General features: G+C 54.6%; 56 protein-coding genes and 2 tRNA genes (2 of these 58 running past the window's edge). 35 read left to right on the forward strand and 23 right to left on the reverse strand.

From position 1 onward, the window contains the following. Nucleotides 1-366 carry the 3' portion of a molybdopterin molybdotransferase MoeA gene (locus tag OU421_RS03610; protein WP_268187247.1) on the forward strand. 837 nt of this gene lie to the left of the window's left edge, so 366 of the gene's 1,203 nt are visible here — the last part of the coding sequence; the start codon falls outside the window, past its left edge; it ends in the stop codon at nt 364-366. Continuing rightward, on the forward strand, nt 360-2,231 hold the full coding sequence (locus OU421_RS03615; RefSeq protein WP_268187248.1) for a molybdopterin biosynthesis protein: 1,872 nt from the start codon (nt 360-362) through the stop codon (nt 2,229-2,231). Before OU421_RS03610 ends, OU421_RS03615 begins: the two co-directional genes overlap by 7 nt. A 29-nt stretch (nt 2,232-2,260) precedes the next feature. Here the strand turns inward: OU421_RS03615 and OU421_RS03620 are convergent, their stop codons facing one another. After that, nucleotides 2,261-2,656, reverse strand: a complete 396-nt coding sequence (locus OU421_RS03620; protein ID WP_268187249.1) for a hypothetical protein — start codon at nt 2,654-2,656, stop codon at nt 2,261-2,263. A 260-nt stretch (nt 2,657-2,916) separates the two neighbouring features. Here OU421_RS03620 and fhcD point away from each other — a divergent pair, with 260 nt between their 5' ends. The 15 genes from fhcD to pheT all read left to right on the forward strand — a co-directional run bounded on the left by fhcD (nt 2,917) and on the right by pheT (nt 18,800). Next, nucleotides 2,917-3,798 carry a formylmethanofuran--tetrahydromethanopterin N-formyltransferase gene (fhcD, locus tag OU421_RS03625; RefSeq protein ID WP_268187250.1) on the forward strand — a complete coding sequence of 294 codons (882 nt, stop codon included), beginning with the start codon at nt 2,917-2,919 and terminating at the stop codon, nt 3,796-3,798. Between the two features lie 89 nt (nt 3,799-3,887). After that, complete coding sequence (locus tag OU421_RS03630) at nt 3,888-4,844, forward strand: DUF1743 domain-containing protein (protein WP_268187251.1); 957 nt, start codon at nt 3,888-3,890, stop codon at nt 4,842-4,844. Beyond that, nucleotides 4,828-5,718, forward strand: a complete 891-nt coding sequence (gene mmp11, locus OU421_RS03635; protein WP_268187252.1) for a methanogenesis marker protein 11 — start codon at nt 4,828-4,830, stop codon at nt 5,716-5,718. The genes OU421_RS03630 and mmp11 overlap by 17 nt, the downstream gene beginning before the upstream one ends. Then, complete coding sequence (locus OU421_RS03640; protein ID WP_268187253.1) at nt 5,700-6,665, forward strand: radical SAM protein; 966 nt, start codon at nt 5,700-5,702, stop codon at nt 6,663-6,665. The genes mmp11 and OU421_RS03640 overlap by 19 nt, the downstream gene beginning before the upstream one ends. Further along, nucleotides 6,662-7,858 carry a thiamine pyrophosphate-dependent enzyme gene (locus tag OU421_RS03645; protein WP_268187254.1) on the forward strand — a complete coding sequence of 399 codons (1,197 nt, stop codon included), beginning with the start codon at nt 6,662-6,664 and terminating at the stop codon, nt 7,856-7,858. The genes OU421_RS03640 and OU421_RS03645 overlap by 4 nt, the downstream gene beginning before the upstream one ends. Further along, on the forward strand, nt 7,839-8,969 hold the full coding sequence (locus tag OU421_RS03650) for a homocitrate synthase family protein (protein ID WP_268187255.1): 1,131 nt from the start codon (nt 7,839-7,841) through the stop codon (nt 8,967-8,969). The genes OU421_RS03645 and OU421_RS03650 overlap by 20 nt, the downstream gene beginning before the upstream one ends. Then, complete coding sequence (locus tag OU421_RS03655) at nt 8,966-10,180, forward strand: aconitase/3-isopropylmalate dehydratase large subunit family protein (protein WP_268187256.1); 1,215 nt, start codon at nt 8,966-8,968, stop codon at nt 10,178-10,180. Before OU421_RS03650 ends, OU421_RS03655 begins: the two co-directional genes overlap by 4 nt. After that, entirely contained in the window at nt 10,177-10,647 is a 471-nt protein-coding gene (locus OU421_RS03660; RefSeq protein WP_268187257.1) for a LeuD/DmdB family oxidoreductase small subunit, read from the forward strand. Before OU421_RS03655 ends, OU421_RS03660 begins: the two co-directional genes overlap by 4 nt. Beyond that, nucleotides 10,644-11,474 (forward strand): DUF7714 family protein, encoded by an 831-nt coding sequence (locus OU421_RS03665; protein ID WP_268187258.1) that lies wholly within the window; start codon nt 10,644-10,646, stop codon nt 11,472-11,474. The genes OU421_RS03660 and OU421_RS03665 overlap by 4 nt, the downstream gene beginning before the upstream one ends. Then, a complete protein-coding gene (locus OU421_RS03670) occupies nt 11,471-12,442 on the forward strand; it encodes an isocitrate/isopropylmalate dehydrogenase family protein (RefSeq protein WP_268187259.1) in 972 nt (323 codons plus the stop codon). Before OU421_RS03665 ends, OU421_RS03670 begins: the two co-directional genes overlap by 4 nt. Nucleotides 12,443-12,528: 86 nt before the next feature. Beyond that, nucleotides 12,529-13,374 carry a deoxyribonuclease IV gene (locus tag OU421_RS03675; protein ID WP_268187260.1) on the forward strand — a complete coding sequence of 282 codons (846 nt, stop codon included), beginning with the start codon at nt 12,529-12,531 and terminating at the stop codon, nt 13,372-13,374. Between the two features lie 96 nt (nt 13,375-13,470). Then, nucleotides 13,471-14,466: a tRNA-intron lyase gene (gene endA, locus OU421_RS03680; RefSeq protein ID WP_268187261.1), complete on the forward strand. Its 996-nt coding sequence runs from the start codon at nt 13,471-13,473 to the stop codon at nt 14,464-14,466. A gap of 13 nt (nt 14,467-14,479) precedes the next feature. Beyond that, a complete protein-coding gene (locus OU421_RS03685; protein WP_268187262.1) occupies nt 14,480-15,736 on the forward strand; it encodes a tryptophan--tRNA ligase in 1,257 nt (418 codons plus the stop codon). Beyond that, a complete protein-coding gene (gene pheS / locus OU421_RS03690; RefSeq protein ID WP_268187263.1) occupies nt 15,736-17,172 on the forward strand; it encodes a phenylalanine--tRNA ligase subunit alpha in 1,437 nt (478 codons plus the stop codon). The genes OU421_RS03685 and pheS overlap by 1 nt, the downstream gene beginning before the upstream one ends. Then, a complete protein-coding gene (pheT, locus tag OU421_RS03695) occupies nt 17,172-18,800 on the forward strand; it encodes a phenylalanine--tRNA ligase subunit beta (protein ID WP_268187264.1) in 1,629 nt (542 codons plus the stop codon). Before pheS ends, pheT begins: the two co-directional genes overlap by 1 nt. Here pheT and hisF read toward each other — a convergent pair. After that, nucleotides 18,769-19,575, reverse strand: a complete 807-nt coding sequence (hisF, locus tag OU421_RS03700) for an imidazole glycerol phosphate synthase subunit HisF (RefSeq protein ID WP_268187265.1) — start codon at nt 19,573-19,575, stop codon at nt 18,769-18,771. The genes pheT and hisF overlap by 32 nt on opposite strands. A gap of 137 nt (nt 19,576-19,712) precedes the next feature. Between hisF and OU421_RS03705 the strand changes: the two genes are divergently transcribed. Next, a complete protein-coding gene (locus OU421_RS03705) occupies nt 19,713-20,939 on the forward strand; it encodes an adenosylhomocysteinase (RefSeq protein ID WP_268187860.1) in 1,227 nt (408 codons plus the stop codon). A gap of 26 nt (nt 20,940-20,965) precedes the next feature. On the opposite strand, the gene OU421_RS03710 is transcribed toward OU421_RS03705, so the two are convergent. Beyond that, nucleotides 20,966-21,856, reverse strand: a complete 891-nt coding sequence (locus tag OU421_RS03710) for a DNA glycosylase (RefSeq protein ID WP_268187266.1) — start codon at nt 21,854-21,856, stop codon at nt 20,966-20,968. A gap of 68 nt (nt 21,857-21,924) precedes the next feature. Continuing rightward, a complete protein-coding gene (locus OU421_RS03715) occupies nt 21,925-22,551 on the reverse strand; it encodes a response regulator (RefSeq protein ID WP_268187267.1) in 627 nt (208 codons plus the stop codon). A 577-nt stretch (nt 22,552-23,128) separates the two neighbouring features. Here OU421_RS03715 and OU421_RS03720 point away from each other — a divergent pair. After that, a complete protein-coding gene (locus OU421_RS03720) occupies nt 23,129-23,341 on the forward strand; it encodes a YwbE family protein (RefSeq protein WP_268187268.1) in 213 nt (70 codons plus the stop codon). Nucleotides 23,342-23,659: 318 nt separating this feature from the next. Here OU421_RS03720 and OU421_RS03725 read toward each other — a convergent pair whose 3' ends face one another. Continuing rightward, nucleotides 23,660-24,376 (reverse strand): DUF2202 domain-containing protein, encoded by a 717-nt coding sequence (locus OU421_RS03725; protein ID WP_268187269.1) that lies wholly within the window; start codon nt 24,374-24,376, stop codon nt 23,660-23,662. A 91-nt stretch (nt 24,377-24,467) separates the two neighbouring features. Between OU421_RS03725 and OU421_RS03730 the strand changes: the two genes are divergently transcribed. The 4 genes from OU421_RS03730 (at nt 24,468) to OU421_RS03745 (ending at nt 29,798) form a co-directional block, all read left to right on the forward strand. Further along, nucleotides 24,468-26,693, forward strand: a complete 2,226-nt coding sequence (locus OU421_RS03730; protein ID WP_268187270.1) for a response regulator — start codon at nt 24,468-24,470, stop codon at nt 26,691-26,693. A 247-nt stretch (nt 26,694-26,940) separates the two neighbouring features. Further along, nucleotides 26,941-27,492 (forward strand): DNA protection during starvation protein, encoded by a 552-nt coding sequence (gene dps / locus OU421_RS03735; protein ID WP_268187271.1) that lies wholly within the window; start codon nt 26,941-26,943, stop codon nt 27,490-27,492. A 144-nt stretch (nt 27,493-27,636) separates the two neighbouring features. Beyond that, nucleotides 27,637-28,449, forward strand: coding sequence for a ZIP family metal transporter (locus OU421_RS03740; RefSeq protein ID WP_326493521.1), 813 nt, complete (start codon nt 27,637-27,639; stop codon nt 28,447-28,449). A 185-nt stretch (nt 28,450-28,634) separates the two neighbouring features. After that, the gene (locus OU421_RS03745; protein WP_268187272.1) at nt 28,635-29,798 is read left to right on the forward strand and encodes a cation:proton antiporter; all 1,164 of its coding nucleotides are present in this window, start codon (nt 28,635-28,637) and stop codon (nt 29,796-29,798) included. Between the two features lie 521 nt (nt 29,799-30,319). Here the strand turns inward: OU421_RS03745 and OU421_RS03750 are convergent. From OU421_RS03750 to OU421_RS03790, 9 genes are all read right to left on the reverse strand, one after another. Continuing rightward, on the reverse strand, nt 30,320-30,802 hold the full coding sequence (locus tag OU421_RS03750) for a CBS domain-containing protein (protein WP_268187273.1): 483 nt from the start codon (nt 30,800-30,802) through the stop codon (nt 30,320-30,322). 166 nt (nt 30,803-30,968) lie between these two features. Beyond that, on the reverse strand, nt 30,969-31,238 hold the full coding sequence (locus OU421_RS03755; RefSeq protein WP_268187274.1) for a hypothetical protein: 270 nt from the start codon (nt 31,236-31,238) through the stop codon (nt 30,969-30,971). Between the two features lie 450 nt (nt 31,239-31,688). Beyond that, complete coding sequence (locus OU421_RS03760) at nt 31,689-32,270, reverse strand: flavin reductase family protein (protein ID WP_268187275.1); 582 nt, start codon at nt 32,268-32,270, stop codon at nt 31,689-31,691. A gap of 51 nt (nt 32,271-32,321) precedes the next feature. Continuing rightward, complete coding sequence (locus OU421_RS03765; RefSeq protein ID WP_268187276.1) at nt 32,322-33,077, reverse strand: ATP-binding protein; 756 nt, start codon at nt 33,075-33,077, stop codon at nt 32,322-32,324. Nucleotides 33,078-33,152: 75 nt separating this feature from the next. Then, complete coding sequence (locus tag OU421_RS03770; RefSeq protein ID WP_268187277.1) at nt 33,153-33,314, reverse strand: hypothetical protein; 162 nt, start codon at nt 33,312-33,314, stop codon at nt 33,153-33,155. A 137-nt stretch (nt 33,315-33,451) separates the two neighbouring features. Then, nucleotides 33,452-33,586 carry a hypothetical protein gene (locus OU421_RS03775; protein ID WP_268187278.1) on the reverse strand — a complete coding sequence of 45 codons (135 nt, stop codon included), beginning with the start codon at nt 33,584-33,586 and terminating at the stop codon, nt 33,452-33,454. Between the two features lie 212 nt (nt 33,587-33,798). After that, nucleotides 33,799-34,626 (reverse strand): ion transporter, encoded by an 828-nt coding sequence (locus OU421_RS03780; RefSeq protein ID WP_268187279.1) that lies wholly within the window; start codon nt 34,624-34,626, stop codon nt 33,799-33,801. A gap of 203 nt (nt 34,627-34,829) precedes the next feature. Beyond that, nucleotides 34,830-34,902, reverse strand: a tRNA-Gln gene (locus tag OU421_RS03785). 151 nt (nt 34,903-35,053) lie between these two features. After that, a complete protein-coding gene (locus OU421_RS03790; RefSeq protein ID WP_268187280.1) occupies nt 35,054-35,470 on the reverse strand; it encodes a hypothetical protein in 417 nt (138 codons plus the stop codon). A 263-nt stretch (nt 35,471-35,733) separates the two neighbouring features. On the opposite strand from OU421_RS03790, the gene OU421_RS03795 reads away from it, so the two are divergent. From OU421_RS03795 to OU421_RS03805, 3 genes are read left to right on the forward strand one after another with little or no spacing between them, the layout of a single operon-like run. Continuing rightward, nucleotides 35,734-36,987, forward strand: coding sequence for a 3-isopropylmalate dehydratase large subunit (locus OU421_RS03795; RefSeq protein ID WP_268187281.1), 1,254 nt, complete (start codon nt 35,734-35,736; stop codon nt 36,985-36,987). Between the two features lies 1 nt (nt 36,988). Continuing rightward, a complete protein-coding gene (locus tag OU421_RS03800) occupies nt 36,989-37,477 on the forward strand; it encodes a LeuD/DmdB family oxidoreductase small subunit (protein WP_268187282.1) in 489 nt (162 codons plus the stop codon). Beyond that, nucleotides 37,465-38,580 (forward strand): 3-isopropylmalate dehydrogenase, encoded by a 1,116-nt coding sequence (locus OU421_RS03805; RefSeq protein WP_268187283.1) that lies wholly within the window; start codon nt 37,465-37,467, stop codon nt 38,578-38,580. The genes OU421_RS03800 and OU421_RS03805 overlap by 13 nt, the downstream gene beginning before the upstream one ends. A gap of 175 nt (nt 38,581-38,755) precedes the next feature. Here OU421_RS03805 and OU421_RS03810 read toward each other — a convergent pair whose 3' ends face one another. From OU421_RS03810 to ppsA, 8 genes are all read right to left on the reverse strand, one after another. Then, complete coding sequence (locus OU421_RS03810) at nt 38,756-39,796, reverse strand: PAS domain-containing protein (RefSeq protein WP_268187284.1); 1,041 nt, start codon at nt 39,794-39,796, stop codon at nt 38,756-38,758. An 87-nt stretch (nt 39,797-39,883) separates the two neighbouring features. Continuing rightward, the gene (locus tag OU421_RS03815) at nt 39,884-41,527 is read right to left on the reverse strand and encodes an ABC1 kinase family protein (protein ID WP_268187285.1); all 1,644 of its coding nucleotides are present in this window, start codon (nt 41,525-41,527) and stop codon (nt 39,884-39,886) included. 28 nt (nt 41,528-41,555) lie between these two features. Further along, nucleotides 41,556-42,749, reverse strand: a complete 1,194-nt coding sequence (locus OU421_RS03820) for an MFS transporter (protein WP_268187286.1) — start codon at nt 42,747-42,749, stop codon at nt 41,556-41,558. Then, nucleotides 42,746-43,366: an METTL5 family protein gene (locus OU421_RS03825; protein ID WP_268187287.1), complete on the reverse strand. Its 621-nt coding sequence runs from the start codon at nt 43,364-43,366 to the stop codon at nt 42,746-42,748. Before OU421_RS03825 ends, OU421_RS03820 begins: the two co-directional genes overlap by 4 nt. A 2-nt stretch (nt 43,367-43,368) precedes the next feature. Then, nucleotides 43,369-44,316 carry a diphthamide biosynthesis enzyme Dph2 gene (dph2, locus tag OU421_RS03830; RefSeq protein WP_268187288.1) on the reverse strand — a complete coding sequence of 316 codons (948 nt, stop codon included), beginning with the start codon at nt 44,314-44,316 and terminating at the stop codon, nt 43,369-43,371. Continuing rightward, a complete protein-coding gene (gene hpt / locus OU421_RS03835) occupies nt 44,294-44,845 on the reverse strand; it encodes a hypoxanthine/guanine phosphoribosyltransferase (protein WP_268187289.1) in 552 nt (183 codons plus the stop codon). The genes dph2 and hpt overlap by 23 nt, the downstream gene beginning before the upstream one ends. Continuing rightward, nucleotides 44,838-45,935, reverse strand: coding sequence for a tyrosine decarboxylase MfnA (gene mfnA, locus OU421_RS03840; RefSeq protein ID WP_268187290.1), 1,098 nt, complete (start codon nt 45,933-45,935; stop codon nt 44,838-44,840). The genes hpt and mfnA overlap by 8 nt, the downstream gene beginning before the upstream one ends. After that, the gene (gene ppsA, locus OU421_RS03845) at nt 45,936-48,194 is read right to left on the reverse strand and encodes a phosphoenolpyruvate synthase (RefSeq protein ID WP_268187291.1); all 2,259 of its coding nucleotides are present in this window, start codon (nt 48,192-48,194) and stop codon (nt 45,936-45,938) included. Between the two features lie 246 nt (nt 48,195-48,440). On the opposite strand from ppsA, the gene serA reads away from it, so the two are divergent. From serA to OU421_RS03890, 9 genes are all read left to right on the forward strand, one after another. After that, nucleotides 48,441-50,030 carry a phosphoglycerate dehydrogenase gene (gene serA / locus OU421_RS03850; protein ID WP_268187292.1) on the forward strand — a complete coding sequence of 530 codons (1,590 nt, stop codon included), beginning with the start codon at nt 48,441-48,443 and terminating at the stop codon, nt 50,028-50,030. Between the two features lie 101 nt (nt 50,031-50,131). After that, nucleotides 50,132-50,205 (forward strand) — tRNA-Val (locus tag OU421_RS03855). A 166-nt stretch (nt 50,206-50,371) separates the two neighbouring features. Further along, entirely contained in the window at nt 50,372-50,878 is a 507-nt protein-coding gene (locus OU421_RS03860; protein WP_268187293.1) for an SAM-dependent methyltransferase, read from the forward strand. Nucleotides 50,879-50,965: 87 nt separating this feature from the next. Further along, nucleotides 50,966-52,123, forward strand: coding sequence for a glycosyltransferase family protein (locus OU421_RS03865; RefSeq protein WP_268187294.1), 1,158 nt, complete (start codon nt 50,966-50,968; stop codon nt 52,121-52,123). Between the two features lie 20 nt (nt 52,124-52,143). Further along, nucleotides 52,144-52,827 carry a hypothetical protein gene (locus tag OU421_RS03870; protein ID WP_268187295.1) on the forward strand — a complete coding sequence of 228 codons (684 nt, stop codon included), beginning with the start codon at nt 52,144-52,146 and terminating at the stop codon, nt 52,825-52,827. Nucleotides 52,828-52,882: 55 nt separating this feature from the next. After that, on the forward strand, nt 52,883-53,077 hold the full coding sequence (locus OU421_RS03875) for a zinc ribbon domain-containing protein (protein WP_268187296.1): 195 nt from the start codon (nt 52,883-52,885) through the stop codon (nt 53,075-53,077). A 53-nt stretch (nt 53,078-53,130) separates the two neighbouring features. Next, entirely contained in the window at nt 53,131-54,159 is a 1,029-nt protein-coding gene (locus tag OU421_RS03880; RefSeq protein ID WP_268187297.1) for a DUF2117 domain-containing protein, read from the forward strand. Then, entirely contained in the window at nt 54,156-55,322 is a 1,167-nt protein-coding gene (locus OU421_RS03885) for a hypothetical protein (RefSeq protein WP_268187298.1), read from the forward strand. Before OU421_RS03880 ends, OU421_RS03885 begins: the two co-directional genes overlap by 4 nt. Before the next feature lie 41 nt (nt 55,323-55,363). Continuing rightward, nucleotides 55,364-56,125 carry a hypothetical protein gene (locus OU421_RS03890; RefSeq protein ID WP_268187299.1) on the forward strand — a complete coding sequence of 254 codons (762 nt, stop codon included), beginning with the start codon at nt 55,364-55,366 and terminating at the stop codon, nt 56,123-56,125. Here OU421_RS03890 and OU421_RS03895 read toward each other — a convergent pair. Beyond that, nucleotides 56,118-57,671: the 3' portion of an ATP-dependent DNA ligase gene (locus OU421_RS03895; protein ID WP_268187300.1), read on the reverse strand. It continues 87 nt past the right edge of the window; only the last 1,554 of its 1,641 coding nucleotides appear in the window; its start codon lies off the right edge, out of view — the gene reads right to left on this strand; its stop codon occupies nt 56,118-56,120. The two genes, OU421_RS03890 and OU421_RS03895, sit on opposite strands and share 8 nt — an antisense overlap.

A 57,671-nucleotide genomic window follows, 5' to 3' on the forward strand; every position in this document is an offset into this window, starting at 1 on the left:
ATTGCGCTTGCACCCGGCAAACCGACGATCATCGGCACGATCAGTGATGTACCCGTGCTGGGCCTTCCCGGCCACCCGGCATCTGCCTATGTAGTCCTTGTGGCACTGGGTGATGTACTGATCGCCGCCATGACAGGAAGCGCGGCTGCACGGATAACCGTACCGGCCCGCTGCGCCGCACCGATCCCATCCGCACGTGGACGGGAGGACTACATACGCGTTCGGCTTGAGGGACATGACGCATACCCGCTCTTTGGAAAATCCGGCCTTACAAATACCCTTATTGAAAGCCATGGACTGCTCCGCGTCCCTGATGGCAGGGAAGGGTATGAAAAGGGTGCAGAGGTCGAGGTGATCCTGTGGTAACGAGAGTAAAACGATATCTCGAACTGGTCTCTCTGAATGAGGCCCTTGAAAAGACACTCACATCATTCCCGTACATCCCCGGAGTAGAGGATGTTCCCCTCTCCGCAGCTGCGGGCAGAGTAACCGCAACCCCGGTATTCACACGACAGTCTGTCCCACCAGTGCATCTCTCGGCGATGGACGGGATAGCAGTGAAAAGCCGGGATACAACCGGGGCCAGTGAACAGCGCCCGGTGACCCTGCAGGATTCCCTGCGAGTCAATACCGGCAATGTGGTCTCCTCAGAGTATGATGCAGTCATCATGATTGAGGATGTTGAGGAAACAGATAACGGCCACTACACTATCCGCAAGGCCGCCGCTCCCTGGCAGCACATCCGGCCGGTGGGAGAAGACATCGGCGAATCCGAGATGATTGTCCCTTCATCCCACCGCATCCGTCCCCACGAGATCGGTGCCCTCGCTGCCTACGGAGTGACGACTGTCCCTGTGCGGAGTGTGCGGGCAGGACTCATTGCAACCGGTAGTGAACTGGTACCCGTTGGTACGAGACCCGAAGCAGGCCAGGTCATTGAGAGCAATATGCAGATGGCATCCGCATGTCTCCGGGATTTCGGGGCCACACCCACCTATTATGGCATTGTACCGGATGAACCGGACAAAATCCGTAAAGCCGTCATCCGGGCGACAGAGGAGAATGATATGGTCATCATCTCCGCAGGCTCCTCCAAGGGGACCCGTGATTTTACGGCATCCATTATCGAAGAACTGGGAGAGGTGTTCATCCACGGGGTTGCCATCAAACCGGCACGTCCGGTAATAATCGGTACCATCGACGGCAAACCTGTCATCGGCACCCCCGGATACCCACTTGCCGCATATACCATCATCCGCGAAATCATCGGTCCGATGATGCACGCATACGGCCTGCAGCCGGCGGTGCCAGAGACCATTCCCGTCGTCCTCTCCACACGGCTGGACTCGGCAGGAGGCACGGACGAATTTGTTTTGCTCTCGGCAGGCAGGGTCAGCAACCGGTGGGTGGCTGTCCCCCAGTCCCGCGGTGCAGGCGTGCAGATGAGTGCGGTTCGTGCAAATGCCTATATGAAGATTCCCGCACGTAAAGAGGGTGTTATGGCGGGCGAGGAAGTGCAGGCGACCCTGATGGCCCCGCGGTCCGTTGTAGCGGAATCACTTCTCATCACCGGCAGCCATGACCCATGTATCGATTATCTCGGCGACATGCTCCGGAAACATGCAGTCACTATCCACCCCACCCACACCGGCAGCATGGGAGGCGTCCTCTCTCTGAAAAAGGACACCTGTCATGCAGCACCGATGCACCTTCTCGCTGAGGATGGCACCTACAATACTCACTACCTGGAGAAGTACCTGCCTGACATCCCACTCACCATCATCTGTGGGGCAGAACGCGAACAGGGCATCATCGCACCCGAGCCGGTCACCTTTGACGACCTTCCCGATAAACGGATCATCAACCGACAGAAGGGCTCCGGGACACGAATCCTCTTTGACCATCTCCTGAAAGAGAAGGGCATAGACCCCGCGGGCATTACCGGATATGAGCGGGAAGCAACTACCCATCTTGCCGTAGCCCTTGCCGTCCGGTCCGGCGAGGTGGAAGCAGGCATCGGAGTTTACAGTGCGGCAAAGGCACTTGGTCTTTCATTCACCCCTATCGGAACAGAACGCTACGAACTGGTGACACGGACATCGACCTATGAAGACATGCCGGAAGTCAGAAAACTCTTCGATACCGTAGCTTCAGATGCGTTCAAAGAGATACTCCACCGTCTTGGCGGATACCGTACAGAAGAAACAGGGATAATCAGAAGAATACCCTGATACCAATTTTTTGAAATTCGGTAAAAAAATTATTCTGCAGGAAGAACTTTCTTCCACCAGATAACCTGTCCGTCCTCAACTTTGAGCACTTTCAGGTAGTTGATCATGACATCAGCAGGCACATTGGAAACATCCGCACCGGTTGGCACAAAGAGTGTCAATGGTTCAAGTAACACTCCTGCGGCATTGGCTCCCTCGTACTGCTGCTGTAGCTGTTCTGCCTTCGCTGCTGAGACAGCAGCTTCCATGCTGACCTCCACAGGATAGCGTGCAGTCTTACCGAAACGCTTCCTCGAGACAACGTATGCAAAGGATGCACCGCCGCACTCTGGCTGCCTTTCAATATTCCATCCCTCACCCGGTGAGAACATCTTTCTCAGGTCACGGGTAACATATGAATTCATTACATCTTTGGAATCGCCCATGTTCCAATCTCCTCTATGCTATGAGATTTCATCTTACAAAATTTAAACTTATCTCATTTGTTGGACAGCCAATTTTCCCAAATAAAGGACATAAACACCATTTTTTACATAATTATGAGATATTTCGTAAGATACATGCTCTCGGCCACACTCATGTCACCTACCCCACCTCCCTGCATTCTGTCACAGTGAACAGCGAAAAAGAAAGCTTATAGTAAGTAGATGCACCAAATATTGGATTAGTATCGAGAGGTTTAATAATGGAATTAAACGGCGTTTTTATCGAAGATGAGTATGCAGAGGCATTCCCCAACTGGGCATGCCGTGTCATTATCACCGCAATCAATGAGAAATGGGCAGTTAACGCAGCAACCGAGGCAACCGGCTTTGCCACATCAGCAATCGGATGCCCCTGTGAAGCAGGAATCGAGCGTATTCTCTCCCCTGAAGAAACCCCGGACGGACGCCCCGGCGTTGCCATCATGATCTTTGCCGGCGGCAAGAAGAAGGTAAAAGAGCAGGTCGTTGAGCGCCTTGCAGAGTGTGTTCTTACCTCACCAACCGCAGCAGTCTTTGACGGCATGCCTGACGCAGAAGAGCGCATCGATGTCAAACTCCACTTCTTCGGTGACAAGTTCGAGCACAAGGTGGAAGTCGGCGGACGCCAGTGCTGGGCCATCCCCATCATGAACGGCGAATACATCGGTGAGGAAGAGTTCGGTATTGTGAAGGGTATCGCAGGCGGCAACTTCTTCATCATGGGAGAGTCCGTCGAGGCAGCACTCGAGGCATCCGAAAAGGCAATTGAGGCAATCAAAACCGTGCCAGGTTCCATCACCTCTTTCCCTGTTGTCGCATCCGGTTCAAAGGTCGGTTCAAACGCATACAAGTTCATGCCTGCAACCACCAACGAAAAGTACTGCCCAACCATCCGTGACCAGGTGGAAGACACCAAGGTTCCCGAGGGCGTTGCATGCATCTATGAAATTGTGATTGACGGCGTCGACGAAGAAGCCATCAAGGCAGCCACCAAGGCAGGCGTTGAGGCTGCTGTCACCGTGCCCGGCATCAAACAGATCACATCCGGAAACTTTGGCGGCAACCTTGGCCCGTACAAGTTCCAGCTCTCAGAAATTCTTTAACCCCACTTTTTTCTCTGGTGCACTGCGCATTGCTTAAATACCTTTGTTGCCGATAATTCTGTTAACGAAAATTTCGGTGACAAACACATATGATAGTATACACCCCTGACGAAATACAGAAACGATTCGGGCGCCTCTTTTCCCAACGCCTGCTGGTAATGGTAGATGAAGATGCAGGACGGGCAGAGATTCTTGAAGAGTGCCGGTGCCGTGGGTCAATCGAATGGGACGTGATGAACCGGAAACGTGCCGGAGGGGCTGTCACCGGCATCACCGTCGAGGGTACATCGATGACCATGCAGGCAAAAATCGGACACTATCCCGCCCGTTTTGGCCCGGCAGATCAGGAACTCGGCGGTCAGGCACTCGAAGGTGTAGAGATCCAGGGTGACGAGGTAATTACATCATGGGCGGGTATCGCCGGTGCCGGTGTGGGCGTTGCCGCATGCCTCCCGCAGGCGCCTGGTGTCATCCGGACAGAATACGAATCTGAAGATGACCTGAAGATCGGCGGGGCACGCCTCAGCAGGTCACGGATTGTCACCCCCCGCTATGAGAAGGTCACGATAGGCATCGACGACACCGATACCAAAGAAGAAGGGGCCACATGGGTGCTTGCCAGCCAGTGCGCCGAGGCATGCACAATTGAGGGAGCAGAATACCTGAATATGCGCCTCATCCAGCTGAACCCGAAGGTCCCGAACAAGACGACAAACTGTGTGGGCTCTGCCCTGAATTTCGCCGTGCGGCCGGATAAAATTGATGAACTGCTGACGTACGTGCGTGACTTTATTCAGGAGAATGCCGTAAGCACAGACACCGGCATCGCGGTATACCGTGGTATCGGCCTCCCGGAGGTATCACCCTATATGACAAAAGTGAAGACCGAGGTCTTAAACCAGCAGGAATGTGAGAACGAGGCGGCACGGCTTGGCATCACCTATATCGACACCTGTGCGGGCAAGGGCAGAATCGGGGCACTCGGCGCAGTGCTCTGGGCAAATGAAGGCATTGAAGCAGCCGGGTTATATGGCGAACATCTCTGACCCCTACTCTATCCGGTATCCGGAGATCTGCGCAGTCGCAGATGAGAACGGTACTACAGTCGAACTCATCGAAGAGTTTGCCTGCACCGGCGGGGCGATGTGGGCCGGGCACAATTACCAAAAAAGTCCTCTCGTGCAGTCCGTCCGGGTAGTCGGGAACACCCAGCGCTTCCTGCTCTCGGCAGGGGAGGAAGACCTTCCGCTGGAAGGATCCTATTTCCCGGCAGGGATTGCCGCAGTAGAAGTCACCGATAATGAGATAGGCATCACCTACCGGGGTGTGGGCGGCGGGGGTGTAGGAGCCACTGTCTGTCGTGCCGAGGCGGCGGGGGTAATACGCTCAAAGAGCGACCCCTGCGGCGGCGGACGCGAGGCAGGGGCCCAGATATGGCTTCCCCGGCGCGAACGGGTAATTATCGGTGTGGATGACACCGATACCCCCGAAGAAGGGGCTACCTGGACGCTCGCGCACAACATCGCAGAGGCGGTGGAAACCCCGGAAACACGCTACATCTCCCACACCATCGTGCAGCTCTTTCCAGTACCCTACCGGACAAAAAACTGTGTGGGCGTAGCATGTGAATTTGCAACCTCAGAACCCGAAATGCTGGTACATGCATATGAGGAACTGCTCCGGGAATACACCCTTTCGGATGAGACCGGCATGGCGGTCTTCCGCGGCTTTTCCCCGGCACCTCTCATGAACTATGGGTGGAAGGTAAAGCGCGGCGAGGTCACAAAGAGCGATCTCAACGAAATTCGTGAGCACATTGAAATCCGCATGGAAGGGCGGGGGATCATCGGTGCTGCAGCGGCCATCCCGTTTGCAACCCGGTACAAAGAGGCGCTGTCCATATGCACTGGGGAGACCTGAAAGCCCGGATTCTTGCGTACGGCACCGTGCGCCTCGCAGGTACCTATCGGTTCCATCCGGAACAATCGAGTGCCGGACCGGGAGCGGGGGGCGGTGGTTCAGTCTTTTTTGCCACCTCCCATGGCCGTATCCGCCTTCCCCTCGATGACCATTCTCTTCTCACACTGAACGCCGATGCAGACGGCAGTGCACACCTTACCGGCCCTGATATCGATGTGTATGGTTGCATTGAAGAGGCCGTTTATCACTGCCCCCGGCAGGCATTCATCACCCTTTCCGAAGGGTGTATCTTCTCCTGCCGCTACTGTGCAGTCCCCACCATCGCGAAGCGCATCAAGAGTGTGGAGGAGGTCACCACCATGATTGAACGTGTGATAGGTGACATTGACGCGATTTCACTTACCAGCGGGGTGCTGGATTCTGTTGAAGAAGACGAGGCACGGGCCGTTGCCATGGTGCGTGCAGTAGCACCCTTCGGCGTCCCGGTGGGTGTCTCCATCTATCCCCTGCCCGGCACCCCCCAACGGCTTAAAGATGCCGGCGCCTGTGAGGTGAAGTTCAATATCGAGGCGGCGACAGAGGACCTCTTCCGGGAAATGTGTCCTGACCTTGACTATGAGGATACCTGGACCATACTGGAAGAATCGGTCTCCGTGTTCGGGAGAAACCGGGTATTCTCCAATGTGATCCTTGGTCTGGGGGAGACGGACGCTGAGATGGAGGCATGTATCCACCGTCTGGTGGGCATCGGCGTGATTCCGGTGATCCGACCTCTCACACCCTCCCCCAATCTACCGGGACTTCCCCGTCCGACGGCGGACCGCATCCTCCGGATGACCGTGTTTGCAGGAGAAGAACTGAGAAAAGCAGGCCTTAACCACACACAGGCTCAGACGATGTGTACCCTATGTGGCGGATGTGACCTTGTGGCCGGGAGGGATGTATGACTGCTCCTGCGCCGCATGAGAACACCGGTGAAGGTTGTCTCGCTGCTGCACTCCGGACAGCAGCAGACTGCTTCTACACGGTGCCGGGATATCCCGTAACCACACTGGGAGAGGCATGTGGTGCGGTCAACACCATAAACGAAAAGGTGGCGCTCGAGTATGCACTCGGCGATGCCGTCTCCGGGCGGCGTGCCTGTGTCATCCTGAAAAATGTCGGCCTGAATGCCTGCATGGACCCCCTGATGAATGTCGCCGTTCAGGGCCTCTCCGCAGGCGCGGTCATCGTTGTCGGGGATGACACCGAGGTGAAAGGTTCTCAGAATGCACAGGACTCCCGCTGTATCGGGAGATATGCAGAGGTGCCGCTATTCTCCCCGGAGGCAGATGACCTCACCACGGTGGCAGAGGCGGCATTCCAGGCATCAGAACACTTCTCCCGCATCGCAATGGTGCGGGTGACACCGGCAGTCCTTGCAACAGCGGCGGAGGGGACGCCACCGGCACGGACGGACCATAAGGGAACCATCGCTGATTCATCACTGACCATGCGGGGACGGGCTGAGGCAGCAGAGATGCGGCAGAGGGCAATGGTGCGATGGGCACAGGAGCAACCCGTCCCCGCCCTCGTATACCCGCCGCACCAGGGCCGGGTGCCGTCCTGTTCAACAGTCTCCCCGCCGGCAGGTGACCCGGAGACGATGCATTCACGCGGATTCGCCCGCACCTTCTGCAGGGAGTGTCCGTATATTCCCCTTCTTGAGGTGATGCAGGAAAAGAACCTCCATCCCGTCCTCGATATCGGCTGCGGCCTCCTTGCCAAAAATCCCCCGTGGGAGGTCGGCATCACGGGATACGGGCTGGGATCCTCTCCGGCGGTGGCAGCTACGAGCACCGGCGTGGCACTGATAGGCGACTATGCACTGATGCACTCGGGACTGAGTGCCCTTGCGGACATCCGGGAGAAGGGGCTCCCGGTTCTTGTTGTGATTGTAGAAAACGGCGTCCTGGGGATGACCGGAAAACAGGCGGCACCGGATATCCTGCCCTATATAAATTGGGCATCGCCGGTCATTGTAACCGCCGTGGATACCGATGCCATCCGGGCCGCACTGGTGCCCGAAGACCGGCTGAAATGCGTAATTATCCGGGGCACCTGCCCTGATGGAGAAGACCATGAAACCGTGGAATGTTGAAATCTGTGACGTGACACTTCGTGATGGAGAACAGACACCGGGTGTGTCATTTACCTGTACAGAGAAGATGGAAATCGCCTCCCTCCTGGATGAAACGGGAGTGGAGGTCATTGAAGCCGGATTTCCGGTAGTATCGGACAATGAATTCCGGTGTGTGCAACAAATCTGCAGAATGGGGCTTGACTCCCGCATTTGCTGCCTTGCACGTGCCGTTCCCGGCGACATTGATGCGGCTATCGAATGCGAGGTAGATCTGGTGAGTATCTTCATTGCCACATCTGATCTGCATATGAGGATCAAATACCGGTGTTCCCCCGATGAGATGCTGGAGCGGGCCCTCGGTATGGTTGACTATGCCCATGACCACGGCATCGCGGTCCGGTTCGCAGCAGAGGACGCGTCCCGCACTGACCACACCTTTCTGCAGCGGATGTATGCGGCAGGTGCAGAGCATGGTGCTGAGTACTCGGGCTTCGCTGACACCCTCGGTTTTATGACACCCGTTGAGATGATACATTTCATGGAACACACCGGCAGCAGAATCCCGAACAAACTTGCCGTCCACTGCCACAACGACCTCGGGTGTGCCACCGCAAATACCATCACCGCAGCAGAATACGGCGCATTCCAGTTGCACACCACAGTGAACGGCATCGGTGAGCGGACCGGCAACGCCCGCCTGGAAGAGGTGCTCGCCCTCCTGCGGCTGAAAGGCGGGGTGGACCGGTATGACCTCACCCGTCTTCCCGCACTCTCCAAAAAGGTGGAGGAGTGCAGCGGCATTGTGATGATGGACACCAAACCCGTCGTCGGCAAAAACGCCTTCTCCCACGAAAGCGGCATTCACATCGCGGCGATGATCGAAGACCCGGAGGCCTATGAATATCTCCGCCCGGAGACGGTGGGAAGGGAGCGCCAGTATATTCTTGGCAAACATACCGGCAGGAAGGCAATCGAACATGTCATCGCTTCGAAGGGGTGCTCCCTCACCCCTGGCCAGATGCACTGGCTTCTCTGCCAGGTAAAAAAGGTCTCAGAAGGGAAATGCAGGATCACCGACGAGGTGCTCATGGACCTCCTGCGTGAAGCACATAAACAGGAGCAGGTATGAGTACACTTTCTGAACGGATCCTCGGCGGTCCTGCAGGCAGCTATGTGGACCGTCGAATCGACCGGGCCTTTGCCCACGATGGCACCGGTGTGCTTGCGATGGAGGCCTACCGCCGGATGGGAACACCCGAACCGACACGCCCGGAGACAGTATCGATCATCTACGATCATCTGGCACCGGCAAACACCTCACAGACTGCCACCCTCCAGAAGGAGCTGCGTGAATTTGCCGCGGCAAAAGGGTTTTCCCTCACCGATGTCGGCGGTGGCATCTGCCACCAGCTGATGAGTGAAGGGCGGGTCCTGCCCGGGGAGGTGGTTGTCGGCGCAGACTCCCATTCCTGCACGACAGGGGCCTTTGGTGCCTTCTCCACCGGGGTGGGGGCAACCGACATGGCAGCGATCTGGGCGGAAGGCAGCACCTGGTTCCGCGTCCCGGAGACGATCGGGATCGACCTGTCCGGCCGCCTGCCTGCATGGTGCGAGGCAAAGGACATCGTCCTCACCGTCACCGGTAAAATAGGCATGGACGGCGGCACCTACCGTGCATTGGAATACACCGGTGACGGCGCGGCAGCTCTTTCGATGGCAGGGCGCCTGACTCTCTGCAACATGGCAGTTGAGTGCGGTGCAAAAGCGGGCCTCTTCTACGCAGACAAAACGACACAGGAGTATCTCGCCCGCTATGGCCACGAGGTGGAGCAACAGAAACCGGAGGAGGGGCCCTACTGCCGGGAACTCCATATTGACCTCGCAGACACCGAACCTGTCCTCTCGGTTCCACACCGGGTGGATACTGTGGCACCAGTGACAGACTATGCAGGGACACCCCTGGATCAGGTCTTCGTCGGCACCTGTACCAACGGCCGCTATGAGGATTTGGAACGCTTTGCCCGCATCGTACGCGGCAAAGAGGTTGCGTGCCGCACCATCGTGGTACCGGCGTCGCGTGCCATCATGCAGCAGGCGGCAAAAACCGGTGTCCTCGCAGATATCATCGGTGCCGGGTGCATGGTCGGCCCGCCGGGATGCGGCCCCTGTCTCGGAATGCACATGGGTGTCTTAGGCGAAGGAGAAACAGCACTGTCAACCGCAAACCGCAACTTTAAAAACCGGATGGGTGTCGGAGCGGAGTATTATCTTGGATCGGTAGCAACCGCCGCCGTGAGTGCACTCGCAGGTGAGATCACCTCACCGGAGGGAATCCTATGACGCTCTCCGGCCCTGCCGTCTGCATCGGGACTGATATTGACACAGACCTTGTCATCGCCGGCCGCTATCTCCGGACAAAAGACACCTCGGTCTGGGCCGAACATGTCTTCGAAGATCTCGACCCGTCCCTTGCTCACCGGCTAAGGGGGGCAGTCCTCGTTGCCGGCAGGAATATGGGATGCGGCTCGTCACGTGAACAGGCCCCGGTCGCAATACGCGAAGCGGGCGTAGTTGCAGTCGTTGCCCCATCTTTTGCCCGGATCTTCTTCCGCAATGCGATCAATGTCGGTCTGCCGGTCATCGAATGTGAGGGACTCACCTGCCATGAGGGCGCGGCAGTAACTATCTCGCTGGAGGAAGGCTGGGTGGAGGGAGACGGTGTGCGCCATCCGGTCCGCCCTCTCTCCGGACGAATGCAGGACATTCTCGCGGCGGGCGGGCTCGTTTCATACCGGAGAAACAAATGATCTTCCCGGACGAGTGCAAGACCGTCGGATCGGCAGATGAGAAACCCGCCGGGGAGAAGATATACTTCCTCTCCCGCTACCTTGTCCGCCGCACGGATTCGGGCCATGAAGTCTGGGCGGTTGAACCGGAACAAGGCACGACAATGCTCCGGGAGATACAATCATCCCACCTCATCGCGGGCGCCGCGGATCTCTGCATGTACCCCGAAAAGGTGAACCTCCACAACCGCACCGACCTCATCCGGCGGGCACTCGCGACCGGAAAACGCTGTACGGTCTTCACGGGCTTCGATGAGCACCGGACCTTTGTCTGTGACCCGTCTGAGGAGGGGATCATCACCATCCACGTCTATGACGCAGAACCTCCCCGGCCGAATCTCGCCCATATCATCCGCAGTCTTGAAGAGACGGGTCTCTTCGGCGAGTGCAATGTGCGGTTCTGCTACCATATCACAGACATCCGCAAGACAGACGCGGAGGCTTATCCCTGCCGGGCGGCAGGGTTCTCCCGCACGATTGACAACGACCGTCTACGGGGCGATGAGACGGTCGCAGGCTGTCTGACCGCACGCCAGGTGCTTGCTGAATGTTATGGTGAGGACACTGCGTTCTCGGTCATCGACATCTGCCCTGCAAACCAGGTGGCGCGAGAACCATTCATCGCCCGCTGCTGCCGCTCAGAACGGACCGGTACCGGTATCCATAACGGATATTTCGGGGCAGTCGTCCACTGGGGGGCCACGCCCCGGACTATTGCTGACGCTGTCTTTGCCGTCTGTGATGGATGGCAGGAACAAAAGACATGCCAGGAGAGTGAACAGAAATGACCGCGATTGCAGTTGTCGCCGGAGATGGCATCGGACAGGAAGTTGTACCTGTGGCACAGGAAGTCCTTGCACTCCTCCACCCGGAGTATGAATTTTATCCCGTGGAGATCGGCTACGGCAAATGGAAGAAGACTCGTACCGCGTGCACCCCAGATGACATCACCCTCCTGCGTGGAGCAGACGCTATCCTCTTCGGTGCTGTCACCACCCCTCCTGCAGCCGATTACCGCAGTGTCGTCCTGCAGATCCGAAAGGAACTGGACCTCTACGCAAACCTCCGCCCCGTCCGGGGAGAGGGAGTGGACATCATGGTTGTCCGGGAGAACACCGAAGGACTCTATTCCGGGATTGAATGGCAGGAGGAAGATCGGGCCAGCACCCTGCGGGTCATCACCCGGAAGGGAAGCGAGCGGATTGCACGTACCGCGTGCCGGATTGCACGGGAACGAAGAAACCTCCTTACCATCGGGAACAAGGCCAATGTCATCAAATCAGACGCATTCTTCCGTGACATCTGCATCCGGACCGCTGAAGAGGAGGGGGTTCCCTACACCACCGCGTTCATTGATGCCCTGACACTGGACGTCCTGATGCACCCCGGGCGCTATGATGTGATCGTTACCACGAACATCTTCGGTGATATCCTCTCTGATGCGGCCGCCTATCTGGTGGGGGGCCTTGGGTTGCTTCCCAGCGCAAACATCGGCGATTCCCATGCACTCTTTGAACCGGTCCACGGGAGTGCACCGGATATCGCCGGGCAGGGCATTGCAAACCCGGTGGCGGCCATCCGCTCGGCGGCAATGCTCCTCGCACACCTCGGGGACACGCGGGGGGCAGCCCTCATTGACAACGCCCTCCGCCTGACCGCAGCAAAAGGCATCACAACACCGGACACCGGCGGGACGGCATCCACCAGAGAAGTGGGCGACGCGGTATGTACCGCCATCCGCCGCCTGATGGAATAACCAGGCCATACTGCTGCCGGAGACATTCCACCAGCCGGCATGTCATCCCTTTTTGCCCGCAAAATACCAATGCATTTCAGACAGCCATGATCAATATCGGATGCCACGTCTCCATCGCCGGATCTCTTGCACAGGCAATCACCCGTGCAGAGGAACGGACCTGCACTACCTGTCAGATATTCATCCGAAACCCCCGTGGATGGAAGGTGAAACCCCTGACGGAAGAGGACGCAGCAGCCTTCCGCGAGGCCGTCCAAAAAAGCGGCATTACTCCTGTGGTGGCACACATGCCCTATCTCCCCAACCCTGCCTCACCCCGTGAGGAAGTCTGGGAAAAGTCAGTTGCGGCAATTGCCACAGAAGTGGAACGCTGCCGCATGCTGGGCATCCCCTATCTGGTTACCCACCTGGGCAGCAGTCTCGGGAGCCCCCTGGACGAGGCACGGGAACGGGCCATCACCGCCATCGGAAAGGGAGTGGACGCCTCAAACGGAGAGGTGATGATCCTCCTTGAAAATACGGCAGGGACAAAGAACAGCATCGGCACCACGTTTGAAGAGATTGCCATGATCATGGAAGGGGTGGGACGACACGGACCCGTCGGCATCTGTTTTGACACCTGCCACGCATTTGCGGCAGGCTATGACCTCCGGACACCGGAAGCAACGGACGCTGTCGTCCGAAATTTTGACACGGCGATTGGCCTCTCGCACCTGAAGGTCATCCACCTCAATGACACCATATCCGAACTAGGCGGGAGGCGTGACCGCCATGAACATATCGGCATCGGGAATATTGGCAGGGAAGGTATCCGCTCGGTGGTCAGCCACCCGGCGCTTCGTGACCTCCCCTTTATCTGTGAGACCCCCGTGGACGAGCGCCGGGATGACCGGGGGAATATTGCCTGCGTCCGGAAAATAGCAGGAGAATAGGAACAGAAGGAGGACAGGCGGCGGCCAGAAGGGTAAGATCACCAGGCATGTCCTCCTGCCCAGTTATTTAAGATAGCATCCCCCATTTTATTACCAGTGAAGGCGAGACGGGACGGCACCACGGTGGTGCTCGGAAAGGACGGACATGCCCTGTATGACCAGAGCGGGTATGGCCGGAAGACGGAGGGCGGCCTCACCCTGTCACCGGAAGAGGCCCTGTATCTGGTCTTAAAAAAGAAGATCACGGTTATTGATGAGACATTTGAGTCACTCATTACAGAATTTTCATCCCGGTCCGGATTTATGCGGCGGTTTCTGGTGTACCGTGACATGCGGGAGCGGGGATATGTCATCCTGCCCGGCCCCCAGGACTTCCGGGTATTCCGGCGGGGTGAGAGGCCTGGCACCGGACGGACGAACTATCTCATCCGGGTCCTCTCGGAGCGGGACCTCATCACCTTCCGTGACCTCTCCGACGAGGTGGCGTCAGCGGTGCATATGCGCAAACAGTTTGTCCTCGCCGCTGTTGATGACGAAGGTGAACTCACCTACTACGATGTAAAGGCGGATGTCCTCAAAGAGTCAGGGGCTGCACCGGACATCCCGCCCGTCACCGCAATACGTGCCGGAAATTCCGTTATCACACAGGATGTCGCGGCATTCCCCGACCCCTTGTGGTTCGGGACAAAACTTGACAAAACACGCCTGATGCTATCTCCCATGGAGACACTCTATCTCCTTGAACGGGGTCTCCTTACCATTGACGGGGATGCAAACGGGGCAGCCATCCGCGAGGACATCCCAAAAGAGGATGCCGAATGGAAGGAGAAATATCAGGTATATGCATACCTGCGCAACCTCGGGCATGTCCCCCGAACTGCATATAAATTCGGCCATCACTTCCGGGTCTATTCAGGAGAGAAAAAACACTCAGAACTCCTGGCCCACGCCATCCCTGCTGACGCGTCCATGCCTATGAGTGTGATTTCACGTTCTGTCCGGCTGTCGCACAGTGTGCGCAAGAAGATGCTTTTTGCATGTGCCGAACAAAATGGTATTGAATTCATTGAATTTGCACGAATCAAATTGTGAGTGATCTGTTTCTATGCAGTCGGAGATTAACCCATGGTCTGCAAACCAGTCCATCGACACGGATAAACTCTTTACTGAGTTTGGTATCGAACCGATTGAGCCCCTGCTCCCGGAAATCAGGAACGCCCCTGCATTTATGCGGCGTGGCATTGTGATTGGGCATCGGGACTACCGCCCCATCGTTGATGCGATGACGGGTGGCACACCCTTCCATGTCCTGACCGGATTTATGCCGTCCGGGCACCCCCACCTTGGCCACCTGATGGTGATGAAGGAGGTTGCCTGGCACGTACAGCAGGGTGGAAACGGATATGTAGCAGTTGCGGACCGTGAGGCACATGCCGTTCGAAATATCTCATGGGACAAATGCAGTGAATATGGCAGGGAGTATCTCACCTGCCTCTACGCACTGGGGTATGAGGGAGAAACCTACTACCAGAGCACCAATAACCGCCTAAAGGATCTCGCCTTTGAAGCGGCAATAAAAATGAACTTCTCGGACCTGCAGGCAATCTACGGGTTTGGTCAGGAGACCGCCCTCGCTCATGCGATGAGTGTCGCAACACAGGTCGCAGATATCCTCTTCCCACAGGAAGATGCAGGCCCGGCACCCACCATTGTCCCGGTGGGTATCGACCAGGACCCGCATATCCGCCTCACCCGTGACGTCGCACACAAACTCCGCTTCTTCACGGTTGAGATGCGGGACGGATACGTTAGTGTGCGCTCCAAAAACGCACCTGAGGAGGCACTCGCCGCGGTGCACAAGGCATTCCCGAAGTCAAAGAAATACGAAGGGCATGTGGATATCAAAGGTGTGGACCTGAGTGATGTAAAAACAAAAGTCCGGGCGATTGAGATTGAACACGGTGGATACGGATTTTATTCCCCCTCTGCAACATACCACTACTTTATGCAGGGGCTGCAGGGCGGAAAGATGTCGTCGAGTGTCCCGGAGAGCTTTATCGGGTTCTGTGACACAGAAAAAGCGGTTAAAAAGAAGATCATGGGTGCCCTCACCGGCGGCAGGATGACCCTCGAGGAACAGAAACGGCTCGGCGGAGAACCGGATAAGTGCTCGGTCTATCTCCTCAACCTCTTCCATATGGTGGAGGACGACAACGAACTCACCGAGATCTGCCGTGCCTGTAAGGCGGGTGAACTGATGTGCGGCACCTGCAAGAAGGCGACCTACGAACGGGTCAAAGAATTCCTTGCAGACTTTAAAGAGCGGATGGATGAAGCGGAACACAAGGTGGATGAGAGATAATGGCTGAACTTACCTATAACGAAAAACGCCTGATGGTGGTCTTAAACACAATAAAGGAGGCCACCCCGGACGTCATAGCTGGCGAACTGAACACAACTGCAGAAGCCGTGGTACAGTTTGCCCATCTCTGCGCAGAAAAAGGCATTGCCACCCTTGAACGAGACATCACGGTCAGTTACGCACTCACAACAGAGGGACAGCAATATGTCACCTTCGGCCTGCCCGAACGGCAGGTCTACGCCTCATTCCAGGACGAAATCAGCATGAAGGACATGCAGGCGCACCCCCTTGCCCGGATCGCCATCGGCTGGATGAAGAAGAAGGGCTGGGTTACCATCGAAAAGGGTATCGTTAAAAAGACCGGAGAGGCACCGGAAGGTGCTGATGAAGTGGCACTCCGCGAGCCTGATGCAAGCAGGGAAGGTATCCTTGAACTCGTCAAACGCGGTCTTGCAGAAGAGACTGAGACAATCACCTACCGGATTGCAATCACGGAAAACGGGAAGGCGCTTGTCGAAGAGGGCCTTGATCTGAGAGAAGAGATTGGTACCCTCACCCGTGAACAGATCCTCTCCGGGGACTGGAAGGAACAAAACCTCCGGCGCTACAGCGTGGACAAACTGCCCAAACGCATCATCCCCGGCAAAATACACCCCTACCAGCGGCTCATAAACGAGATGCGCAATGTGCTTCTTGAGATGGGATTTGTTGAAATATACGGTGAAGTGGTGCAGAGTTCATTCTGGAACTTTGACGCGCTCTTCCAGCCGCAGGACCATCCGGCGCGGGAGATGCAGGACACCTTCTTTTTGGATGGCTCCTCTCCCCTGCCGGAGAACTGGGAGCGGGTCCGCGACATCCACGAACACGGCGGCACCACCTCGTCTGCCGGATGGGGGGGCACATGGAATCCTGCGAAGGCACAGACCAATGTGCTGCGGACGCATACGACCGGACTCTCCATCCAGTATCTGAAGGACCATCCCGACGAACCGGTGAAGGCCTTCTGCATCGGCAGGGTCTACCGGCGTGAAGCAATCGACCCCACCCATACCCCGGAGTTCGAACAGCTCGAAGGGATTGTAATGGACAAAGATGTCTCATTCCGCCACCTCATGGGATTTTTAAAGGAGTTCTACGGGAGAATGGGATTCGAGAACGTGCGGTTCCGCCCGGCCTACTTCCCCTATACCGAACCCTCGGTCGAACCGGAAGTCTACGTGGACGGTCTCGGCTGGGTTGAACTCGGCGGGGCAGGCATCTTCCGCGAGGAGGTTACCGACCCGTGGGGTGTCACCTACCCGGTGCTTGCCTGGGGACTCGGCGTATCCCGTGTTGCGATGCTGAAGATGGGGCTGCGTGACCTGCGTCAGCTCTACCGCAGTGACGTGGACTGGATTCGTGATACGCCCATGATGCAGGGAGGGAGAGACTAATGCCAATCATCAGACTGCCGTATGAGTACCTGGAAACACTGACCGGCACCGACCGCGAGACCATCATCGACCGCCTGCCGATGATCGGTGCGGATATCGAACGTATCGAAGAGGACCATATCGATGTTGAGTTCTTCCCGGACAGGCCGGACCTCTTCTCCACCGAAGGGGTCGCACGGGCGATGCAGGGATTCCTGGAGCTCAAAGAAGGCATCAATGAATACCCGGTCACCCCCTCCGGCATAACGTTCCGGGTCGACCCCGGCCTCGCAGATATTCGCCCGTACCTCGGGTCGGCCGTTATCCGCAATGTCTCCCTGACTGAAGAGGCCATCGAGAGCCTCATGGGCCTGCAGGAAGCGCTGCACTGGGCAGTAGGACGAGGACGCGCCAAGGTGGCCATCGGCGTGCATGACATGGATACCGTCACACCGCCGTTTTACTATCAGGCAGCACCCCGTGACCGTGCCTTTGTGCCTCTCGATTTTGATGAAGAGATGACAATGGAGGAGATCCTTGAGCGTCACCCGAAAGGTGTGGACTATGCCCATCTTGTACGCGACTTCGATCGTTTCCCGCTCATTACCGATGCTGAGGATAACGTCCTCTCCTTCCCGCCGATCATCAACGGGGAACTGACAAAGGTGACGACAGCCACAAAGAACATCCTGCTGGACTGCACAGGAACAGACGAAAAGGCCGTGATGACCGCGGTCAACAATATCTGCACCGCACTCGCGGATGCCGGCGCTACCATCGAGAGTGTTGAAGTGGACGGTACATCGATGCCCTCCCTCTCACCGTCTGTTCGGACGGTAAGTGTGAACGAGTGCTGCGAACTCCTGGGTATCTCCCTCACCGCAGATGAGATGGCCGCACATCTCCGGACCATGCGGTTCGGGGCAGAGGCGGAAAGTGAGGATGAGGTGAAGGTCACCGTGCCCTGCTACCGCTCTGACATCATGCACGACTGGGACACCTTCGAGGATGTGGCAATATCATACGGCTTCGAGAACTTCGATGCCGCCCTCCCGGAGTCGTTCACCACCGGAAAACCACATCCGGTGATGATATTGCAGGACGGTGTGCGTGAGATCATGGCGGGCCTTGGATTCCTCGAGATGATGCCCTTCACCCTCACAAATGAACGGGTGCTCTACACTGCGATGCAGCGCGAACCCAATGCACAGGTGCTCCGCCTGCGACACCCGATCTCAGAGGAGCAGACCGTCGTGCGCACCGACATTCTTCCGATGCTCGTAGAGACACTCCAGATCAACCACCACCGCGAACTGCCGCAGCGCCTCTTCGCCATCGGTGACTGTGTGGAGGGTGAAGCAACCTTCCAGAAGGTGGCTGCGGTAAGTATCCACACAGAAGCGGATTTCTCAGAAATATACGCCTGTGCAGACGCCCTGATGCGTGAGATGGATATCCCGTATGAAATCGAGGAATCAGACGACCCGGCGTTCATTCCGGGACGGCGGGCCAATATTTTCGTGGACGGAAAAAAAGCAGGAGTGTTTGGGGAAATCAACCCGGATGTCATCCGGGCCTTTGAACTGGACGCACCAATATGTGCAATGGAATTTGATCTCAGATGCGTACCGCAACACCGCGGTCTCTGAGATACTCTTTTACCTCTTTTACGGTCATCTCACCGAAGTGAAAGACGCTTGCGGCAAGGCAGGCATCGGCATGGCCTGTCAAAAAGCCGTCATAGAAGTGTTCAAGCGTACCAACACCGCCGCTTGCAATCACCGGGATACCGACGGCATCAGATATGGCTGCAGTCACCGCCACATCAAAGCCCTGTTTTACGCCGTCAGTCTCCATGGACGTCAATAGAATCTCACCGGCACCCCGCCGTTCGGCCTCTTTGGCCCATTCCACCGCGTCAATACCTGTCGGGTGACTGCCGCCGTAGATGACCACTTCATACCATACCACCGCACCGTCCGGCATGGTGATGGGAGTCGCACCGTCACGCATCTCAGGATTCTTGCGCACATCCATTGCGACAACGATGCACTGCGACCCGAACATCACAGCCCCCTCAGAGATCAGTTCCGGGTTCTGCACGGCACTGGTATTGATACTGACCTTGTCCGCACCGGCCCGGAGAATCTCCCGGATGTCCGCAATGGAGCGGATGCCGCCGCCGACGGTGAGCGGCAAAAAGAGCTGGTCTGCTGCACGCTCGATCACATCGATGATAATGCCACGTGCTTCCTTTGATGCGGTGATATCTAAAAAGACCACTTCATCAGCACCCTGTTCATTATACCGTGCGGCGAGTTCAACCGGGTCGCCCGCATCACGCAGGCCAAGAAAATTTACCCCTTTCACAACCCTGCCGTCCTTCAAATCCAGACAGGGAATGATCCGTTTGGTGAGTGCCATCGTATTACAAGGTGTGTCCGGCGGGTATAATGAAAATTGTGTATCAGGCGGTTCCCCCACAAACAGGATATCAGTAGAATAAAAAGTCCCTTAAACCGCCATAACATACGGTATTGACAGGACGTATACATATGACCATGGACTCAGGAGAACTGAAGATGGGATGGGCCAGGCAGTATATGCCGGTCCTCGCGGAGATCCGCAAACGGTTTGAAGCAGAAAAGCCGCTTGCCGGCGCCACCGTCGGCATGGCCCTCCATGTAGAGGCAAAGACCGCGGTACTTGTCGAGACGATGGCAGCAGGCGGGGCAGAGGTCCATATCACCGGGTGCAACCCCCTCTCCACCCAGGACGATGTGGCTCGTGCTCTGGGACGGGTGCCCGGTGTGCACTGCTACGCCACCCGCGCCTGCAGTGTGGACGAGTACTATGACGCAATGGACAAAGTCCTCGATGCGTCCCCGAATATCACGATTGATGACGGCATGGACCTCATCCACCGCATTCACACACTTCGCCGCGACCTCCTCGACACGATCATCGGCGGATGCGAGGAGACCACTACCGGTATCCAGCGCCTGCGGGCAATGGCAGAAGAAGGTGCCCTTGAGTTTCCGGTCATCGCGGTGAACGACACCCCGATGAAACGCTCCTTTGACAATATCCACGGCACCGGGGAGAGTGCCCTCTCCTCCATTATGATCACGACGAACACCATCATCGGCGGCAAGTGGTTTGTGGTGGCAGGATACGGCTACTGCGGACGGGGACTCGCACGGATGGCGCACGGTCTCGGCGCGAAAGTAATTGTCACCGAAGTTGATCCCCGCCGTGCCCTTGAGGCACACATGGACGGCTACCACGTGATGACCATGAAAGACGCGGCAGCCATCGGTGAGATCTTTGTGACGACAACCGGCAACACCTCCATCATCACGGGAGAGCACTTCCCGCTGATGCGCGACGGTGCGATTCTCGCAAACGCAGGCCACTTCAACGTGGAGATTGACATCCCATGGCTGGAGGAGCATGCAGAGGAGAAGGAGACACGGGACAGCATTGACACCTATCTTGTCAATGGCAACCGCATCAGTGTGCTTGCAGAAGGACGGCTCGTCAACCTCGCAACCACAAAAGGCATGGGGCATCCCGTAGAAGTAATGGACCTCTCCTTTGCCCTGCAGGCACTCTGCACGGAGTATATGTATAAGAACGGCGGAGACCTCACCGGCGGTGTCTATGAAGTGCCCTATGAAATTGATGCGACAGTCGCACACCTCAAACTGGCATCCCTGGGTGTCACCATTGACGAACTCTCAGAAGAACAGAAGACCTACCTGCAGTCATGGACAGCAGGCACATAAATACACATTTTTTAGAGGGACACGCCTCAGAATTTACCATCTGCATAGGACGTGCGGATCGCAAAAAGATACTCCTGCGCATACCCGGCATATGGGCCAAAATGCTCTTGGGCAAACCGGCGGATACGCTCGTATTCCGCAGGCGTAAAGGATTTTTCAGGGTCCCCGATACCATAGAGGCGATGCATGATCATCCGCATCCAGGTATCAACCGGAAATGATTCGTACTTCTGGAAGCCGAAAAGGAGCACACAGTCCGCCACTTTCGGGCCAATGCCGGGATAGACCATCAGTGCACGCCGTGCCTCTTCAAATGGCATCTCCCGGATACGGTCTGCCCACGCGGGGTCAGCGGCAATGGCCGCAGCGGTCTTATAGACATATGGCGCCCGGTACCCAAGCGTGCACCCGCGTATTTCTTCGAGGGTAAGGGTCGAGAGGGCTTCCGGTGTAGGAAAGGCATATCGAACAACCCCGTCCGGTGCCGTGATCGGTTTCCCTGCGGCCCGGCACAGATTTTCTATCATCCGGGTTATAAACGGAATATTCGCATTCTGGGCACAGATATATGAGATGAGGCATTCCCACGGATTCTGGCGGACGATCCGGAGTCCGCCCGTGCACCGGACTGCATCCATGATATGGGCGTCACAAGAGAAACCGGATACAATGGCGTCATGGGGGCAGTCAAGGTGAAGATATGAAATAAGAAATGCTTCAGAACAGCCGGTATAGTATAGTGATCCACAATCCTGGCGAATCGTGATGAAACGGCTGTCCGCCACCCCCTCCCAGGTATCCTCCCGCTTCTTCCACCGGAAAAGCTGGCCACAGGAGAGCGTCGCATCGAGATTCAGCGGACATACCGGTTCATACACCATAACCTCAGGTACTGCTGCAGATGGTCCGTCTTTCATAGTACGTGATGTACCATTCCCTGCGGTTCATCAAAAAAAGCGCGGTACCGGCAGCTACACAGGATATGTCAGACTCGGAATATGGTATCATTGAGTTCACGAAGATCCTTACTGACCTGCCCCAGATCATCCGCCTGTGCCTGCAGGATGATCTCCACATCGTCCAGATCCATCTTTCCCTTTTGGATGCTTGAAACGAGGCCTTCCAGACTGGCCTTGACCTGTTCCACAGGGTTTTCCAGTTTGGTGGTTACAGCAGAGAGGCAGGCAACACGGGCCTCCTCTGCCACGAAGGCCCGGTGTTTGTAAATGGATGTCTCGATTGTGGTGTAGAGTTCCCGCGGCCGGATGGGTTTGATCAGGTAACCATACGGATTCGTCCGTATCGCCCGTGAGAGCGTCTCCTCATCCGAATAGGCGGTGAGAAATATCACCGGGATCTTCAGGCGTCCGGATATTTTCTCTGCCGCTTCGATGCCATCCATCTCACCATCCAGCCGGATATCAATGAGTGCCAGATCCGGCAGGGTTTCCATCGCGAGATCAATTGCCCGCTGCCCTGTCGTCGCCTTCCCTGCCACCAGGTATCCAAAGTCATGGATTGAATCTTCAAGAGCCATTGCGATGATCACTTCATCCTCCACGATGAGGATCTTCGCATCAGTCAGAGAACTCTGGTAGCTCTCATATTTCATCACCAATCCTAGGGAAGGGATAGTATTAATACTTTAATCTCCCTGAGCCCGGATGCCGGCAGATTGTGTAGAGAGAGAATCAAAATGCTGTAGAGCTATAAACCGACATTTCCCCGTCATAAATCGTGATATTACGGTTCAAAATATCGTCACCTCTGACCCGTATCCGGATACGGGCAGAATGCAGTGCGAAAAAATACCAGCAAAAGTCATCTCGGCAAATGTGTACAAAATAACGGCTGAAGGACATGTTGACCTCCCTACCACCCCCCCGGCAGGCAGAGAAGTCGACACACCATAGTCACCCACATGTATATTAAAGCTATGCCATGCAAACCACAAAAATGCAGAAAAACTATTTATAGTAAAAATAATTTTTAATATATAATTGCCGAATGAGCTCGATAAAACCATCCCGCCCAACCCCCATAACAGCCTCTCCGGCACAACCGTCGCCCCCTCCTGATACGACAATGTCTCCCTCCACCTGCCTGTGCCCTCACCCTTTTCCCCTGATACTGCCAAAAAATAGAGCAGGATCAGTATATAGCCAGCAGCACCAGAGAGAGGAAGAAATATGGATACAAAGCGAGACGGCAGACAAAGACGGAATATTACCACGGGAGACAGTGTCAGGATTGTCCTCAAAAAAGATCAGAGAACCGGAAAACTAACAGACGGAACCGTAAAAGATATCCTTACTAACTCTTCATACCATCCGCACGGCATTAAGGTGCGCCTTGCTGACGGGCAGGTCGGCCGGGTTCAGGAATGTTTGGGGGACGCGTAAATATACTTCTGATTACCCGGCAGAACATGCACAATGAATATATGACACTTTTGCGGCCACATTTTGAAAACAGGGACATCGTCTCATTTGAGGGGTTTATCCACATGGATAACCGGGATAAAGTCCCGAACCAGTCCCATGAATACCACCGGCCACAGGATGCCGCCGATATACCCTGATGTAACACCGTACAGAAGAAGACCTCAGCGAGGTCTCATATTTGAGGGGGATGAAATGATATTTCACCCACATTTTTCTAATATGATTATAATATGACAGACGGTTTCAGGAACACAGCCTCATCTCCAAAATGTCCGTTCAGGAAAACCCTCCCGGACTGACAGCAGTGGAGATTATCTCGTCATATTCATTCTGCGTCAGAACAGCCGGTGAATATGATGCGCCCAGCTGTTCGAGGTTTTTCACAAAGGCACGCAGGTGATTTTCAGACCCACGCATCAGATTTTCATAAACATACCGGATATCTGCATTTTCAGTCCGGCTCATGGCATCCTGCAGATCGACAATGTCTGTCTCTTCAACAAGGGCTGCCGCACGCAGGGCATCTTCGGGAGACTGCAGACCGGCAGAGACCAGATCATCATAGAGTATCTGTAATTCCGGATGGCCAAATACCCCCGGAACAATAATCTCAGACGGTTCATCGTCCAGACCATATCGTTCAATAAGAACTGTCACACTGTCCATATGTGTCTGCTCCGCACCCCCGATGTTTTTGAACACCTGCATGCCCCATTCCTCATAAAAAACTCCATACACATCACGGGCAAGCCGTTCCTCTTCCTCCAGGAAACGAAGATCCGAGATCTCCGCTGTTGAAAGCGTATCGTCGGGGGAAGAGGTCAGTTTCGTCTCAAGGACTCCGGGGTCCAGAACCGTAACATAGGAATCCTCCACAGAAGAGAGAGTAGGCTGAGGAGTTCCCTGCTGCTGTTCAGTGGTACAGCCGACACTGATCACCAGTATGATGACACAGATTCCAGCCACAACGCCCCATATTTTTGGTCTTTCCATAATCGTTCGTTCTTCATGGGAAGAGCAATAACCCTTTTGGAAAGAACAGAAAAGCGGCAATCATATATTCTCCATTTACCAAACGTCACATATGCCCATTCGGGTCCTCCTTGTTGATGACGAACCGGCCCTCCTTGACATAACAAAAATATTCCTGCAGCGTGAATCAGAGTTTTCTGTTGTTACCGCACACTCCGGTAAGAAAGCTCTGGAATTCCTTGATACCGAACCTTTTGACGTTATCATTTCCGATTATGAGATGCCGTGGATGGACGGCCTTACCCTGCTCTCTACGATCCGGGAACGGGGGATGTCACTCCCATTTATTATCTTTACCGGCAAAGGACGCGAGGAAGTCGTCATTGAAGCGCTCAACCGTGGAGCCGATTTTTATCTCCAGAAGGGAGGGGATCCGAAGTCCCAGTTTGCCGAACTGAAATCAAAGATCATCCATGCGGTGGAGAAGAAACGGGCAGAAGAAATAGCCCGTACTGCTTATGCAAAGATAGAAAAATCCAATGCAATCCTCGAAGAACAGAACCAACGTCTTGAAGAGAGTGAGGCAAAGTTCAGAAATCTGGCAGATTCCACCTCAGTAGCCATCCTGATACACCAGGACAACCGATGGATTTACGCAAATCCGGCAGCTGAAAGGATGTGCGGTTTTTCAGCAGAAGAGATCTGCACAATGGAATTTTGGGAAAGAGTTGCCCCTGAATTCCAGGAAATCGTTAAGGAACGGGGACAGTTCAGAGAACTGGGAAGGAATACTCCAAACACCTATGAATTAAAAATCCTCACAAAAACAGGAGAAGAAGCCTGGGCCTACCTAAGAGGAAGCACAACCGAGTATCAGGGCCGGCCAGCAGGGCTGATTTCGGTCATCGACATCACCGAACGAAAAAAGATGGAGACGGCACTCAGAGAACAGGAGGATAACTACCGTACCCTCCTGAATTCAATGAGCGACACCATCTTTATCCTCGACGAGCGGGACAGGTTCACCGGCATACACCACAATAAAGGATTACTTTACGCCCCACCAGAGGATTTTCTGGGCAAACACTTCAGGGATGTGATGCCAGGGAAAATATATGGGCAGTACAGCATTGCGGCAGATATCCTGAGAGAGACAAAAAAAACCCAATACTACGAATATCAGCTTGAGATAGGAAATGAACAAAACTGGTTTGAAGCAACACTGAATCTCCAGGAGGACGGGCCAGGTATCGTCGCCGTTATCAGGGATATTACCGACCGAAAGCAGATGGAAGAAGCACTGCGGGAGAATGAGGCACGTTACCGGACTCTGGTCGAAAATATCCCTATCGGCCTCATCCAGGCGAATACCACAGGGGAGATCATCTATGTCAACCCACAGATTTATGAGATATTTGGAACATCTCCAATAAAATCCACAGAAGAGCTCAATCAGTTATTATATCCACATATTCAGGATTCCGGGATTAGAACCGATATCCAGACAGCGATGGTTGAGAAGCGGGCGGTCGAGGGTGAATATAAGTATCTTAGCAAAGGGGGAGCTGATTGCTACGTCCGATACCGGATGGCACCGCTTGACACAAACGGTGAAATGACCGAGATGCTGACCATTGTCGAGGACATCACGGTACGCCGACAGGCAGAGGATGCGCTCAGGCTTGCCAACCACAAACTCGGCCTCCTCTCACGGGTTACCCGACATGACATCCTGAATGACATTATGGATGCAAAAGGGCATCTTGAACTCAATGAAGCTGAGTACCCTGCAAGCGGGACACCATACCTCACGGCCGTGGAAAAGGCAATCACACGCATTGAACGGGAGATTGAATTCACTGCGGAATATCAGGCACTCGGCACCTCGCCCCCAAAATGGCAAAAGGTCAGGCAGGTCACAGAGGACAGTCTCAACCAGATGGATGTGCCGGATGTGATCCAGACGGAAATGGACATCTCCCCTGTAGAAGTCTATGCCGACCAGTTGCTGACACTGGCATTTTCCAATATCATCAGAAATGCCCTCGTCCATGCCAAAGGGATCGCGAAGATCACCGTCATCACCCGGGAGGTACCAGGGGGTGAACTCTGCATAGCAATTGAGGATGACGGAACAGGGATACCCCTGGAGAAGAAAGAGGCAATACTCCAGCCCACCTACAACCGACGTTCCGGCCACGGTCTGTATCTCGTCCGGGATATCCTCGACCTGACAGGAATATCGATCAGGGAGACAGGGAAGCCGGGAGAAGGGGCCCGATTTGAGTTGATCGTTCCTGCCGGGCGCTGGCGGCATTTCATGGAAGATGCCGCCTGAGATATTTACTCAGGCCAAAATAGCATGAAAAATCCCGAAACACCAGTTTCATACACATTTCATGATGCATCAACAGAACATTTCCCAATCGCTATTGTTACGTCACGGTTTACAAAAACCCATATTTTTCAGAACATCACCGCCGGAGAAATATCCTCCTCTTTCCGGAGACGACATTCGCGAAATACCATACCTTTTTCATCCCTGAGAGATACCATCCACCGTTTCATGGGGGTGAAACAGAAAAATGGCAACAGTAACACGAAAAATGGTGGAAGACGCCGGTGTCGATGTCGATCACCTGGTCGATTTGCTGGTGAAGAATGCAGCAGCTGAACTGACGACCTTTTATTACTATACGATTCTCCGGGTTAATCTGGTTGGTCTTGACGGGGAGAACCTAAAAGAAATCGCTGAAACTGCACGAATCGAGGACAGGAATCATTTCGAGGCACTGGTGCCCCGGATTTATGAACTGGGAGGAAAACTTCCGGCAGACATGGTGGCGTTTCACAACATCTCCGGATGTCCGCCGGCACCCCTTCCCGATGATCCGACCGATACGATGGCAATTTTGAAAGTGCTCCTCCAGGCGGAGCAGTGTGCAGTGCGGCAGTATACCCATATCTGCAACCTGACAGCGGGAAAGGATCACCGGACCTATGATCTTGCACTCTCGATTCTCCATGAAGAGATCGAGCACGAATCATGGTTCTCAGAGTTCCTCGGCGAAGGGCCGTCCGGTCATTTCCTCAGGCGGGGAGAGACATCACCGTTTGTATCAAAGTTCCTTCGATAGAGAGCACTGGACAAATTATCCCTTTTTCCAACGAGGTTCGGATCCCTTTCCAATCCGGATTCATGTAATCTCACCGGTGGAAGAGTATATCATCTGCAGGCGGAATTAGTCTCAAAACAGTCAACCGACTGAACGGGGAGTGTCATGATGTGGAATTATTTTCTGGAGCAGCCACCGGTGATACAGGCACTCATCGCGGGGATCTTTACCTGGGGCATGACAGCTCTCGGGGCTGCGACGGTATTTCTCAGCCGGGAGGTAAACCAGAAATTTCTCGATGTGATGCTGGGATTTGCGGGCGGGGTGATGATCGCCGCCAGTTTCTGGTCACTCCTTCTGCCGGCAATAGATATGTCAGTGGGACAGGGCCTCCCGGAATGGCTTCCCGCCGGAATCGGGTTCATTCTCGGAGGGGTGGCCCTCAGTTCCATTGATAAAATTCTCCCCCACCTTCATATCGGATTCCCCTCAGAAAAGGCGGAGGGCATTCCGACATCATGGCACCGGAGCACACTCCTTGTGCTTGCGATAACAATGCACAACATCCCCGAGGGGCTTGCGGTGGGTGTGGCATTCGGTGCTCTTGCGGCGGGTTCAACAGAGACCCTGGCAGCAGCCGTCGCCCTCGCGGTTGGTATCGGCATCCAGAACTTTCCGGAAGGAATGGCCATCTCAATGCCGCTCAGGAGGGAGGGATTCTCTGCCCGGCGCAGTTTCTGGTACGGGCAGCTCTCCGGCCTTGTCGAACCGGTTGCAGCCGTCATCGGAGCGGCGGCGGTCATAATCGCCCGTCCCGTCCTTCCCTATGCCCTTGCCTTTGCTGCCGGAGCGATGATCTTTGTCGTCATCGAGGAAGTTATCCCTGAGTCGCAGATTAATGGGAATGCTGACGCGGCAACCTTCGGGGCGATGCTCGGATTTGTGGTGATGATGATTTTGGATGTGGGATTGGGATGAGGGAGGATTAGACAGAACAAGCATGGCCCACCCGTCCGATTCCATACGTCATCCATAACTGAAAAGCGAAGATTCATACGATTCCTGTGAGAGGTGAAAATACCCAGAACACAAAATTGACACCATAGTATTTCGCTGCACCCCTCCCAAGCACTTTTTATCCCATAGAACGGATAGTTCATTGAATGGACGTCATCCTGCAGATTCTCTTCCTGCTCATCTCTGCAAAGCTCTTCGGCGAACTGGTAGAGCGGGCAGGCTACCCGGCGCTCATCGGGGAGATTGCTGCAGGAATTCTTCTTGGCCCTTCACTCCTTGGCCTCGTTACACCAAATGAGACGCTCGAAGTCTTCGCTGATATCGGCATCATTGCACTGCTCTTTGTTAGCGGTGCGGAGATGAATCTGAAGTCATTTCTGGAGAGACGGAATGTCGCGGTCACCACCGCCGTTGCAGGCGTCCTCGTCCCCTTCGGGGGCGGAATACTGCTGGGACACCTGCTGAACCTCACCCAGACGGAGACACTCTTCCTTGCAATCGCCCTCTCCATCACCTCCATCGGTGTATCTGTACGGATACTTGTTGATTACAAGCAGTTGAACACGGTCCTCGGGACTGCTATCGTGAGTGCCGCCGTCCTTGACGACATCATCGGAATATTTCTGTTAGGCATCCTCTCCGCAGTTGCGATGCAGGGTACCACCCTCGCCGTGGATTTCCTCCCTGCGGGACTGCTTGTGGCCATCATCTTTCTCGTCCTCTTTGTCATCTTTGCACCCCGGTTGCTGCGTTGGCTCTTTGACCTGGCCCGAAAGACCGAAACGCACGAGATGGTCTATTCGGTTGCGATCATCCTCGCAATTGGGAGCGCCTGGCTCTCCCACGCGGCAGGACTGCACTATTCCATCGGTGCGTTCATCGCGGGCCTCATTCTCGGGGACCAGATCCGGAGTGACCGCCTGCTCTTTGACAGCCTGATGGACTTTGGATTCGGGTTCTTTGTAACCCTCTTCTTTGCTTCCGTCGGTCTTCTCTTCAGTTTCACACGGGAAACCTTCCTCTCCCCCTACATCATTCCCATCATCGTGGTCGCCATCGCGGGCAAAATCATCGGCGGCTATATCGGCTCCTTCCATTTTCTCCCCCGGGCGGAGGCTTTCCTCGTGGGTCTCGGAATGACACCGCGGGGGGAAATCGCCCTTGTCGTCGCCAAGGTAGCCCTCGTGGGAGGAATCATCGGGAGTGCCCTCTTCTCTGCCGTGACCGTCATGGTGATTGTAACGATCATTGTCACCCCGCTTCTGATGAAACACGGATTTGTATGGGCAGGGATTCGCGAAAAGGAATGATCCTGAAGGAAGCCTAATGAGAACCATATTCAGTTCGTTCTAATGCCGAATTGATCTCAGGAATGCCACATACCGCGACAAAACGTGAATAAAGCCACAAATAATCTCCAAAAACGCAATTAGACCCGCTGACATCCTGCGAAATACATCCATACAGAGGGGCAGAGAGAGGTATAATCACCCGGAGAGATACTATCCATCCTCTCACATATTTTAGAGAATAACGGCCCCATATTTCTCTCAAATCTTCCGTATTTTGGCGAATACCAGTCATTATAGGTGTTTATTCAACGGGAAAATACACAGAGAGAAATACGTCAGGTTTAGCCTCTGATCATCCAATTCAGGAAGGCACAGAGGGCGGGAAAGAGAGAGAAAAGATAGGGGGACATTCGGGAAGGTGGAGGTCAGAAAAACTGCTCTTGTTTCCCGTTTTTCTAACCAGACAGATTGGTAGTCATGCACGATTTTACCCAACATTCCGGGCGTATTGGGGAGATTACACCATTCAAACGTCCCGATCAGATCTCCCCTTCTCTGACAAGAAACGCAATGATATCACACATCTCCACCAGACCGATGGAAATGCCATCGTCATCCACCACAATAACATCCGGGTGCCGGTTCTTCTCCATCGCCAGCAGCGTCTCTGCAACGGTGGCGGATCTGGGCACCGTTACATGGCTGCGGGTCATCAGATCTCCTGCATGGAGGGCTGCACTCTTGTGAAGACACTCAAGGCACCCGAGTTTCCGCCGGCTGCGAATACCCATCCCCGGCGTGATGGCAGCAAGCAGGTCCATCCTCGTGATGATTCCAAGGAACCGCCAGTCGTCATCACAGACGATGATGTCAACACACCCTCTCCCCGTAAAAGAACGATAGATATCCGCCACCGGAGTCTCCGGGTGCACCCGGGCAAAGTCCGTCTGCATAATTGCGGTGATCGGCGTAGTCTCGGGGTTTGATTTTCCCGCCGGTGCTCGTGTGCCATCATCTGTCATGTGGATAAAGGGGGATCGGCATGGCAGAAGATATAGGTAGCGGTACTGGCGGGACGGATCCTCTGCAAAACTATGTGGCAAGTCATATCAGAATTCCAACCCGGTAATCACCAGTATCGGGTGCTCAGCGATTGATCTTCACCTCTTTCATTCCCATATTAGGAAATTACCAACGACCGCCGTCGTATGCCTGCCCGCACCGTCTGCACGGATGACCCTTCGTGGGTAGAGAATGGGGGGCGCAATCCAGTACTACGAGGAGATGGCAGAATTCTCGTGACATCGCATCCCAGGATGGCTCTCCTGCAAACCAGTAGAGATACATGTAACAGGAGGATGCCTCCTCGAGTTTCCTGATGGCATCCCTGATTTCGTGGACGTTAAGAGAGTACGATGCAAAGACGATGTCATATGGCGGACTGAGATCCTCATCCATGATGACGTCCTCCCACCGTTTCCATACAAGATCGATGTTGCCGATGCCTTCTTCTTAGAGATTCTCATTGAGTACCGACCAGATTACTGTCGATGGCTCCACGGCCGTAACTTTGCGGACCTGTCGTGCAAAGGGAATAGGGAAGATGTAGGGAGGATGGCCGGCCCCCCGCCCCTCCATCGAGCACACGTGATTTGGGTGTCAGGGGAAGCCCACGGATGGTCATTTCTTTTCGCTCTCCGTTGTTCTCCTGTACCATTCTGTAAAACCTGCGTGCAGCGCCCATTTCGTCCCAGAAACTCGCATCCGTGGAATTTCGGTTCGTCTTGTGGTGCTATATCCGCGGTTCATTCCATCCCTCGCCCCAGCCAGTCGTATATACTTCCATACCTGTCTTTCCTTTAAGGTGAACCTGGTTTTCTCAAATATTTGAACCGGCCGCGGATGCGGTCAGGATTGTTTGATGAACATCTCGGAGTAGGGTGCGAACCGCCCTGCATCGACGGGATAGGTGTACCGAATCCCGTCATTGCCGCAGACCATGGAGAGGGGGCGGGCAGATTCGATGTCAATGTCGCCATCGCTGGAAGCATACTGATCGTTCACCTCGAGGCGCTCGACTTTGCCGATTACCAGCGCATATTTTTCCCTGAGGATCTCTTCAACAAGCCTGCATTCCATCCACGCTATTGATCCTTCAATGCCCGGCGGAGTGATAACAGATGACGGGCGGGGCACAAGACCTGCCTCCTCGAACTCGTCGACCTCAGGCGGGTAGTTTCGGGAACAGATCATCACCTCCTCCAGCATCCCCACCGGCGGAACGTTGACGACGAATTCGCCGGTTTCCCTGATGTTGTCGAGCGTATCACGACGGATCCAGGAGGCAAGAATGATCTGGTCGAGAGGCCGGAGGATTGGGGTGATATTACCCCACGGTGCGGCGTTGCGGATCCCGGTCGTCGAGAGAGTGGAGATGAGCACCACCGGGAGGGGCAGGACGTTTTCTCTTTTATACGGCGTTAGTTGCATGTTCTCACATCCGTTGAATGTAAATGTCGGCTAAATTCTGCATAGTCATCATCACCCTTCCAGCACCGTGACCAGTTGGTCGATTACCGGGTGTCCGTTTGTCAAAGCCTCTCCGCTGAGGCCTGCTTCCAGGATGCCGGGTTCTTGTTGGATTTCACAGATGATCCGAGAAGAATCCGTAACTTCTTCGCGCATCCGGGCCGCCATGCCCGGATCTACCTTGTTCAGCACATAATAGAGCGGGATGCCGATACCCCCTGCGATCTCTCGAATCTTCTCCGCGAGTCGCAGCGATTCAAACGATGGGTCAAGAACCATGAGGATCACATCGGCCTCCTGATCGATGCCACGTCCGAAATGCTCGATTCCCGCTTCAGTGTCTACGATAGCAATATCGTTGTCATCGAGGCGAACTCTTTGAATAATCTGCCTTGCGAGTATCCCCATCGGGCATGCACACCCCTCTCCCGCATCGTGGATCTTGCCGATGGCGACGAGCCGAATGCCATGATCTTCGGCAACGTAGTCCTTCGGAAGGCTGTCGACTTTCCATGAATCCTCTATTAGATTAACGGAAGCAATATCGGGCATCGCTGCCATTATCTTCGCCCCCACGGTTTTCTTTCCCCCGAAGTAGTCAATCAGGTCGGCCGGTGCATCTGTACCGAGCAGGCGGTTCAGCCCGAGGTTTGATTCGTCGGTGTCGAAGACCAGCACAGAGCGGTTTCTCCGTGCATACTCGCGCGCGAGCAGGGCAACGAGCGTGCTCTTTCCACTGCCTCCTTTTCCACAAATAGCAATCTTCATCTTTTTTTCTTCCTTCGTTCGTTAGTTTCGGTGTACCTGCGTAACATCGTCAACTTAGTAGTGATAATACATTAATTAGTAACACTTGGTATGAATATTTACACTGCTCACCGGGGAGATGTTTTTGCTCGTCATCGACCGGACATGGAGAGTGGTGATCTGTTGTTGAACATCGATTTCCTCAAGCGGGCGGGAATGGACACAAAGTGCAACGCGCGGCCGGACATCGAGCGACATGACATCAGGGCTCCTACCCTGTGGCCCAGTACGCCCACCTGGACAAACCTTACGCACCCTCAAAAAGAAGGAGCTACGGCTGCTCTGGCAGAACACCTGGATGGAGCATGACGCTACCGGGGACCCATGTCCGGTGCTCAGGCTGCCGTTAAGGGCTCGTACAGGAACGGCTGCTCTCCTTCTACAACAGCTTGAAGAAGTCCGATGAGACACGAACGGTTGATGTCAACATTCTCCATGACCGGGAGATGACGTGGATGATTACGTTGCATATTAGGCAGAAATGGTGAGGCCAGTGTGGGTGGGGAGACTAATTGATTTTGAAAAGGGTTGCATCATTGACCAAACGGTATATTGATTGAAAAGCGACCGTAAATGGTGGGAGAGATTTTCGGCAATCAATAATCCCATTTGAAGTACATTATCTGTTTATCGAGTGTAACCTGTTTTTCAGGAAAAACACTGTTTGATTTCTAAAGGCTGGTTATTTCTTTTCATCCGCCGGACAATTATCCTTTTCCAGGAGCTGTTCCAGCTCTTCGATGCGGCTCATAATCTCTGTTTCTATCTTCTCCCGATCCCGTATCAGCTGCCTTAGTTCCGCAATATTCCGGGCAACCTGATCGTCTCCCCCCAACGGCTGTTCCGGAGAACTCTCCTCGATCTCCGGGGGGGTTAGCAGTTTGCTTGATATCAGACCGGCAAACGTCGCAAAGACGGCTACCCCTGTTGTCAGCACCAGAATTCCCACCAACCGGCCGACGGGCGTCACCGGATACCGATCCCCGTAACCTACCGTGGTAATAGAGACATACGCCCACCATATCGCATCGCTGGCGGTGATGATATTTGCAGATGGTGACCCTTGTTCTGCCTGCAGGACCAAAAACGCTCCGGATTCGATGATCAGGAGAACCATTAATACCACGATGTATACTGCTGATTCGGCCCGGTTCCGGGAAAGGTACATTCTGATATACCCGGACCCGTACTTGTGCACAATCCGGTATGCCTTGTATATCCGGAACAGCCGGAAGATTCGGAACATCGGTATGACGGCCAGTAGGTCAGCCCAGCCATAATCACGCAAAAAGTAATAGGAGCGGGACGGAGCTGTACCTAATCTGATGCCGAAGTCAGAGATAAAAAGCAGGGTAAGAACAGCGTTGATAATGAAGACCACGTTGACTGCATCCTGGTCGACTCCCGGAATATTGGAGAGAACCATATTGAAAACGGAAAGTATCGAAACGGCGGCGATGAATATTTCATATCCCAGGTCCAGTTGCTCTCTGCGCTTAATATGTATCATCAACACTCACAACAAAAAAACCGGCTCATTGCATATTAAGGCTCTTATTTTAATGAAGGAATCTCTCCCCCGAACGGGTGCCTACTGAAAGAAGCGCCCATATGCATATCTCAATGACCAAAAGAACGAATCATATACGGCAGAGAATTGTTGCAGTATCCTGAATATTCCCGGACGAGTGATAAAACAGACATAATGATGAATACCCCCGGGCGGATTCGAACCGCCGTAACCAGCTCCAAAGGCTGGTATGATTGACCACTACACCACGGGGGTATGTTGGCACTACAGCGTGCCTTTCTGCCACGCTTTCTGTGCCTGAATCTATTTCTTCTGCAACAATTTTAGTGTTTCCCGAAAATGGACGGGATCGAGGAGGAGTCCCACAGGCAGAGAAGCCACACGGGACTGTCTTTTCCGTTGCCGGTCACCCCACCCGCGTCACCCTGAGCTCTACATCCTTCCCAATAAGCCTGATGAGTCGGAACTCCACATCCACCGTCCGCGACTCCCCCGGAGCAAACGAACCAGCATCAATCTCCTGTGAGGAAAGAACCGTCTCGCCGCCGCCGGTTATATCCAGGAGATCTGCCTGCAGGCGGACATCCTTCACGGAAAAAATCGCGGTGTTTTTTATTGTTACCGGATAGGACGCAAAATTTGGCCCGATGTTTCCGTCACCGGTCGTGATCACAATACCCTCTTCCAACGATGATATGTTTCCTTTGGTGGAAAATGAGGAACAACCCGCAGCCATTACACCACAGATCACCACACATACCAGTATACCTATAAAGGCGGCATTTCCCCCCGCCGCCTTCGGATGCGTTTCCCTGTCTTTCATATTCAGGACCCCCGGTCATGAACAGTTCTGTTGTATCTGTCACCAGCACTGCTGTACCATATCAGCATAGCTATGCATCATCTGGTTACATGCAGGTATTTGAATTAGCTTTACATCAAACATACGATTATCTCCGGATACTGCGTCAGGATGGGGATCACGGCACCAAACCAACCCCCCACCATGCACCAAATATTTAAATTGACCTGATCCGGCACAGATGGTTGATTACTATAAATACCATATACTGTAATGAATAGCCAATGGCAGCAACAATCACAGAGAAGATCTTCTCCCGCAGATGCGCGAAAGAGATCTCAGCAGGTGACGTCATGATGGCCCCTATAGATGCGGCAATGATCCATGACATCACGGGCCCGCTTGCAATCAACAAGTTCCGTGAGATGAACGGAACAGCGGTCTTCGACCCGGCAAAGATAATTATGCTTTTTGACCACCAGGTCCCGGCCGACTCTATTCCTGCAGCAGAAAACCAAAAGTTCATGCGGGATTTTGCTGCCGAGCAGGGTATTCTTAACTACGACATCCACGAGGGCGTCTGCCACCAGGTGGCAGTTGAGAAAGGGCGGGTCAGGCCGGGCGACATCGTTGTCGGCTGCGACTCCCACACCTGCACCTACGGGGCAATCGGAGCATTTGCAACCGGTATCGGATCGACCGACATGGGCTTTGCACTGAAGTATGGCGCCCTCCATTTCCGGGTTCCCGAAAGCCTGAAACTCACCACAACCGGTACCTTCCAGAACCGCGTTGGAGCAAAAGACCTTATCCTCCGGATGATCGGCGACCTCTCCGTGGACGGCGCCACCTACCGGGCTGTGGAATTCACCGGTGACACCATCAGTGAAATGTCCATCCCCGCCCGAATGACCTGTTGCAATATGGCCATCGAGATGGGTGGCAAAGCGGGCATCGTCGCACCAGACGAGATAACCCGCACTTACTGCGACGGCCGCATGGACGATGGCTGGCTCGACCTTGCCCCCGATGAAGATGCCACATATGTGCTCGAACGCGAGTATGATGCAGCAGACCTCGTCCCCCAGATCGCAGCCCCCCACAATGTGGATAATGTCGGAGATGTGACACAGTTTGAGGGCACACCCGTCAACCAGGTTTTCATTGGCTCCTGCACCAACGGCCGATATGAAGACCTTAAAGAGGCAGCAGAGGTACTGAACGGCCGGAAATTCGCTCCCGACATCCGGGTCATTATCGTTCCCGCCTCCAGAACAGAGTATCTCAAGGCACTCCGGGCAGGTCTCATCGAGACTTTTGTTGAGGCAGGGGGTATCGTCGAGGCGCCCTGCTGCGGTCCGTGCATGGGCGGGGCATTCGGCCTGCTCGCACCCGGAGAGGTTTCACTCTCTACCTCCAACCGCAACTTCCGCGGCAGACAGGGAAGTACCGAGGCAGAAGTCTACCTCTGCTCACCAGCTACCGCCGCTGCAAGTGCGGTCACTGGTGAGATAACCGACCCACGGGAGGTGGCCTGATATGCGTACCTGGAAATTCGGTGACGACATCGACACCGACGCTATCATACCGGGCCGGTATCTTACCCTTTATGACCCGAACGAACTCGCGGCCCATGCCTTCGAGGGCACGCGGGACGAATTTTCACAGGAAGCGGCAGAGGGAGACATCATTGTTGCAGGCAGAAACTTCGGGTGCGGGTCATCGCGTGAACACGCCCCTATCGCTATCCGGGGTGCAGGCGTACAGACGGTTATCGCCGTCTCCTTCGCACGTATCTTCTACCGCAACTGCATTGCGACCGGTGTCTTGCCGGTGATCTGTCCTGAGGCGGACACTATCACAGAAGACGAACCAATCGCGCTTCACTTTGATGAGGGATACCTGACTGCAGGGGAGAGAATCCTCACAGTTGAACCCGTGCCTGCGTTTATGCGAAAAATAATCGATGCAGGCGGGCTTGTTGAATATGCAAAAAATATTACGGAGATAGAATTATGTACAAAGTAGCCGCCATCGGCGGAGATGGAATCGGTCCTGAGATCGTGGACGCCGGACGTGTAGTCCTCGATGCTGCAGGAGAACGCTATGGATTTGACATTGACTGGACGGACTTTGACATCGGAGCAGACCGGTATCTTGCGACAGGCGAACTTCTGACAGAAGACGACCTCAAAGAACTCAGCGCATTCAAATCCATCTACTTCGGGTCTATCGGCGATGACCGCGTTAAACCCGGCATCCTGGAAAAAGGGATTCTCCTCGGCCTCAGGTTCCATTTCGACCAGTACATCAACCTCAGGCCGGTGCGAATGCTCGCAGGGACACAAACACCCCTTGCCGGGAAAGGCCCCGAGGACATCGACTTCCTCGTCGTCCGTGAGAATACTGAAGACTTCTACGTCGGTATCGGATCACGGTTCTCCGGAAAAGAACACCGGGACCTTGAGGTCGTTCGTGACATCTATTCCATAAAATTCGGGTTGGATGTAGAGTCGGACAGCGAGGAGATTGCCTACCAGATTGGTATCATCTCCCGTGAAGGATCGTCACGGGTTATGGAGTACGCCTTTGACGCGGCGATGAAGCGGGAGAAAAAAGTCACAAGTGTTGACAAGGCGAATGTGCTTTCAGATGTATACGGCCTCTGGCGGGATGTCTTCACCGAGACTGCCGCCCGCTATCCGGATGTTACTACTGAGTTCAACTTTGTTGACGCCGTCACCATGTGGTTTGTGAAAAACCCGGAGTGGTTTGATGTGGTCGTTGCCCCCAACATGTTCGGCGACATTATCACCGACCTTGGCGCGATGATACAGGGAGGCCTTGGTCTTGCACCGGGCGGAAACATCAACCCACAGGGCACCTCGCTCTTTGAACCGATCCACGGCTCGGCACCCAAATACAAAGGCATGAACCGGGCAAACCCCATTGCGACTATCTGGGCAGGGTCGCTCCTCCTTGAAAATCTCGGCGAACCGGAGGCGGCCGCAGCTGTCGTTGACGCAATTGTTCAGAGTATTGCTGCAAAACAGACCACTGTAGACCTCGGCGGCACACTCGGTACCCGCGAAGCTGGCGCCTGGATTGCAGACGCCATCCGGAATAAATAAACAAAAAACACAGGGGATGAACAGACATACCCCCTCAAAACGATCTCACCCACTTTTTTCCGGCATCAGGTATGTTCCCGATTCCCGCTGTCATACCGCGTTATCATACCAACCAGACCCAGTCGGATGACGAACCGAAAACATACTGTTCAGGTCGTCGGCAAACAACGTCTTGTTACCGGGCAAGATATTTCCGAAACTCTTCGGGTATTGACTCAATACCATCAATTGCAACATTGTTCATCTCTCTGAGACCCTCCTCAATATGCCCGACCGACTTCATCAGAAGTGTCAAAAATATCACCAGTTCCTCTGTTGTAAGAAGACCGTCCTGCAGGGCAGCCACTGTCTCTTCCAAATTTGTGCGCATATGAGAAAGCGGGCCGTTTATCCTCACAGACGTGTCTGACAGGTGTTGAACCAGCCGCATATCGACAGCACGCTCACCACTGACATCACGGGAGAGGAGTATCATTCCGGATACAGTGCCGGCAGGGTCATGCAGGGGCGCCATTGAGACAGACACGTCAATCACATCCCCGCTCTTTGCAATGGCAGGTATGGAGAACTCCGATATGGTCTCGCCCTTCATCACACGATCCGCAAACGCCGCGAAGGTCTTTCGAAATGCGATGGGAACAAGATCATAAATCAACCTTCCTTTCAAATAATTCACATCATGTCCAAAGATACGTCCAACGGCGTGATTCCATCGGACAATTCTCTGGTCCACACCCACTATCAGAACAGAATTATCCGTTGCAGCCAACAGACAATTCAGTTGTTCTGACACGGCATGGAGGCGAAAACGTTCATCACCGTCCTGAATTGTGGAAATCATACCATGAATCTCACCATTATCCCCCAGTACCGGCTCTGCCCGGTGGGCGTACCACACACCGTCATACTCAACCATCCCTGATTCCGGCTCTCCACCATTGAGCATCTTCTCGTACGGACATTCTGAAAACCGAAGCCCAAACCTGCGGACCATCTCGTAACAATGCATTCCCAGCAGATCAGCCTCTTCAACACCATAAAAAGATAGAGCTGCCGGATTTGTATGAAATACGGTGCCATCCGACTGGAAAAACACGGCAGGTTCTTCGATCACATCCAGTTTGTCTGTCCACAGATTTTTTCCGATCTTATCCGTCGGAATCCAGCCAGCCAGTATATCAGGCTCCCCCTGCATCTTTAATTTATGAATCAACATTATCCCCCCCGGGATTCACCTGCATTCCCCACCCCTATAATTAGGAAATGCCAATGACTCCCCATTTGACCTGATATATCTTAAGATTCACTCATACCCAGGAATCTTCCAGACACGGTAGACTGAATACACTCCAATGACAAATGCGGAGAGATATCCGAAGAGAGCGAGATTATATGGCACTGATGTCTCTTCCGGAGAAAGAAAGAGCATCATTGATGACCCGATGACAATTGCCCCGACAACAAATCCCACCAGCATCTTGTTGGAGGCGCGGTCAATGGAGCGGGAGAGATGCAGGATGTCTGTCGCCGCGACATCAATATTGATACTGCCATCTGTCGCCTTGGTAAGTGCCCGGTTGAGTGATTTCGGTACCGACAGCACATCATCCACGATGTTCATCGTCTCCTTTGCCATATACCGGATAGTATCACGGGAGAGTATGCGTTCAATCTCCATTTCTTTGATATACGGGCCCACTTCCGTTGAGAAATGAAAATTCGGGTCCAGATGTTTACCCGTATCCAGCACCATCGCGATCACTTTGATCACCTGCATCAGGTTCATCGGCACCTGCAGGTGGTAGCGGTTCAGGAGCCCGGGAATCTGATTCATCAGACCTGAGAGATCAAATTCTTCAATGCTCTGTCCGGAGTATTCAGAAAGGATGGTGTAGAGATCATCCTTAAAAGATTCCATGAATTTATCTTCGATGTTTACTCCCAGATCAACAAACGAGTCCACAATCTCATCGACATCATCCTCAATGATGCCAAGAAGAAGGGTGATGATGGCGTCTTTTCGCTCCGACCGGATTATTGCAATCGATCCAAAATCAAGAAACACCAGGTCACCGGACATATCAACGAGCAGGTTCCCCCCATGCGGATCGGCGTGGAAAAAGCCGTACTTGAGGATCTGTTTGATGTAGCACTTCGTGCCCCTGTTTGCTACATCATGAGGATTGGCACCGATGAGACGAATGGATGCAACATCATCAACCCGCACACCGGTGATGTACTCCATCACAAGCACCCGTTTTCCGGAATAGTGCCAGTGTATGTCCGGGACACGCACATGAGGCACCTCTGAGACAATGGGCCGGAGGCGATCCGCATTCCTGCCATCATTGGCAAAATCAAGTTCACGGCGGATCTGTATGGCAAACTCCCGCACCATGCCGGTGGGATTATAAATCTTCATCTCCGGATACCGGGATTCAATACGTTCTGCAAACGACTGCAGGATGGCCAGGTCCACTTCAATTAGTCCTTCAATACCCGGACGCTGGACCTTGACCGCCACAAGGGTGCCATCCCTGAGCATACCGCGGTGTACCTGTGAGAGTGAGGCTGCCGCAATGGGTGTTTCTTCCAGATACTCAAACACCTCGTTGATAGGGCCACAGTACTTTTCAATAGTGGGTTGCACCTCTCCAAAAGACAGAGAAGGAACCTTATCAGTCAGTTTCTGGAGCTCTGCAATCAGTTCCGGCGGAAGCATTTCGCGACGGGTACTGACAATCTGGCCAAATTTTATAAAGGTCGGTCCAAGCTCTTCAAGTGCAAGACGGATACGCTCGTAATCTGAAAGGTCGCTTACCGGGGCCTTCCTTCGGAACAACCGACGGGAAGTAGTTCCCGGATGCAGCTGCTCAAGAGCAATGCCAAAACCGTATTTGATGAGTACGTCAGCGATCTGGCTGTACCGTCGCAACCTGGTGACCATCTAACGGAGGTTTAGTGGTTATATACCATTAAACAATTTGCCCGTTTCGCCGTGCATTCTTCCATGGGTAGGGCACAAGTGCGAAAAAGACAAGTGATACTGCGACAGGGACTGAGATCAGGAGCATTGCGAGGGGAAGACCCGCCATATCGGCAATGTATCCGCTCACGGCCACACCCAAACCGCCCGCTCCCACTGCCAGACCCAGCATCAGCCCGGAGATAAAACCGGGACTGCCCGGCATCATTTCATGCGACATGGCAACCGTGGTGGAGAAGGTGGACCAGAGGCAGAATCCAAAGAGAATCAGGCAGACAAGAGAGAGCGTACCGGATAACATGAGCGCTGCGATGAAAAACGGTATCGCAAGCAGGGTGAAGAGCAAAACCAGCTCTTTTCTCCCGTGGGTATCGGAGAGGGTGCCGATGACTACCTGTCCGATCACACCTGCCATGAGCACACCCGATACGATGATGTTTGCCAGCGCCAGATCAAAACCCCGCACCATGCTGAGATATGCGGGCAGGAAAGCAACCGACCCGAATATTCCCCATGCACGGAAGGCGGAGCCGGTGATTAGAAGAGTGATCCCACGGTATTGCCGAAATCCGCTCCGCACCGGTGCGCCGGAGGAAGGAGAAGAGGCAGGGGCAGGGACCGCTTCTGTTTTGTAACTATCCCGCGGGATGATCACATGCAGGATTAATGCCATGCAGACACCAGGGATGATCATTGCGACAAGGCCGGGCAGTCCCCACAGGGTAACAAGGACACCCGCAATCAGGGGGCCGATGGCAAACCCGATGTTGCCTCCGACAACGAAAAATGAGGTCAGTCGACCCCGTTTGGGCCCGGAAGCGAGACGTGACACAAGGGACAGGGCACTTGGATGGAAGAGGGCATGCCCGAGTGCCGCACAGACGGCAAAAAGAAGCGTCAGCCAATAATTCGTAATGAGCCCGATACAGGAGATGAAGAACGCACAGACGACGAGGGTATACTTCACCGGCACCCCAAAGCCCCGCCGATCACTCAGCCAGCCAAAGAGCGGCTGGGTAAAGGAAGAAGTAAGATTCCATACGGTGACGATGAGCCCTGCGAGAAAGTAGGAGTATCCATATTGAAGGATTAACAGCGGCAGAATGGCAGAGAGTACGGGAGAATAGATATCTGTCACCACATGTGCCGCTGAAAGTCCCAGAATGGGCCGGAGATTCGTCATTGTTCTCCCTCTTCAGTACGCACCAATCGTATAAAATCAACCGGAATTGGCATAACGTCCCGTGTATGATGGGCAAATGTCCGGCGGATCGGAAATGTGGCGGAGATCACGGTGTCAATGGTTGCCCGCCGCCGGACGTAGGACTCCAGAAACGAATGGGACCCGCTGTTGAAGATGCCCCATACCACCTCTGCAGAAGCAAGCCCGGCATCGATGAACGGTCGGTCCGCATGGGCCCGCTGGGCACCAAAAGGCGGGTTCATGATGACGGTATCAGCCGGCGGAATCTCCGCACCAGAGCGGGATATGTCTGCTTCAAGAAAGGTAACTTCAGCTCCAAGTTTTTCCGCATTCTTCCGGGCCACCGCAAGGGCGTCTTTGTCCCGGTCAATGCCAATAACCTCTCCTGCGCCGAGCAGGGCCGCACCACAGGCAAGGATTCCGGTTCCACAGCCAAGATCGACCACCCGCATACCCCGGATATCGCCCCGGCGGTCTGCCTCATGGAGAAAGCGGGCGGCCACCACCGCAGGGGTGGCATATTGTTCGCTTCTCGCGTCCGGGTCGGGAAATCCGGCGCAGTCCTCCAGCATGATCTCAAGTTGCCGAATACGCATGATTATATCTCATCAATGATGTAGTCGTCCCAGTCACGGACGCCCTGCACAATCTCATACTCCGGCGGTGAAAGAACCGGCACCGGAAACCGCACCTGATCGTCATAGGCGAGACGCGGGCAGGCGGTATTGACGTAGCATTCATACCCGAGGTTGAGGAGCGAGTCAGGTGAGACTTCCTGCATGCAGATGATGTCTGCGACAGGCGAGAGGGACGCGAGGTGCCGGGCCAGATCCTCCCGTCGCTGACCGGTCTTGGTGCTGAGAAGAATACCCACCGTTTTCGCCTGCCGTGCTTTTTCTATCTGGGCAAACCGGCGGCGGAGGAGACGCGATGAATCAGCCTCTTCGGCTGTACCGGTATAGGGGTCAAGCGCCACTACCCGGGCACCGGTGGCAAGCCCGACACCGATTGCATGGAAGACCCCGGTGCCGACATACAGAAACTGGTCGGTGCCTGCCGCGCGGGCAGAGGCATAGGAGCATCCAAGCACCTGGCCGCGGCATGGCGTGCGTGCATTACCTTCTCCCACCACTACCTGAAATCCGCTGGCCTCAAGGACGGCGACAACTGCATCTGTCAGGTGAGCGTGCTGGACCGTGGTCACAAGCCCGACCGGGCGCTTTATATCCAGAAGGGCAATGGCTTTTGTTGCCATCTCCGGGTCAAAGTCAAACTGTACATATTCATAGATAACACCGGGATGGTCATCCACCGGTGCATGCCCGAAATGAATGAGCACATCGGCGAGGGCCAGCGCATCGGTTGCGAGATCACAGGCCCCATAGCACGGGTCTCCACTGATCACAACCGCATACCCTGCCTCTTTCAGAACAGCGGCCGTCTCCGGCGCCCGCCGTTTGAGCCCCTCAGGAAACTGGAGGGCTACCGTACGGGCACCGGATGCACGGAGCCTGTCCCATGTTTCAGAAGAAAGTATCTTTGACATGCACGCCTGACTCATCGACCTCGATTTCCACGAGTGCCTTATAGTCCCGTCCGATATCGCACTCACCACGTTTGATAACAACAAGGACATCCCGCACTTCGGCTCCCGCAACTGCGAGGCCCTCGAGGAGTGCCTTCATTGTCCCACCTGTAGAGAGCACATCATCAACAATGACAACACGGTCGCCCTCCTCAATCCCATTGAGGTAGAGTTCACCTTTGGAATAGCCGGTGGACTGGTGAAGTGCCACCTCACCCGGCAGGTCATAATGCCGTTTCCGGACGATACAGAGCGGAATATCGGTGATAAGCGAAAGGGCCACTCCGATGTGGATGCCCATCGCCTCTGCCACCACAATCTTGTTCACCCGGGTGAGGTCTAAGACCCGCACCATCTCGATTGCAACTTCCCGCAGAAGAGCGGGTTCTACAAGGGGCACTCCATCGCTCACCGGATGGATAAAGTAATGATATTCACCACGCTGTACCATCGGACACGATTCAAGGGAAGTAACCAATTTATTAAACATGCATATCGCCCATATCCTTTAGAAATTCTTCAATTATTGTGGTGGTGATGTGCGGCATACAGACAATTCTCATATGCCCATGACGCGTGCGGGAAACCTGCCACCCTTCCGGAGTATCCGGACAGTCAAATGACGCAACATTCACTTCCGGGTCTCCGATAACGGGATATCCCAGCGCTGCCATCCCATCCGTGAGGCGGTGATGATTCGCCATACACTCCGCTACAACAGCAGTAAAGCCATCCCTGCCCAGGTGTTCGATGACAGCAAGAGCACCCACAACAGCCCCACCTGAGCGTGTACCTGCCAGCGTAAACTCCTGTTTCACCGTCAGATACGGTGTATCCACACTCAGGGAACAGAGCATGGAAGGATCACGGGTTAAGAGGCAGCCAACAGGGATCGTGGACATTCCCATCTTGTGGGGGTCAACCGAGATGCTTGTGACACCCTCCAGCTGAAAGTCAAAGACGGGTGCATCCGGCAGAAACGGCAGAACAAGCCCGCCAAATGCGGCATCAACATGAAACGCCGTCTCACGGTCAAGAGCGATATCAGCGAGGGCTGCAATCGGGTCAAGCGCCCCGTACTCGGTGGTTCCGGCAACTCCTACCACAGCAACCGTGTTTTTATCCATGAGGTCTGCGGTCGCATCCGCGTCCATCCGGTAGCCATCTGATGACGGGGCGACACGCATCTCAAGGGAGAGGATTTCACATGCCTTCTCAAACGAGAAGTGGGCGGACTCCGGCACAATGACATTCGGGGAGCGCACCCCTGCGTTTCTGCGTGCCATCCTGAGGGCCTGAAGATTTGATTCTGTGCCGCCCGATGTCGCATATCCGCACGCTCCGGGAAGGTGCATCAGGGACCCCAGCCGTTCGACAAGAAGTGCCTCAAGAGAAGCAGTCCCTTCAAAGAGACCCGGATCTCCAAGGTTTGACTCAATAAAAAGGTTCATGGCCCGCACTGCCACCGGATGAGGCAGCGTGCACATGGAACTGAGTACTTTCCGATATACCCGGTCACGCTCTTTAACGGATGTTAGAAAAGAGAAGAGTTCCTCTTCTGCTATACCGTGGCTGCGCATTTATCGTCTCGCCATATCAAGGAGCATCCGCTGCTCGGTCCGGGCAGCAGTCTCACGGATCTTCTGAACCGCGTCGATATTTGAAGATACACTGGTGATACCGGTTCTGATGAGCCACTCAACCATTTCAGGGTCAGATCCTGCCTGTCCGCAGATGGAGCATTCGACCCCGCCTTCACGGCATCTGCCGATGGCATACTCAATAAGTTTGAGAACAGCCGGGTGCTTCGGGAAGTACATATCCGCCACGTTCTGGTTGTTGCGGTCGATTGCAAGGGTATACTGAATCAGGTCATTGGTGCCGAAGGATGCAAAGTTGATCCCTGCTGCAATGAACTCATCAATCATCAGGGCACTGGACGGAATCTCAACCATGATTCCAAGGGTGGTGTTCTCTACATCCACACCCCACCCCGCAAGCATCTGCTTTGCCTGGATGAACTCTTTCGGGTGGCCTACAAGCGGGAACATCAGACCCATATTGCTGTATCCCTCACTCCAGAGTCTCTTGAAGACCTCAACCTGCAGACGGAACTGCTCAGTCTGCTGAAGGTCACGGCGGATGCCGCGCCATCCGAGCATCGGGTTGTGCTCCTCAGGCTCATCCTCTCCACCTTCCATATTCCGGAACTCATCTGTGGGAGCGTCAAGCGTTCTGACCCATACCGGTTTACCGGGGAATGCGTCCAGAACCACTTTAATGCCGTCATAGAGCTCTTTGACAAATTCCTCTTCGCGGTTATTTCGGATATACCATCCGGGGGTCTTGTTGAGGCCGAGGATCATATGCTCAATTCTCAGGAGGCCTACACCATCTGCACCGGTGGCAGCCGCCCGTGCCGCAGCCTCGGGAAGGGAGACATTCACCTTGACAGAGGTTGCGGTGATGATCGGTGCTGCGGCAGCCACCACAACGGCGGGGGCTTCATCCTGAACCGGGGCAATCGCGCCGTCAAAGACAATGCCTTTCTCACCGTCGACGGTCACAATGTCCCCTTCTTTCAGCACATGAGTAGCATCCCTTGTTCCGACAACAGCAGGAGTACCCAATTCACGGGAGACGATTGCCGCATGACAGGTCATACCACCTTCATCAGTGATGATCGCACTCACCTTGCGCATACCCGGCACCATATCAGGATTGGTCATCTTTGCGACCATGATATCGCCGTCATTGATACGCCCGAGGTCTTTTACCGTGTTCACCAGGACAACCCGACCGGTAGCTATACCTGGTGATGCACCCTGTCCCTCGAGGATGATTTCCCCGCTGCTCTCCGTTTCCTGCGTCACACCAGCGTTTCCGGCAATGGTAGTAATAGGCCGTGACTGGAGGATATAGATGGTGTTACCGACGATGCTCCACTCCACATCCTGTGGAACACCATAGTGTGTTTCAGACACCTTCCCGAACTTTGCAAGGGCTGCGATCTCGTCATCAGAGAGCACCGGTATGTCCTGACGCTCCGGGGGTACTGGCACTTCCTTCGTCCCATGTTCTCCGTCCGGCAGAATCTCCACTTTCTTGGTCGCAATATAACGGTCGATAACCCGTCCCGCCCGTGCGTCAAAGATATAATTGTCAGGTGAGACCGTACCGGAGACAACCGCCTCTCCCAGCCCCCACGAACCTTCAATAATTGAGGTCGGTTCACCCGTCACCGGATGGGAAGAGAAGAGCACACCAGCCTTCTCGGAACGAACAAGCTGCTGCACAACGACGGCAATATCAACGATGGAGTCATCGAATCCCTGTTTTGCACGGTAGTAGATTGCCCGTGCACCGTAGAGTGAGGCCCAACACATCTGAACCGCCTCAACAAGGGCGTCCACGCCCTTAATGTTCAGATAGGTATCCTGCTGACCGGCAAAACTGGCGTCAGGAAGGTCTTCTGCCGTTGCACTGGAACGGACAGCAACCACGACATCATCTCCCATCTTTGCATAGGAACGAATGATTTCCTCACGGATTTCGTCCGGCACCGGCGCTTTCATGACGATGCCTTTTACATCGGCGGCTGTCTTCTCAAGAAGATCCGCGTTCTCAACGTCAAGGCCCGCAAGGCGGGAGAATATCTCTTTGTCAATCTTTGCACCCTCGATATACCGGCGAAATGCCTGTGCTGTTACCACAAATGCATTAGGAACCGGCAAACCAACGGAGGTCATTTCTCCAAGAGATGCGCCCTTCCCACCGACGGAAGGGACATCCTCTTTCTGAATCTCGGCAAGCCACAGAATATTGGGGACTTTTGTCATGCTTTTAGGTCACCTGAATCTTTTTGATACCACCGTGGAGGAGCACCACTATGATTGAATATGTGTCCCCCGGAAAGATATTCAAGTTAACGACTAGTGCCCGGATAAACCTCACCCATAGGCGGTCATGTTACCGCGTGGTATCCCCCACAAACGCATATACCATGTCCCTCTTCGGTCAATCACCAGATACTTCCGGGCAAACCATGAATATCAGCAGAATCCAACTAGTAACGGGGAACAATAGTGACGGATTTTACAGTACTGGTCAGTGACCCACTGGCAGACGAAGGTGTCGACATCCTTCGTGAATACTGCAATGTCGATGTGAAGACCGGTCTCAGTGAAGAAGAACTGATTGAGATCATCGGAAAATATGACGGACTGCTCGTACGTAGCGGGACACAGGTCACCGCAACCGTGATTGCAGCAGCAGAAAAGCTGAAATTCATTGGACGTGCCGGTGCAGGAGTCGACAATATTGACCTTGATGCCGCAACCGGCAAGGGCATCATCGTCGCAAACGCGCCCTCCGGCAACACCCTCGCCGCCTGTGAGCACACACTTGCCATGATGATGTCACTCTCGCGCAATATTCCGCAGGCGACAGCGTCTGTGAAGGCAGGTGAGTGGAAACGCTCACAGTTTATGGGCGTTGAGCTCAACAGCAAGGTGCTGGGCATTGTCGGATTTGGAAGAATCGGGCAGGAACTTGCCAAGCGGGCAAACGCTCTTGAGATGCGTTGTATCGCTTACGACCCGTACATCAATGTAGAACGGGCCAAAGAACTCGGTGTCGAGGTCTGCACACTGGACGAACTCTTCCCCCAGGCAGACTTCATCACGGTTCACACTCCGCTTGTGAAAGAGACAAAGCATCTCATCAACAAAGACACGATCGCGCAGATGAAGACGGGTGTACGCATCGTCAACTGTGCCCGCGGCGGCATCATTGACGAAGAGGCACTCGCAGATGCCATTGAGGCAGGTAAGATAGCAGGGGCAGCACTCGATGTTTATGAGAATGAACCGCCGGAAGGCCAGCGCATTGTCGCACTCCCGCAGGTCATCACCACTCCGCACCTTGGCGCATCAACCGTTGAAGCGCAACAAAATGTTGCAGTCTCGGTTGCAAAACAGTGCATCGAGGTCCTTGAGGGCGGTTCAGCACGCTTTGTGGTGAACGCACCGATGGTCCCTCTTGACCTGCAGGAAAGAATCGAGCCGTATGCACAGCTGGCACAGAAGATGGGGAAACTCTTAATCCAGCTTATCGACGGCAGAATCGAGTCCATTGAGATCGAGTACGGCGGCAAGGCGGCAGATTTCGGTCGAAATACCAAATACATCACCCGCCTCGCACTCAAGGGCATGCTTGACCCGATTCTGCAGGAACCGGTCAATATTGTGAACGCAGAACTTGCGGCAACAGAACGCGGCATCCGTGTGAGCGAAAGCATCACGACAGAATCAAAGGGATTCACCAACATCATGACATTCACCATAAAGACCGACACGATGGAAGAGTCCGTCTCCGGCAATGTCTCTTCCGCGGATAAGATTCGCATCGTTGCCATTGGCGAGTACATGACCGACATGACACCGGGCGGCGATGTGGTCATCTCACGTCACCGTGACGTGCCGGGTGTCATCGGACAGTTCGCAACCATCATCGGCAAGTATAATGTCAATATCGCAGGCATGCAGGTCGGCCGCAACGAACCCGGACAGGAAGCCATCATGGTCCTGAACGTGGATGCGGAAGTCCCGGCTGAAGCAATGGAGCAGATCGTCAAGATCGACGGCGTATCCACTGCACGCTTCGCGCATATCTGAAAAGAAGAACACAGAACCGGTTCTATGCCCCGAAAACGGGCGGATGGCGGAAACAAAACCAATATTTTTTATAATCCTGCGACCAAGGTATGTAGGCACAAGGGCTCGTGGTCTAGCTGGTTATGACGTCGCCTTGACATGGCGGAGGTCCTGAGTTCGAATCTCAGCGGGCCCATACATTCTTCTTTTGTTTCGTGTGTTGTGTGAATTTTGTAGAATGTTTTAAGAGAGAATTCTATAACCCATCATTTCTCAATCAAGACACAGTGTCCAAAAAATATATCCCTGAAAACCGAGCATTAAGCCAGAACGAGTCTTGCATAACCAGGGGGCAGTTCATTTTGGAGTCCGGAAAACCGATGGAGATACAGGAATTCATCCTGAAACCAATTGGTGCGGTGCATACCGATGGCAATACATTCTCAATTGAAGTGGCAGAACCATTCCGCCCGGCCCTTCAGGGGCTGGAGGCATTCAGTCACATCCTGGTAGTGTGGTGGGGCACCAATGCAGATACCAGGGAGAACCGACATGAGACCATCTGCACAAAGCCCTACACACACGGCCCGGAGACCATCGGCATCTTCGCCACCCGCTCCCCGGTGCGGCCCAACCCCATCGCAGTGACTGTTGTGCCGGTTCTGGATATCGATCACGAGACGGGCATCATCACGGTGGCCTTCATCGATGCCGATGACAATACACCGGTGCTCGATATCAAACCGTATCTCCCGTGCACCGAACGGGTCAGGGATGTCCGTGTGCCCGAGTGGTCGGCGCACTGGCCTGCATGGTACGAGGAGAACGCATCATTTGACTGGGCAGCGGAGTTCACGTTCAGACCGTGACAGTAGTCACCGTACCCCGACCGTGCTTCTTTTCTGATGGTATTCCCTACGGATATACAGGAAAAATACCGGAGCGAAGTATTGCGTATGGCAGAGACACACCACCACCGGCAGCCCCACCCACCGGCTGGAGAGCCCGGTTACCCGGTTATCCTCTTCTTTGTCTGTGGAGAGGGACTTGGCCACACCTCCCGCTGCCTGAAGGCAGCACAGTACTGTGAGGCACAGGGTGCCCTCTGCCATCTTGCCGCATACGGACAGTCCCATGCCTTCCTCACCAAATCAGGATGGCCGCGTCTGTGCACGATTCCCCGGGAAGTGACTCTTGCAGGGAATATGGGACTGTTCTGTATCAGAAAGACTCTCTGGAATTCAAAGGCCGTTCCCCGCGACCTTGCACGGTCATACCGGCAGGCACAGGCCCTGATTGCAGAAATACAACCCGACATTGTCATCGCAGACACGATGTATGCCCCGGTAGAAGCCGCCCGGCGCGATGGTCTGCCGGTGCTCTTTATTACCAACCAGAACCGCTTCTCCACGCTTGCCGGCGGCGGGGAGAATGGATGGGCAGCCCTGGGCCGGCTGGTTTCGTGGTACCTCACCCTCCCGGACAAAGTTATCATTCCCGACTTTGCCCCGCCTGTGACGGTAAGCCGGTACAATATCGATATCCCCTCCGGACGGGAGGACCAGTACCGGTTCACCGGCCCACTCATCGATATCTCCCGTGCCGAGTATCCATGCACAGAAAAGACCATCTTTGCATCATTTGGCGGGGAACCGTTCAAGATTCCCCTGTATCGTCACCTGGCAGAGATAGCCGGAAGAAGGAGCGACCTTGCATTCGAGGTCTTTGCCCAGGTGCCGGGATTGCCGGATACAACAGATAACTTCCGCACCCACGGGTACGTGCCGGACCTGCTCTCCCACCTCTGCTGTGCAGAGGTTGCCATCCTCCACGGTGGTCTCACCACCCTGCACGAAGCGCTCTTCTTTGGGAAACCGGTGGTGATGATCATCGACCCGCACCACCCCGAACAGGGGAATAACGCCCGCGCCATTATCGAGATGGGGGCAGGTGTGATTATCCGGGGGGATGAGGCAGATGCTGACCGTCTGGAGGCGGCCATTGAGGAGGCACGGCGTCTCACAGTGCCCGACTTCTCAGCAAATTATGCCGCAGAGAACGGAAGAATGAATCTCTGGAAAGAAATTCAGGAAACCTTACGTCATCCACGGTGAAACTCTCAGACAGAATCACCATGGATGACGGTTGGAAAATACTCATTGGAATCACTCTCATATTCTGTATCGGAATTAATGCCCTGATCATCATTGCCGGAATGGACTACCCGGACGGGTTTCGGGCGGCAGGCATTCAGATCACGAGTAGTTACCAATATAACGTGACCCTTACCGGAACAGGGACTGCAGAAAATGTGACTCTCATGATCCCCCTGCCCTCAGCAGGTGGAGACTCCCCTGTGGGAGATGCGATTCTCTGTGGTGAAGGAGAAGGTATCCTGGCTGACTGGACAACAGAAGAGGTGGGCACGGGAGATGCGGTATTCCTGAAGGTCACCGCACCGTCCCTCTCCTTTGCGGACGGGCCGGTCATCTTCGGAGCTACAGTCTTCACCTCCTCCCTTATCGATACGGCAAACCCGGCAGAAAAAACCCTGCTGCTTCGCCCAAAGGAGGATATGACACGGGAATCTGGCGTAATGCAGTACACCTCATCACTATACACCACCTATGAAATGCCCGGAACAGAAGGAATGGGCATCACTGTCCGTCTGGATGGTACCAATACATGGAGATATCCGGTAGACTCCGGAAATTCATTCACCGACTCGCTTACCCTGACAGAAGAACCACATGGAGATGGATGGCAGACGGCAGACGGGACACTCACCCCTGCTATCGGAAAATATTCGGTTATCTGAGTACCTGCCGGACAGCACCATAACCATTTTTTCCTGCGTCAACCAACGCTGGTGTATGGACCGCGAGAATATTCACAGGGTCGAGGTCGGGGACGAATTCCGCATCTGCCCTGTCTGCGGCTATACCGATGCCTTCCATACCGCGCTTCTGCGTTCCGTTGACGGCATCGGCTATGATATCATATACATCTGTCCAAACTGCCATTCCCGCTTTGATATCGGGATGAAGACTCGCGAACCATTCTTCTAAACCCTATGACCAAAATACCGAACCACACAAACCGTACTGCAGGAGAGAGCACAATGCCTGACGGGTGTACCATCATCGCCCACGGACCGGAGGTCTTTGATACAGGCGAAATCGTCACAGTTAGCGAAGCACTTCTCCCAAAGGAAGTTATCGTTGCCGGCGTGATGGCACGGACGGCAGCAGAGGAGTCGGGATTCCCATGCCGATTCAATGCACGGCCGCCATCTTTGGTTGTCCGGCACCTGCCTCCGGGGGCAGACGCATGGTTGCTCAACCGGGGCAAAACACCCGCATCAGGTGAGGAATTCGGACGGATTGTCGCATCCCGCTCTGACCGGCCGCTCTGCCATATCGAATGCAGCAGCAGGACAGTCTACGGATGGAATGGTGCAGATCCCTGCCGTACGAGGGAGGCAGCGCGGCGCCTGGGGTTTGAAGCGGTGTTCATGACCGCAGACAGACGTGCAGGGCACGGGAACACACGGGAAATCCGCGGGTGCAGACCGGGCGAACCAGTCTTTACCAATGGTATCGTTATCGGCCATGCAACTGCTGATACTGCTGTTCTTGCACCGGAAAACGGAGGGATTCTGGCCGTATCCGGCATCATCCTCAAGGACCACGGGATCGAAAAGCTCCTCAGGAAAGGGCCGGTGGATCTGTCACGTGCATGGTGTAAGTCAGGTCCGGTACGATCACAGGCGGCTCATGTGGCAGAGCGGCGCAGTCCCGTGGGCCACATTGCGGTGATCGACCATGCCGCCTGTGACATCTACGCGCAGGTGAATCCGGGAACCTGTGGTGTCATCTCAATTGGAGATGATACCACCGCTGTCTGCGGTCATATCTGTGCCCACCTTGGCATCCCGGTCTTCGGGGTGACTGATGGCGACGCTGACACGGTTGTCGACCACTCCTGCTGTGAAGGTTCCGTGATTGTAGAGGTTACAGAGGGACGGGATGATGAAAAGGGCCTCGAAATTGCAGGGACAATCCCCCCGGCACCCTGCCACTGGGACTGCTGGGTGTCGTCCACCCTCCGCTCCCGCCCCGACATCCGTATCGTGAGGGATGCCCGGTGAAGCCCGGCCAGCTGTGTTCACAGTGCAAGGGCAAAGGGATGTGCGGCCTGCCCCGCTGTCCGGTGATGGAGCGGTTTCATTCCTCCGTCCGGGTAAAACCATCCGACTCCTATATGGGCGGTGCACCATCGGTATTTGTCGGGGCACATGGCTATCCAAAAGTGACAGGCGGTCCGCTCCTGATCGGTGAGAGCGACAACCCGGAGATCTGGGTAGAGAAGGCATACACCATCGATGATATCGTCGGTGTCCGGTCCCGGACCATCCGGGGGAACACCGCAGGCGCCTCCCGCGGTGCGGATGCCATGCAGGAGATTGCCCTCTCTGCCACCCCCCTTGATGTGGAGGTCGCCTTCACCAGGCCGGTCGCATTTGACCTCCGGTTTGACGGTACCATTGCCCCGGTCGGCCTCACGGGAGATATGAGAAAAATCGATGTTCTGGATAACGCCAAAACCCCCCGCCCGGTTGACAGGGCAGTGAGTGACACGGATCTGTTAGCCGCCGACGCGGTATGGGACCTCTACCGGGACGGGGTGGGCGTGCACCAGGTCTCCCAGCTCCTCAGTGCCGGTCTTCTGGGCAAACAGCGCAAGGTGGTCCCCACCCGCTGGAGCATCACTGCAACGGACGACATGTTGGGAAAGGCCTGCAAGACGGTTGTTTCCCGCAACAGTGCACTGGACGAGTATCTCGTCTTCGCCGCTACTCTGCACGGGAACACCATCGTCTGCATCCTTACTCCCGGTGATTTCCGCTATGAGATGATCGAGCACTGGCAGGCAGGCAGTATGTGGGGAGGGCATGCGGGCGCCATCATGACCGATGGAGAGAGCAGAAAGGGAAAAAAAGGGTATTCTCCCATCGCAGGCGCCTACTACTCCGCCCGCCTTGCCGTCCTCGACTATCTCCGCACTGCAGGCAGGTCGGCGCGGGCCATTGTCATCCGGAGTGTTGCCGGGTCATACTGGGCCCCTCTCGGCACATGGGTCATCCGGGAAGCCGCACGCCAGGCAATGGCACAGCCGCCCACTACCTTCGAAGACCTTTCCGGTGCAAAGGCATTTGCGACAGCAATCCTCGGCAATAGTACCTGGGAACACCACAGCACCCTTCTCACAGAAATTAAAACTCAAAAAACCCTTTTTGATTATTTTTCATAAATCACGAGAATTATATACCTCAAACCAGAAGCATTATTTCTATGAATATGTGTTTGGGTGCATTGCTTGGAACGGGGGTTTTCACAGCACTCGCTGCGCCTGTCCAGGCATCGAATATGGACTATGTCTCGAGCGGGCTGAGTGCGAACCAGTATCTGCAGATTATGATTGCGTCACTCATTCTGGTAGCGGTATTCATCGTGATCGCCTACTTCATTGGTAAGCGAAATGCACGGCGAACCAAAGTGAATCAGGTCACCAAATCCCTGGGATTTATTCTTGCCATTCTCTACCTGATTGTCGGGACGTTTCTTCTGATAATTGATTTTATTGTACTCATTGAGCCATATGTCCAGATAGATGCGTTCATCTATACGGTCCAGACATTCCGGTATTACTTCCCGGAAATGGTTTTTGGCATCATTATCGTCGGTGCGGCGGGACTTCTGCTCTATCTGGTCGGATTATACATCCTGGTCTTTGTGCGTGACACTGAACTGGTGGAAAAAGAGAAAGGGGCATATCACATTCAGGCATCACCGGAGCTGGACAGCGAAGTGAGTAAAGGACAGGTGGAATACTCCAGACTTAAATTCCGTGTCACATTCTGGGACACCAAAGAGCCACTCTCAGACGGAAAAATCCATCTGGAGACAAAAGAAGGCACCCTGATGATGATCAAATACACGGATATTATGGGAGAGGTGGATTTCGGCAAACTCCGCGGCACAGAGGACGACTACTATGCCTATGTCGAGGGTGACCGGGAGCGGCAGGAATACCGCATCGTCTCTCTCACCTAGCGGACTGGGCCGCAAACCGTTCTTCAATCATCCGGAGGGACTCTATCTCCTCCGGGCTTTTATCATCCCGCATCCGGATAAACCGGGGGAACCGCAGGGCAAATCCGCCGGTGTAATTCGGGCTCTTCTGAATTTCCGCATAGCCCACTTCCACCACAATCTGCGGCTCGACACGGACCATTTTTCCCTCTTCTGAGATGACAAGATCAGAGAGGGCTGCATACATCTCCTGCAGAGCCTCATCGGAAAATCCGGTCGCCACCTTGGAGAGCGGGATGAATGACCCATCCTCACCCAGACAGGAGAGAAGAAATGACCCAAAGATATGCGCCCGTTTTCCTTCACCCCACTCCGCGCCGGTGACCACCAGATCAATGGTGTCCACCGCTGGTTTGATCTTCACCCAGAGTTTGCCACGCACACCCGGAGTATACGGGGAGCGGGGGTCTTTGATCATAATGCCTTCGTGCCCTTCTTCGAGTGCTCTGCGGTAGAGTGCGGCAATCTCGTCTTCATCCCCACTCACCAGCTGCGGCGCAACATAGGTGTCAGATACAGCCGCCTCCAGTCGTTTCCGGCGTTCTGTGAAGGGAAGGTCAATGAGCGTCTCACCATCCACCCAGAGAATGTCAAAAATATTCGGGGCAAGGGTAATCTCCTCAATATGGGAGTCAACATTATGTTTGCGGCGGAAGCGGCGGAGTACATACTGGAAAGGGAGTGGGCGACCGTCACGGACAGCAATAACCTCTCCATCGAGGATGATGTCGTGAGGTGTCGCTGCATCAAGCATTGCCACCACATCGGGAATCGCATGGGTTACCTCTTCCAGCCTCCGGGAGTACATCCGGCAGACACCACCCGATTTATGGAACTGGAACCGCGTGCCGTCATATTTGTATTCAGCAGCGATGGTGCCCGCTTCACGGAGCATATCCGTGACAGTTCCCTGTTTGGCAAGCATCATCTTCACCGGACGGAACGGCTCGATATGGACGGCATACAGGGCGTCCTCACCGGTGCGTGCGAGGAGTGCCACCTCTCCCAGATCATTTGCCGCCTGATGGGCATGCTCTACAGCGGCAGGATTCACTCCAAAGGCCCCTGCAATGGCATCCCGCATTGTCCCCTCTCCGATACCGATCCTGAGTTCCCCCAGAAGCAGGCGGGCAAGGTATCGTCCTTCGAGGGGGGAAGCGTTCCCAAAGAGCCTGCGGAGTACCCGGTCCTTCTCCTTCTGGGATTTGGTGCCGCCGGTTGCAGCAAGGAGTGTGAAGTCACGCCCGATCTCAGTTAGTGTCAGTGACTCGGAAAAAAAGGACATCTGCTCTTTTTTTGCAAGCAGCTCCTCAACCGCCCGGCCGGGATCTCCACTGCGATTGACGGCAGCGACAACCGCCCGGCGATCCCTGCCTGCCACATAGGCGACTGCATCATAGACACTGTTCGGGCCGATCCCGATCTTTTGCGGGCTCCAGTCCGGGAAGGGCCGTCCCATCAGGTAGCGGATAAAAAGGGGAATATCCTCCTCATCCAGTTTCGGCAG

Source organism: Methanogenium organophilum (assembly GCF_026684035.1).
Lineage (GTDB): Archaea > Halobacteriota > Methanomicrobia > Methanomicrobiales > Methanomicrobiaceae > Methanogenium > Methanogenium organophilum.

What these genes read in the sequence shown, in the direction of transcription:
- OU421_RS03620 (WP_268187249.1), bottom strand. Translation starts at nt 2,656, where the DNA reads ATGGGCGATTCCAAAGATGTAATGAATTCATATGTTACCCGTGACCTG.
- fhcD (WP_268187250.1), top strand. Translation starts at nt 2,917, where the DNA reads ATGGAATTAAACGGCGTTTTTATCGAAGATGAGTATGCAGAGGCATTC.
- OU421_RS03630 (WP_268187251.1), top strand. Translation starts at nt 3,888, where the DNA reads ATGATAGTATACACCCCTGACGAAATACAGAAACGATTCGGGCGCCTC.
- mmp11 (WP_268187252.1), top strand. Translation starts at nt 4,828, where the DNA reads ATGGCGAACATCTCTGACCCCTACTCTATCCGGTATCCGGAGATCTGC.
- OU421_RS03640 (WP_268187253.1), top strand. Translation starts at nt 5,700, where the DNA reads ATGCACTGGGGAGACCTGAAAGCCCGGATTCTTGCGTACGGCACCGTG.
- OU421_RS03645 (WP_268187254.1), top strand. Translation starts at nt 6,662, where the DNA reads ATGACTGCTCCTGCGCCGCATGAGAACACCGGTGAAGGTTGTCTCGCT.
- OU421_RS03650 (WP_268187255.1), top strand. Translation starts at nt 7,839, where the DNA reads ATGAAACCGTGGAATGTTGAAATCTGTGACGTGACACTTCGTGATGGA.
- OU421_RS03655 (WP_268187256.1), top strand. Translation starts at nt 8,966, where the DNA reads ATGAGTACACTTTCTGAACGGATCCTCGGCGGTCCTGCAGGCAGCTAT.
- OU421_RS03660 (WP_268187257.1), top strand. Translation starts at nt 10,177, where the DNA reads ATGACGCTCTCCGGCCCTGCCGTCTGCATCGGGACTGATATTGACACA.
- OU421_RS03665 (WP_268187258.1), top strand. Translation starts at nt 10,644, where the DNA reads ATGATCTTCCCGGACGAGTGCAAGACCGTCGGATCGGCAGATGAGAAA.
- OU421_RS03670 (WP_268187259.1), top strand. Translation starts at nt 11,471, where the DNA reads ATGACCGCGATTGCAGTTGTCGCCGGAGATGGCATCGGACAGGAAGTT.
- OU421_RS03675 (WP_268187260.1), top strand. Translation starts at nt 12,529, where the DNA reads ATGATCAATATCGGATGCCACGTCTCCATCGCCGGATCTCTTGCACAG.
- OU421_RS03685 (WP_268187262.1), top strand. Translation starts at nt 14,480, where the DNA reads ATGCAGTCGGAGATTAACCCATGGTCTGCAAACCAGTCCATCGACACG.
- pheS (WP_268187263.1), top strand. Translation starts at nt 15,736, where the DNA reads ATGGCTGAACTTACCTATAACGAAAAACGCCTGATGGTGGTCTTAAAC.
- pheT (WP_268187264.1), top strand. Translation starts at nt 17,172, where the DNA reads ATGCCAATCATCAGACTGCCGTATGAGTACCTGGAAACACTGACCGGC.
- hisF (WP_268187265.1), bottom strand. Translation starts at nt 19,575, where the DNA reads ATGGCACTCACCAAACGGATCATTCCCTGTCTGGATTTGAAGGACGGC.
- OU421_RS03705 (WP_268187860.1), top strand. Translation starts at nt 19,713, where the DNA reads ATGGACTCAGGAGAACTGAAGATGGGATGGGCCAGGCAGTATATGCCG.
- OU421_RS03710 (WP_268187266.1), bottom strand. Translation starts at nt 21,856, where the DNA reads ATGAAAGACGGACCATCTGCAGCAGTACCTGAGGTTATGGTGTATGAA.
- OU421_RS03715 (WP_268187267.1), bottom strand. Translation starts at nt 22,551, where the DNA reads ATGAAATATGAGAGCTACCAGAGTTCTCTGACTGATGCGAAGATCCTC.
- OU421_RS03720 (WP_268187268.1), top strand. Translation starts at nt 23,129, where the DNA reads ATGGATACAAAGCGAGACGGCAGACAAAGACGGAATATTACCACGGGA.
- OU421_RS03725 (WP_268187269.1), bottom strand. Translation starts at nt 24,376, where the DNA reads ATGGAAAGACCAAAAATATGGGGCGTTGTGGCTGGAATCTGTGTCATC.
- OU421_RS03730 (WP_268187270.1), top strand. Translation starts at nt 24,468, where the DNA reads ATGCCCATTCGGGTCCTCCTTGTTGATGACGAACCGGCCCTCCTTGAC.
- dps (WP_268187271.1), top strand. Translation starts at nt 26,941, where the DNA reads ATGGCAACAGTAACACGAAAAATGGTGGAAGACGCCGGTGTCGATGTC.
- OU421_RS03740 (WP_326493521.1), top strand. Translation starts at nt 27,637, where the DNA reads ATGATGTGGAATTATTTTCTGGAGCAGCCACCGGTGATACAGGCACTC.
- OU421_RS03745 (WP_268187272.1), top strand. Translation starts at nt 28,635, where the DNA reads ATGGACGTCATCCTGCAGATTCTCTTCCTGCTCATCTCTGCAAAGCTC.
- OU421_RS03750 (WP_268187273.1), bottom strand. Translation starts at nt 30,802, where the DNA reads ATGACAGATGATGGCACACGAGCACCGGCGGGAAAATCAAACCCCGAG.
- OU421_RS03755 (WP_268187274.1), bottom strand. Translation starts at nt 31,238, where the DNA reads ATGGATGAGGATCTCAGTCCGCCATATGACATCGTCTTTGCATCGTAC.
- OU421_RS03760 (WP_268187275.1), bottom strand. Translation starts at nt 32,270, where the DNA reads ATGCAACTAACGCCGTATAAAAGAGAAAACGTCCTGCCCCTCCCGGTG.
- OU421_RS03765 (WP_268187276.1), bottom strand. Translation starts at nt 33,077, where the DNA reads ATGAAGATTGCTATTTGTGGAAAAGGAGGCAGTGGAAAGAGCACGCTC.
- OU421_RS03770 (WP_268187277.1), bottom strand. Translation starts at nt 33,314, where the DNA reads ATGTCGCTCGATGTCCGGCCGCGCGTTGCACTTTGTGTCCATTCCCGC.
- OU421_RS03775 (WP_268187278.1), bottom strand. Translation starts at nt 33,586, where the DNA reads ATGCAACGTAATCATCCACGTCATCTCCCGGTCATGGAGAATGTTGAC.
- OU421_RS03780 (WP_268187279.1), bottom strand. Translation starts at nt 34,626, where the DNA reads ATGATACATATTAAGCGCAGAGAGCAACTGGACCTGGGATATGAAATA.
- OU421_RS03790 (WP_268187280.1), bottom strand. Translation starts at nt 35,470, where the DNA reads ATGAAAGACAGGGAAACGCATCCGAAGGCGGCGGGGGGAAATGCCGCC.
- OU421_RS03795 (WP_268187281.1), top strand. Translation starts at nt 35,734, where the DNA reads ATGGCAGCAACAATCACAGAGAAGATCTTCTCCCGCAGATGCGCGAAA.
- OU421_RS03800 (WP_268187282.1), top strand. Translation starts at nt 36,989, where the DNA reads ATGCGTACCTGGAAATTCGGTGACGACATCGACACCGACGCTATCATA.
- OU421_RS03805 (WP_268187283.1), top strand. Translation starts at nt 37,465, where the DNA reads ATGTACAAAGTAGCCGCCATCGGCGGAGATGGAATCGGTCCTGAGATC.
- OU421_RS03810 (WP_268187284.1), bottom strand. Translation starts at nt 39,796, where the DNA reads ATGTTGATTCATAAATTAAAGATGCAGGGGGAGCCTGATATACTGGCT.
- OU421_RS03815 (WP_268187285.1), bottom strand. Translation starts at nt 41,527, where the DNA reads ATGGTCACCAGGTTGCGACGGTACAGCCAGATCGCTGACGTACTCATC.
- OU421_RS03820 (WP_268187286.1), bottom strand. Translation starts at nt 42,749, where the DNA reads ATGACGAATCTCCGGCCCATTCTGGGACTTTCAGCGGCACATGTGGTG.
- OU421_RS03825 (WP_268187287.1), bottom strand. Translation starts at nt 43,366, where the DNA reads ATGCGTATTCGGCAACTTGAGATCATGCTGGAGGACTGCGCCGGATTT.
- dph2 (WP_268187288.1), bottom strand. Translation starts at nt 44,316, where the DNA reads ATGTCAAAGATACTTTCTTCTGAAACATGGGACAGGCTCCGTGCATCC.
- hpt (WP_268187289.1), bottom strand. Translation starts at nt 44,845, where the DNA reads ATGTTTAATAAATTGGTTACTTCCCTTGAATCGTGTCCGATGGTACAG.
- mfnA (WP_268187290.1), bottom strand. Translation starts at nt 45,935, where the DNA reads ATGCGCAGCCACGGTATAGCAGAAGAGGAACTCTTCTCTTTTCTAACA.
- ppsA (WP_268187291.1), bottom strand. Translation starts at nt 48,194, where the DNA reads ATGACAAAAGTCCCCAATATTCTGTGGCTTGCCGAGATTCAGAAAGAG.
- OU421_RS03865 (WP_268187294.1), top strand. Translation starts at nt 50,966, where the DNA reads ATGGCAGAGACACACCACCACCGGCAGCCCCACCCACCGGCTGGAGAG.
- OU421_RS03870 (WP_268187295.1), top strand. Translation starts at nt 52,144, where the DNA reads ATGGATGACGGTTGGAAAATACTCATTGGAATCACTCTCATATTCTGT.
- OU421_RS03875 (WP_268187296.1), top strand. Translation starts at nt 52,883, where the DNA reads ATGGACCGCGAGAATATTCACAGGGTCGAGGTCGGGGACGAATTCCGC.
- OU421_RS03880 (WP_268187297.1), top strand. Translation starts at nt 53,131, where the DNA reads ATGCCTGACGGGTGTACCATCATCGCCCACGGACCGGAGGTCTTTGAT.
- OU421_RS03890 (WP_268187299.1), top strand. Translation starts at nt 55,364, where the DNA reads ATGAATATGTGTTTGGGTGCATTGCTTGGAACGGGGGTTTTCACAGCA.